This is a genomic window from Klenkia terrae (assembly GCF_037083865.1).
GTDB classification, from domain to species: domain Bacteria; phylum Actinomycetota; class Actinomycetes; order Mycobacteriales; family Geodermatophilaceae; genus Klenkia; species Klenkia terrae.
In genome coordinates this window covers 1-56,247 of the sequence record NZ_JBAPLV010000021.1, presented here as the reverse complement: position 1 = coordinate 56,247, position 56,247 = coordinate 1, and the positions used below count along the sequence as shown (strand labels likewise).

The 56,247-nt window shown below is 75.4% G+C and carries 55 protein-coding genes (1 of these 55 only partly in view); 27 read left to right on the top strand and 28 right to left on the bottom strand.

What is annotated here, in order from left to right:
* The 4 genes in view from UXQ13_RS17550 to UXQ13_RS17535 are tightly spaced (each overlapping or abutting the next) and all read right to left on the bottom strand, a layout consistent with a single transcriptional unit that may run on beyond the window.
* On the bottom strand, window positions 1–130 hold the start of the coding sequence (locus UXQ13_RS17550) for a hypothetical protein (protein ID WP_336392615.1). 149 nt of this gene lie to the left of the window's left edge; 130 of the gene's 279 nt are visible here — the first part of the coding sequence; its start codon is at window positions 128–130; its stop codon lies beyond the left edge, outside the window.
* Window positions 127–1,152 (bottom strand): prenyltransferase, encoded by a 1,026-nt coding sequence (locus UXQ13_RS17545; RefSeq protein WP_336392614.1) that lies wholly within the window; start codon window positions 1,150–1,152, stop codon window positions 127–129. The genes UXQ13_RS17550 and UXQ13_RS17545 overlap by 4 nt, the downstream gene beginning before the upstream one ends.
* Complete coding sequence (locus tag UXQ13_RS17540) at window positions 1,149–1,862, bottom strand: class I SAM-dependent methyltransferase (RefSeq protein WP_225235326.1); 714 nt, start codon at window positions 1,860–1,862, stop codon at window positions 1,149–1,151. The genes UXQ13_RS17545 and UXQ13_RS17540 overlap by 4 nt, the downstream gene beginning before the upstream one ends.
* A complete protein-coding gene (locus tag UXQ13_RS17535) occupies window positions 1,856–3,073 on the bottom strand; it encodes a glycosyltransferase family 4 protein (RefSeq protein ID WP_225235327.1) in 1,218 nt (405 codons plus the stop codon). Before UXQ13_RS17535 ends, UXQ13_RS17540 begins: the two co-directional genes overlap by 7 nt.
* A 57-nt stretch (window positions 3,074–3,130) precedes the next feature.
* Between UXQ13_RS17535 and UXQ13_RS17530 the strand changes: the two genes are divergently transcribed.
* The 3 genes from UXQ13_RS17530 (at window position 3,131) to UXQ13_RS17520 (ending at window position 5,851) form a co-directional block, all read left to right on the top strand.
* Window positions 3,131–3,844, top strand: a complete 714-nt coding sequence (locus UXQ13_RS17530; protein WP_225236130.1) for a hypothetical protein — start codon at window positions 3,131–3,133, stop codon at window positions 3,842–3,844.
* 34 nt (window positions 3,845–3,878) lie between these two features.
* Entirely contained in the window at window positions 3,879–4,607 is a 729-nt protein-coding gene (locus tag UXQ13_RS17525) for a hypothetical protein (protein ID WP_225235328.1), read from the top strand.
* A gap of 104 nt (window positions 4,608–4,711) precedes the next feature.
* Window positions 4,712–5,851, top strand: a complete 1,140-nt coding sequence (locus UXQ13_RS17520; protein ID WP_225235329.1) for a DUF4192 domain-containing protein — start codon at window positions 4,712–4,714, stop codon at window positions 5,849–5,851.
* Here UXQ13_RS17520 and UXQ13_RS17515 read toward each other — a convergent pair.
* Together UXQ13_RS17515 and UXQ13_RS17510 are read right to left on the bottom strand one after the other, a co-directional pair.
* The gene (locus UXQ13_RS17515; RefSeq protein WP_225235330.1) at window positions 5,831–7,867 is read right to left on the bottom strand and encodes a S9 family peptidase; all 2,037 of its coding nucleotides are present in this window, start codon (window positions 7,865–7,867) and stop codon (window positions 5,831–5,833) included. The genes UXQ13_RS17520 and UXQ13_RS17515 overlap by 21 nt on opposite strands.
* A gap of 42 nt (window positions 7,868–7,909) precedes the next feature.
* Window positions 7,910–8,605 (bottom strand): iron-dependent transcriptional repressor DtxR, encoded by a 696-nt coding sequence (locus tag UXQ13_RS17510; RefSeq protein ID WP_225235331.1) that lies wholly within the window; start codon window positions 8,603–8,605, stop codon window positions 7,910–7,912.
* Between the two features lie 133 nt (window positions 8,606–8,738).
* On the opposite strand from UXQ13_RS17510, the gene UXQ13_RS17505 reads away from it, so the two are divergent.
* Together UXQ13_RS17505 and UXQ13_RS17500 are read left to right on the top strand one after the other, a co-directional pair.
* A complete protein-coding gene (locus tag UXQ13_RS17505; RefSeq protein WP_225235332.1) occupies window positions 8,739–9,923 on the top strand; it encodes an acetoin utilization protein AcuC in 1,185 nt (394 codons plus the stop codon).
* Window positions 9,916–12,615 (top strand): bifunctional acetate--CoA ligase family protein/GNAT family N-acetyltransferase, encoded by a 2,700-nt coding sequence (locus UXQ13_RS17500; protein WP_225235333.1) that lies wholly within the window; start codon window positions 9,916–9,918, stop codon window positions 12,613–12,615. The genes UXQ13_RS17505 and UXQ13_RS17500 overlap by 8 nt, the downstream gene beginning before the upstream one ends.
* 6 nt (window positions 12,616–12,621) lie before the next feature.
* Here the strand turns inward: UXQ13_RS17500 and UXQ13_RS17495 are convergent, their stop codons facing one another.
* The 3 genes from UXQ13_RS17495 to dtd form a co-directional block, all read right to left on the bottom strand.
* On the bottom strand, window positions 12,622–13,299 hold the full coding sequence (locus UXQ13_RS17495; protein WP_225235334.1) for a hypothetical protein: 678 nt from the start codon (window positions 13,297–13,299) through the stop codon (window positions 12,622–12,624).
* Between the two features lie 62 nt (window positions 13,300–13,361).
* Window positions 13,362–14,345 (bottom strand): RNA polymerase sigma factor SigB, encoded by a 984-nt coding sequence (gene sigB, locus UXQ13_RS17490; RefSeq protein WP_318250035.1) that lies wholly within the window; start codon window positions 14,343–14,345, stop codon window positions 13,362–13,364.
* A 257-nt stretch (window positions 14,346–14,602) separates the two neighbouring features.
* A complete protein-coding gene (gene dtd, locus UXQ13_RS17485) occupies window positions 14,603–15,043 on the bottom strand; it encodes a D-aminoacyl-tRNA deacylase (protein WP_225235335.1) in 441 nt (146 codons plus the stop codon).
* Between the two features lie 183 nt (window positions 15,044–15,226).
* Between dtd and UXQ13_RS17480 the strand changes: the two genes are divergently transcribed.
* The 4 genes from UXQ13_RS17480 to UXQ13_RS17465 are packed head-to-tail and all read left to right on the top strand — an operon-like array spanning window position 15,227 to window position 17,580.
* Entirely contained in the window at window positions 15,227–16,351 is a 1,125-nt protein-coding gene (locus tag UXQ13_RS17480; protein WP_225235336.1) for an aromatic acid exporter family protein, read from the top strand.
* A 23-nt stretch (window positions 16,352–16,374) separates the two neighbouring features.
* A complete protein-coding gene (locus UXQ13_RS17475) occupies window positions 16,375–16,959 on the top strand; it encodes an HhH-GPD-type base excision DNA repair protein (RefSeq protein ID WP_336392613.1) in 585 nt (194 codons plus the stop codon).
* A gap of 58 nt (window positions 16,960–17,017) precedes the next feature.
* Window positions 17,018–17,359, top strand: a complete 342-nt coding sequence (locus UXQ13_RS17470) for a DUF3099 domain-containing protein (RefSeq protein ID WP_336392612.1) — start codon at window positions 17,018–17,020, stop codon at window positions 17,357–17,359.
* Entirely contained in the window at window positions 17,356–17,580 is a 225-nt protein-coding gene (locus tag UXQ13_RS17465) for a DUF3039 domain-containing protein (RefSeq protein WP_091249592.1), read from the top strand. The genes UXQ13_RS17470 and UXQ13_RS17465 overlap by 4 nt, the downstream gene beginning before the upstream one ends.
* 1 nt (window position 17,581) lies before the next feature.
* Here the strand turns inward: UXQ13_RS17465 and UXQ13_RS17460 are convergent, their stop codons facing one another.
* The 5 genes from UXQ13_RS17460 to ppgK form a co-directional block, all read right to left on the bottom strand.
* Window positions 17,582–18,730, bottom strand: a complete 1,149-nt coding sequence (locus UXQ13_RS17460) for a YihY/virulence factor BrkB family protein (RefSeq protein WP_336392611.1) — start codon at window positions 18,728–18,730, stop codon at window positions 17,582–17,584.
* Between the two features lie 56 nt (window positions 18,731–18,786).
* Window positions 18,787–21,411, bottom strand: a complete 2,625-nt coding sequence (locus tag UXQ13_RS17455; protein ID WP_336392610.1) for a VanW family protein — start codon at window positions 21,409–21,411, stop codon at window positions 18,787–18,789.
* Between the two features lie 145 nt (window positions 21,412–21,556).
* Window positions 21,557–21,772 carry a DUF7455 domain-containing protein gene (locus UXQ13_RS17450; protein WP_225231750.1) on the bottom strand — a complete coding sequence of 72 codons (216 nt, stop codon included), beginning with the start codon at window positions 21,770–21,772 and terminating at the stop codon, window positions 21,557–21,559.
* Window positions 21,773–22,073: 301 nt separating this feature from the next.
* Complete coding sequence (locus UXQ13_RS17445) at window positions 22,074–23,351, bottom strand: RNA polymerase sigma factor (RefSeq protein WP_336392609.1); 1,278 nt, start codon at window positions 23,349–23,351, stop codon at window positions 22,074–22,076.
* 134 nt (window positions 23,352–23,485) lie between these two features.
* Window positions 23,486–24,229, bottom strand: a complete 744-nt coding sequence (gene ppgK / locus UXQ13_RS17440) for a polyphosphate--glucose phosphotransferase (protein WP_225235340.1) — start codon at window positions 24,227–24,229, stop codon at window positions 23,486–23,488.
* 52 nt (window positions 24,230–24,281) lie between these two features.
* On the opposite strand from ppgK, the gene UXQ13_RS17435 reads away from it, so the two are divergent.
* The gene (locus tag UXQ13_RS17435; RefSeq protein WP_336392608.1) at window positions 24,282–25,118 is read left to right on the top strand and encodes an inositol monophosphatase family protein; all 837 of its coding nucleotides are present in this window, start codon (window positions 24,282–24,284) and stop codon (window positions 25,116–25,118) included.
* Here the strand turns inward: UXQ13_RS17435 and UXQ13_RS17430 are convergent.
* The gene (locus UXQ13_RS17430) at window positions 25,115–25,651 is read right to left on the bottom strand and encodes a LytR C-terminal domain-containing protein (protein WP_336392607.1); all 537 of its coding nucleotides are present in this window, start codon (window positions 25,649–25,651) and stop codon (window positions 25,115–25,117) included. The genes UXQ13_RS17435 and UXQ13_RS17430 overlap by 4 nt on opposite strands.
* A 58-nt stretch (window positions 25,652–25,709) precedes the next feature.
* Complete coding sequence (locus UXQ13_RS17425) at window positions 25,710–26,756, bottom strand: phosphotransferase family protein (RefSeq protein ID WP_225235342.1); 1,047 nt, start codon at window positions 26,754–26,756, stop codon at window positions 25,710–25,712.
* A 269-nt stretch (window positions 26,757–27,025) separates the two neighbouring features.
* On the opposite strand from UXQ13_RS17425, the gene UXQ13_RS17420 reads away from it, so the two are divergent.
* The 6 genes from UXQ13_RS17420 to UXQ13_RS17395 are packed head-to-tail and all read left to right on the top strand — an operon-like array spanning window position 27,026 to window position 30,547.
* On the top strand, window positions 27,026–27,325 hold the full coding sequence (locus UXQ13_RS17420; RefSeq protein ID WP_225235343.1) for a DUF4193 domain-containing protein: 300 nt from the start codon (window positions 27,026–27,028) through the stop codon (window positions 27,323–27,325).
* 1 nt (window position 27,326) lies between these two features.
* Window positions 27,327–28,196, top strand: a complete 870-nt coding sequence (locus UXQ13_RS17415; RefSeq protein ID WP_336392606.1) for a hypothetical protein — start codon at window positions 27,327–27,329, stop codon at window positions 28,194–28,196.
* A 9-nt stretch (window positions 28,197–28,205) separates the two neighbouring features.
* Complete coding sequence (gene dut, locus UXQ13_RS17410) at window positions 28,206–28,691, top strand: dUTP diphosphatase (protein WP_225235345.1); 486 nt, start codon at window positions 28,206–28,208, stop codon at window positions 28,689–28,691.
* 1 nt (window position 28,692) lies between these two features.
* Window positions 28,693–29,403 carry a DUF3710 domain-containing protein gene (locus UXQ13_RS17405; RefSeq protein ID WP_336392605.1) on the top strand — a complete coding sequence of 237 codons (711 nt, stop codon included), beginning with the start codon at window positions 28,693–28,695 and terminating at the stop codon, window positions 29,401–29,403.
* Window positions 29,400–29,777, top strand: a complete 378-nt coding sequence (locus UXQ13_RS17400; protein ID WP_225235347.1) for an OB-fold nucleic acid binding domain-containing protein — start codon at window positions 29,400–29,402, stop codon at window positions 29,775–29,777. The genes UXQ13_RS17405 and UXQ13_RS17400 overlap by 4 nt, the downstream gene beginning before the upstream one ends.
* Entirely contained in the window at window positions 29,774–30,547 is a 774-nt protein-coding gene (locus UXQ13_RS17395; RefSeq protein WP_336392604.1) for a DUF3159 domain-containing protein, read from the top strand. The genes UXQ13_RS17400 and UXQ13_RS17395 overlap by 4 nt, the downstream gene beginning before the upstream one ends.
* Here the strand turns inward: UXQ13_RS17395 and UXQ13_RS17390 are convergent.
* Together UXQ13_RS17390 and UXQ13_RS17385 are read right to left on the bottom strand one after the other, a co-directional pair.
* The gene (locus tag UXQ13_RS17390) at window positions 30,544–31,209 is read right to left on the bottom strand and encodes a potassium channel family protein (protein WP_225235349.1); all 666 of its coding nucleotides are present in this window, start codon (window positions 31,207–31,209) and stop codon (window positions 30,544–30,546) included. The two genes, UXQ13_RS17395 and UXQ13_RS17390, sit on opposite strands and share 4 nt — an antisense overlap.
* The gene (locus UXQ13_RS17385) at window positions 31,209–31,877 is read right to left on the bottom strand and encodes a potassium channel family protein (protein ID WP_225235350.1); all 669 of its coding nucleotides are present in this window, start codon (window positions 31,875–31,877) and stop codon (window positions 31,209–31,211) included. The genes UXQ13_RS17390 and UXQ13_RS17385 overlap by 1 nt, the downstream gene beginning before the upstream one ends.
* Before the next feature lie 122 nt (window positions 31,878–31,999).
* Between UXQ13_RS17385 and UXQ13_RS17380 the strand changes: the two genes are divergently transcribed.
* Window positions 32,000–34,039 carry an APC family permease gene (locus UXQ13_RS17380; protein ID WP_336392603.1) on the top strand — a complete coding sequence of 680 codons (2,040 nt, stop codon included), beginning with the start codon at window positions 32,000–32,002 and terminating at the stop codon, window positions 34,037–34,039.
* Complete coding sequence (locus tag UXQ13_RS17375) at window positions 34,032–35,294, top strand: class I SAM-dependent RNA methyltransferase (protein WP_336392602.1); 1,263 nt, start codon at window positions 34,032–34,034, stop codon at window positions 35,292–35,294. Before UXQ13_RS17380 ends, UXQ13_RS17375 begins: the two co-directional genes overlap by 8 nt.
* A 4-nt stretch (window positions 35,295–35,298) precedes the next feature.
* Here UXQ13_RS17375 and UXQ13_RS17370 read toward each other — a convergent pair whose 3' ends face one another.
* Window positions 35,299–37,107: a glycosyltransferase family 39 protein gene (locus UXQ13_RS17370; RefSeq protein WP_336392601.1), complete on the bottom strand. Its 1,809-nt coding sequence runs from the start codon at window positions 37,105–37,107 to the stop codon at window positions 35,299–35,301.
* Window positions 37,108–37,241: 134 nt separating this feature from the next.
* Here UXQ13_RS17370 and UXQ13_RS17365 point away from each other — a divergent pair, with 134 nt between their 5' ends.
* From UXQ13_RS17365 to UXQ13_RS17340, 6 genes are all read left to right on the top strand, one after another.
* On the top strand, window positions 37,242–38,573 hold the full coding sequence (locus tag UXQ13_RS17365; protein ID WP_336392600.1) for an alpha/beta hydrolase: 1,332 nt from the start codon (window positions 37,242–37,244) through the stop codon (window positions 38,571–38,573).
* Entirely contained in the window at window positions 38,570–41,083 is a 2,514-nt protein-coding gene (locus tag UXQ13_RS17360; protein WP_336392599.1) for a bifunctional lysylphosphatidylglycerol flippase/synthetase MprF, read from the top strand. The genes UXQ13_RS17365 and UXQ13_RS17360 overlap by 4 nt, the downstream gene beginning before the upstream one ends.
* Window positions 41,080–41,763: an SGNH/GDSL hydrolase family protein gene (locus tag UXQ13_RS17355; protein WP_336392598.1), complete on the top strand. Its 684-nt coding sequence runs from the start codon at window positions 41,080–41,082 to the stop codon at window positions 41,761–41,763. The genes UXQ13_RS17360 and UXQ13_RS17355 overlap by 4 nt, the downstream gene beginning before the upstream one ends.
* 1 nt (window position 41,764) lies before the next feature.
* Window positions 41,765–42,163 (top strand): hypothetical protein, encoded by a 399-nt coding sequence (locus UXQ13_RS17350; RefSeq protein WP_336392597.1) that lies wholly within the window; start codon window positions 41,765–41,767, stop codon window positions 42,161–42,163.
* Window positions 42,164–42,257: 94 nt separating this feature from the next.
* The gene (gene dxs / locus UXQ13_RS17345) at window positions 42,258–44,168 is read left to right on the top strand and encodes a 1-deoxy-D-xylulose-5-phosphate synthase (protein ID WP_336392596.1); all 1,911 of its coding nucleotides are present in this window, start codon (window positions 42,258–42,260) and stop codon (window positions 44,166–44,168) included.
* Complete coding sequence (locus tag UXQ13_RS17340; RefSeq protein WP_336392595.1) at window positions 44,155–44,436, top strand: thiamine-binding protein; 282 nt, start codon at window positions 44,155–44,157, stop codon at window positions 44,434–44,436. The genes dxs and UXQ13_RS17340 overlap by 14 nt, the downstream gene beginning before the upstream one ends.
* On the opposite strand, the gene UXQ13_RS17335 is transcribed toward UXQ13_RS17340, so the two are convergent.
* The 6 genes from UXQ13_RS17335 to UXQ13_RS17310 form a co-directional block, all read right to left on the bottom strand.
* Window positions 44,433–44,708, bottom strand: coding sequence for a hypothetical protein (locus tag UXQ13_RS17335; protein ID WP_336392594.1), 276 nt, complete (start codon window positions 44,706–44,708; stop codon window positions 44,433–44,435). The two genes, UXQ13_RS17340 and UXQ13_RS17335, sit on opposite strands and share 4 nt — an antisense overlap.
* A gap of 63 nt (window positions 44,709–44,771) precedes the next feature.
* The gene (locus UXQ13_RS17330; protein ID WP_336392593.1) at window positions 44,772–46,790 is read right to left on the bottom strand and encodes a 3-hydroxyacyl-CoA dehydrogenase NAD-binding domain-containing protein; all 2,019 of its coding nucleotides are present in this window, start codon (window positions 46,788–46,790) and stop codon (window positions 44,772–44,774) included.
* Complete coding sequence (locus UXQ13_RS17325) at window positions 46,787–47,989, bottom strand: thiolase family protein (protein ID WP_336392592.1); 1,203 nt, start codon at window positions 47,987–47,989, stop codon at window positions 46,787–46,789. The genes UXQ13_RS17330 and UXQ13_RS17325 overlap by 4 nt, the downstream gene beginning before the upstream one ends.
* 237 nt (window positions 47,990–48,226) lie before the next feature.
* Window positions 48,227–49,498, bottom strand: a complete 1,272-nt coding sequence (locus UXQ13_RS17320) for an HRDC domain-containing protein (protein ID WP_225235363.1) — start codon at window positions 49,496–49,498, stop codon at window positions 48,227–48,229.
* Window positions 49,495–50,187, bottom strand: a complete 693-nt coding sequence (locus UXQ13_RS17315) for a response regulator transcription factor (RefSeq protein ID WP_225235364.1) — start codon at window positions 50,185–50,187, stop codon at window positions 49,495–49,497. Before UXQ13_RS17315 ends, UXQ13_RS17320 begins: the two co-directional genes overlap by 4 nt.
* An 87-nt stretch (window positions 50,188–50,274) precedes the next feature.
* A complete protein-coding gene (locus tag UXQ13_RS17310; RefSeq protein ID WP_225235365.1) occupies window positions 50,275–50,922 on the bottom strand; it encodes a DUF3000 domain-containing protein in 648 nt (215 codons plus the stop codon).
* Window positions 50,923–51,085: 163 nt separating this feature from the next.
* On the opposite strand from UXQ13_RS17310, the gene hemE reads away from it, so the two are divergent.
* The 3 genes from hemE (at window position 51,086) to hemQ (ending at window position 54,393) form a co-directional block, all read left to right on the top strand.
* On the top strand, window positions 51,086–52,201 hold the full coding sequence (gene hemE / locus UXQ13_RS17305) for a uroporphyrinogen decarboxylase (protein ID WP_225235366.1): 1,116 nt from the start codon (window positions 51,086–51,088) through the stop codon (window positions 52,199–52,201).
* On the top strand, window positions 52,198–53,568 hold the full coding sequence (hemG, locus tag UXQ13_RS17300) for a protoporphyrinogen oxidase (protein ID WP_225235367.1): 1,371 nt from the start codon (window positions 52,198–52,200) through the stop codon (window positions 53,566–53,568). Before hemE ends, hemG begins: the two co-directional genes overlap by 4 nt.
* 72 nt (window positions 53,569–53,640) lie before the next feature.
* On the top strand, window positions 53,641–54,393 hold the full coding sequence (gene hemQ, locus UXQ13_RS17295) for a hydrogen peroxide-dependent heme synthase (RefSeq protein ID WP_225235368.1): 753 nt from the start codon (window positions 53,641–53,643) through the stop codon (window positions 54,391–54,393).
* 6 nt (window positions 54,394–54,399) lie between these two features.
* On the opposite strand, the gene UXQ13_RS17290 is transcribed toward hemQ, so the two are convergent.
* From UXQ13_RS17290 to msrB, 3 genes are all read right to left on the bottom strand, one after another.
* A complete protein-coding gene (locus UXQ13_RS17290) occupies window positions 54,400–54,711 on the bottom strand; it encodes a hypothetical protein (protein ID WP_225235369.1) in 312 nt (103 codons plus the stop codon).
* Window positions 54,712–54,782: 71 nt separating this feature from the next.
* Window positions 54,783–55,736, bottom strand: coding sequence for a hypothetical protein (locus tag UXQ13_RS17285; RefSeq protein ID WP_336392591.1), 954 nt, complete (start codon window positions 55,734–55,736; stop codon window positions 54,783–54,785).
* Window positions 55,737–55,795: 59 nt separating this feature from the next.
* Window positions 55,796–56,218: a peptide-methionine (R)-S-oxide reductase MsrB gene (gene msrB, locus UXQ13_RS17280; protein ID WP_225235371.1), complete on the bottom strand. Its 423-nt coding sequence runs from the start codon at window positions 56,216–56,218 to the stop codon at window positions 55,796–55,798.
* Window positions 56,219–56,247: the final 29 nt, after the last annotated feature.

Below are 56,247 nucleotides of genomic sequence, written 5' to 3'. Positions count from 1 at the left end.
CCGGCACCACCCACCCCAGGGCCGTGAGCAGCACGAACGTCCAGGCCGACGTGTTCGGCCACTGCGCCACCACCCAGCGGTCCCCGGTCGAGGTGCGGTCCCGGAGCAACCAGGACAGCGCGGCCCTCACCGCTCGGTCACGAGCCCGGCGGGGTCGGTGAACAGCAGCGCTCCCGGGGTCGCACCACACAGCGCGTCGGCGGCCAGCACCACCGCGGCCGCCGTCCACGTGGTGCGCTCGACCGGCCAGATCGCGTCGTCGGCGAACACGTAGCCGGTCCAGTACCCGCCGTCCTCGGCCCGCAGGTGCTGCATCGCGGCCAGCTGCTCGGTGGCCGCGTCGGTCTGCCCGGCCGCGGCCAGCGCCATCGACAGCTCGCAGGTCTCCGCCCCGGTCACCCACGGCCGGTCGGCGACGCACCGCGCGCCCAGCCCGGGGACGACGAAGGCGTCCCACGACGACGCCAACCGGTCCAGGGCCGCAGCGCCGGTCAGCGCCCCGCCCAGCACCGGGTAGTACCAGTCCATCGAGAACCGGGACCGGTCGGCGAACGCCTCCGGGCGAGCGGACAGCGCCTGCTGCAGGGCGTCCACCGCCGCCGTCCAGCGCGGCCGTTCCTCGCCGACCAGCGCGGCCAGCCCCACCCCGCAGCGCAGCGCCTGCAGCAGCGACGACGAGCCGGTGACCAGCGCGACGTCGTCCGCCGTCCCGTCCGGGCGCAGCGCCCACCCGATCGCGCCGGTGCCCAGCTGCATGGCGCAGACCAGGTCCAGCGCCCGGGACACCGCTGCCCACCAGCGGCCGCCCGAGGTGCCGGTGACCAGCGCGTGGTGCAGCGCCCCGACCGCCAGGTAGCCGGCGTGGTTGCTCTCGACCCCGGGCTCGGTCACCGCGCCGGACCGCCACTGCGAGGGGAACCCACCCGAGGGCAGCTGCCGGGCGCACAACCAGTCCAGCGCGGCGGCCCCGGCGTCCGGCCGCCCGCCCGCGGTCAGCGCCATCGCCGCCTCGACGGAGTCCCAGGCGTCCAGCTGACCGCCCCGCCACCACGGCAGCATCCCGTCGGACCCCTGCTCGGCGGCGATCGCGGCCACGGTCGCGGCCACCTCCGCCCCGCCGAGCACCCCGGGGACCTCCGGCAGCAGGCTCACGACCAGGGCTTGGTCGCGTAGACCACCAGGCTCTTGCCGATCACCGGGTCCAGCACGCGCTCGGCCGCCCGGGTCACCCACGGGCGCTCCGTGAGGTCCCACACGAGCAGCCGGTGGTAGGCCCGCACCACGGCGGGGGAGCGGTCCACGCCGACCGCGCACTTGAGCCACCAGTACGGCGCGTGCAGCGCGTGCGCGTGGTGGCTGGCCCCGGGCACCAGGCCGGCGGCGGCCAGCTTCGCCCGGACCTCGGTCTGCCGGTAGATCCGGATGTGACCGCCCTCGTTGGCGTGGTAGCTGTCCGACAGCGCCCAGCACACCGCCTCCGGCCCGAAGCGCGGCACGGTCACCGCGACCCGCCCGCCGGGCCGGAGGACGCGGGCGATCTCGGCGAACGCGGTCGCGTCGTCCGGGATGTGCTCGAGCACCTCGGAGGCGATCACCCGGTCCACCGACGCCGTCGGCACCGGCAGGTGCAGCAGGTCGCCGCGCACCGCGGTCGCGGACGCCCCGACCGGTGCCTCGCCGGCGGCCCCGATCGCACCCAGCCAGTGCTGCGTCGTCGTCACCTCGTCGGTGCCCCAGTCGAGGGCGACCACGTCCGCCCCCCGCCGGTAGGCCTCGAAGGCGTGCCGGCCCTCGCCGCACCCCAGGTCCAGCACCTTGTGCCCGGCCCGGACGTCGAGCTGGTCGTAGTCGATCGTCAGCACCGTGCCAGCACCTGCTCGTACCAGTCGGCGGTCCGGACGGCGGTCGACCGCCAGGTGAAGTTCTCCAGCACCCGGGTGCGGCCCGCCCGGCCGAGCTGCTCCTGCAGACCCCGGTGGTCGAGCACCAGGGCCAGCGCCCCGGCCAGCCGGTCGACGTCCCCGGCGGGCACCTGCACCGCGGCGTGCGAGCCGACGACCTCGGGCAGCGCGCCGGCGTCGGTGGTGACCAGCGGCGTCGCGCAGGCCATGGCCTCGACCGCCGGCAGCGAGAACCCCTCGTACAGGGAGGGGACGACGGCGACCGTCGCGCGCTGCAGCAGCGCGACGAGGTCGGCCTGCGGGAGCGGGCCGGTGAACGTCACCGCGCCGTGCAGCGACAGCCGCTCCACCGCGGTCGCGGCCAGTCCGCCGGCCTTGGCGGACCCGACGACGGTCAGCCGCACCTCGCGCTCGGTGCGCAGCTTGGCGACCGCCTCGAGCAGGGGAACCAGCCCCTTGAGCGGGACGTCGGCCGACGTGGTGACGACGACGTGGTCGGCGTCCCGCGGGGCGGTCGGCGGGGTGAAGTCGTCGGGGTCGATGCCCACCGGGATGACCTCGACCCGCGCCGCGGGCACCCCCATCAGCCGCTCGATGTCGCGCTGCGAGCTGGTGGAGACGGTGGTGATCGCCGGCAGCCGGCGGGCGACCTTGGCCTGCATGCCGGTGAACGCGTACCAGCGGCGCAGCGTGAGGGACCGGCGGAACGAGGCGGCGGCCAGCTCGAGGTCGCGGTCGATCGCGACGGGGTGGTGGATGGTCGCCACCGTCGGCAACCCGGTGCGCAGCAGGCCCCATCCCAGGGACTGGTTGTCGTGGACGATGTCGAACCGGTTCCCGCGCAGCCACCGCGCTGCCCGGAGCGAGAAGGTCAGCGGCTCGGGGAAGGCGGCGGTGCACATGGCTGCGTACTCGGCGACGTCGACCCAGTCGCGGAACTCACGCAGGTGCGGGCGGCGGAACGGGTCGGGCTCGCGGTACAGGTCCAGGCTCGGCAGGCGGGTGAGCGGGACGCCGTCGTCCAGCTCGGGGTAGGGCTGGCCGCTCACCACCTCGACCCGGTGGCCGAGCTCGCGCAGCTCGCGGGACAGCGCCCGCACGTAGACGCCCTGCCCGCCGCTGTGCGGCTTGGAGCGGTAGGACAGCAGTGCGATGCGCAGCGACCGTCCCATGGCTCGGACTGTATCCAGCGGGGGTGACAGGTCCGTGCGAGCGCCTACCGTGGGGTGATGCGCCGCACCCCGCTCCTGCTCGCCGCCGCCTCCGCCTCCCTCCTCCTCGCCGGCTGCGGCGCGGCCACCAGCGACGCCGCGCCCCCGGTCGCCCCCGCCGCGGCCACGCAGGACGCCCCGGCGCTGGCCGACGGTCTGCTGCCGGCCGAGCAGTTCGCCCCCGGCAGCACGGTCACCGGGGTCACCGCCGACGACCTGGCCGGTGCGCTGGGCGCCGCGGCCGGCCACGACCCCGGCCAGGTGACGATCACCCCGTCGACGTGCACCGACGCGCTGGACGCCGCCCGCGCCGCGCTCGGCGACCCGGCCGACGTCGACGACGCCGCCGGGCAGTACGCCCAGGTCGGCTTCGGCGGCACCGCCGAGCTGCTCAGCACCGGCGGGCCCGCGCAGACCGCCGTCGGCACGCTCGCCGACGCCGTGGCCGCCTGCCCGACCGCGACCCTGGCTACCGACCGGGGCCAGGCCGTGGTCACCTTCGGCGCCGTGACCCGGCCCGACCTCGGCGACGACGCGGTCGTCGTCCCGGTCTCGGTGACGCTGTCCGGCGGCCCGGTCAGCGGCGGCTCCGCCCTGCTCGGCCTGGTCTCCGACGGCGACCGACTGCTGGCCCTGGCCACCGGCGCGGTGGGCACCACCGTCCCGGACCAGGCAGCCTTCGAGGCCCTGCTGGCCGGCGCGCAGCAGCACGCCGCCGACACCCTCGGCTGAGCCACCGGGCGGGGCCCGTGGTCGGATGGCGGGTGTGAGCCTCCCGCGTCGCCTGCCCCTCGCCCTGGCCGCCGCCTCGCTTCTGCTGGCCGGCTGCACCTCCACGGTCGAGGGGACGGCGACGCCCTCGCCGACCACCGCCCCGGAGTCCACCGCCACCCCGGACGGGACCGACGACCCCGACGGGCTGGCCGCCGGCCTCCTCCCGGAGGACGCGTTCGGGCCCGGCGCCCAGGTCGTACCGGTGAGCGAGGCCGACGTGCGCGCCGGGGCCGCGGTCGGGGCCGACCTGGACGGCGCCACGATCACCCCCGAGTCGTGCGCCCAGGCGATCCAGCAGAGCCAGCCCTCGGTCGACGACCTGGAGGACTTCGCCGCGCAGTCGGCGACCACCGGCACGACCGTGGTTGCGCAGCTGCTGACCGTGGGGACGCCGGGCGACCCGGTCGCCGACCTCACCGCGTCGGCCGGCACCTGCCCGCAGGCCACCATCAGCTCGCCCCAGATCGGGACGGCGACCCTCACCTTCTCCGTGCTGGACGTCCCCGACCTCGGCGACGGCTCGGCCGGGCTGGCCTACACGACCACGGTGACCGGCCCCGACGGCGCCCAGATCTCGGTGCCCGCGCTGATCGGCGTGGCCGTGGACGGCGACCGGTTGCTCACCCTGGTCAGCACCAGCCTCGGCGGCACGGTCGACCCGGTCGCGTTCGGCGACCTCCTGCAGGAGGCCTTCGACCACCAGGCCGACGCGCTGGACTAGCAGGTCGGCCGGCGCGCTGCCCGCCGCCGTCCACACCGGGCACCCCGGTCCACAGGTCGTGCCGGCCCCCGCCGGGAGGCCGGGACGGCCGCCAGGGTGGGTGCATGCCCCTCGACGAGATCCCCGCCGTCCGGCTCGGCACCGGTCCCGACCTGGCTGCGGCGCTCCCGCAGCTGCTGGGCTTCGTGCCCTCGGAGTCCCTGGTCCTGGTCGCCCTCACCGGCAGCCCCGCAGCCCGGGTCGGCGTGACCCTGCGGGTCGACCTGCCCGACCCCGCCGACGCCCCGGCGCTGGCCGCGGCGGCGGTCGCCCGCCTGGGGCACGAGCCGCCGGCCGCCGTCGTCGCCCTGGTGGTCACCGAGGCACCCGACGTGCAGGACGGCGACCACGACCCCGGGGACCTGCTCGACCGGCGCCTGCACGACCTGGACCCGGTGGGCCTGCGGCTGCTCCGCACCGCCGGGCTCGACCTCCCCGGCCGCCCTGTGGTGAGCGCGGTGGCCGGAGCCCTCGCCGCGGCCGGGGTGCCGCTGCTCGCGGCGTCCCTGGTGCGGGCCGGCCGGTGCTGGGACTACGACTGCGCGGAGCCCTGCTGCGACCCCGGTGCCGGTCAGCTGCTGCCCGGCGGGACGACGGAGCTGGCCGCGGCCGCGGTGGTGCGCGGCCAGGTCGTGGCCGCCGACCGCGCCGAGCTGGTGGCCCGGCTCGCCCCGGTCGCCGGCCCGGCGGCGGTCGCCGTGGGCCGGGCCTGCGCCGTGGTGGGCGCGGTGCAGGCCGACGCACTGCACCGGCACGGCTGGGAGGCGCTGGCCGACCGGTCGTGGCGGCTGGTGCGCGACGCCGTCGCGGACGCGGGGAGCCGGGCGCCCCGGCCGCTCACCGACGAGGACGTCGCCCGGCTGGGCTGGGCGCTCACCGACCTCGAGGTCCGCGACCAGGCGATGGGCCTGGGCACCGGCCCGACCGGGCCGGCCGCGGAGGCGCTGTGGACCGAGCTGGTCCGGCGGCTGCCGCCACCGCTGGACGCCGCCCCGGCCACGCTGCTGGCCGCCACCGCCTGGGCGCGCGGGGACGGCACGACCGCCGGCATCGCGCTGGACCGCGCGCTGGACAGCCAGCCCACCTACGCGCTGGCCCGCCTCCTGGACCAGGGGCTGGCCGCGGGCCTGCCGCCCGCGGCCGTCCGCGACCTGCTGACCCGGGCCGGCGACCCGGGTGCCCGCTCAGAGCAGCTCGGGGCGTGACCAGTCCCGGCCCTGCACGTGCTCGGCGAGGAAGGCGAGCACCGTCTCGTACCAGACCGTCGCGTTGCCCGGCGTCAGCACCCAGTGGTTCTCGTCCGGGAAGTACAGGAACTTCGACGGGACGCCGCGCTTCTGCAGGTCGTACCAGAGCCGCAGGCCCTCGCCGATCGGCACCCGGTAGTCCTTGTCGCCGTGGATGACCAGCACCGGCGTGGTGATGGCGTCGGCGTACCGGTGCGGCGAGTTCTGCTCGTAGCGCTCCGGCGAGGTCAGCGGGTCGCCGAACTCCTTCTCCCAGTAGAACGCCGCGTCCGTGGCGCCGATGAACCCGTCGAGGTGCCACAGGCTGGCGTGCGTGACGATCGCGTCGAACCGGTCGGTCTGGGTGGCTACCCAGTTGGCCATGTAGCCGCCGAAGGAGCCACCCATGGCCGCCGTCCGGCTCCCGTCGATCTCGGGCAGCTCGACCGCGGCGTCGGTGGCGGCCATCAGGTCGGTGTAGGGCGCCCCGCCCCAGCTGCCCCAGCCGCGGCGGACGAAGTCCTGGCCGAAGCCCTGGGACAGCGCCGGGTTGGGCAGCAGCACCGCATAGCCCTGCGCGGCCATCACCCAGGGCAGCCAGCGCCAGGACCAGGAGTTCCAGCTCATCAGGGGGCCGCCGTGGATCCACAGCAGCAGCGGGGCGGGGGAGTCCGCGGAGGCGCCCTCGGGCAGCACCAGCCAGGACTGCACCTGCACGCCGTCGGCCGCCGTGGCGCGCAGCTCGCGCAGCGTGCCCGGCAGCTCGGCGATCGTGCCCGGGTTGGGCAGCGGCTCGGGCTGCTGGTCGGTGGCCACCGGGTCCAGCCGCACGGGGGCCGCCGGGTGGTCGAACGCCGAGCGCAGCGCGTAGAGCGCGGAGCCGTCGCGAGCCACCTGCAGGTCGGAGTAGGCGCCGTCCCGGGTCATCCGCACCGGTGCCTGGCCCGGCTGCACCCGGAACACGGCGTGCCGGCCGTCGTCGTCGGCCAGGAAGTAGACGGACTCGCCGGCGGCGTCGAACTGCGGGGCCGACGGCCAGCGGTCGAAGCCGGCGGTCAGGTCGGTGACCTCGCCCGAGGCGATGTCCACCACGAGGGCCGTGTAGTCCGGCGGCTCGGCCTGGGTGGTCTCGGACTCCCGGGTGCACACCAGCCGCGTCGAGTCCGGCGACCAGGCGGGCGACCCGACGTCGGCGGCCGGGTCGTCGACCAGCACCCGGGTCTCACCGCTCGCGGTGTCGGTCAGCACCAGCCGGCTGCGGCGGGAGGCCCGCTCGGCGGGGACCTCCTCGGCCCGGGCCAGCCAGCGGCCGTCCGGCGACAGCGCTACGTCGGACCCGGCGCCGTTGGGCGGCAGGGCGTCCGGGGTCAGGTCGCGCCACTCCGGCTGCGTGCCCTCGGCCGGCAGCCGGCCCACCCAGAAGGCGTGCGGCACGGCGGGACCGAGGTCGTGGTCCCAGAACCGCACCGGGTAGCTCTCGTGCAGGATCGCGGTCACCCCGGCGTCCTTGCGGGCGTCCCGGCGGGCGGCGTCGGCCTCGTCGTCGGCGGCGCCGGGGGTGGTCGAGGCGACGACCACGACGTCCCCGCTGTCGGCGGCGACGGTGACCCCGCCGATGCCGTTGCGCCGGGCCAGGACCAGCCGGGCCTCGCCGCCGGCCGCGGGCAGCGCCCACAGTGCGGGCTTGGGCTCGCCGGCGTCCTTGCCGGCGTCGGGGTCCGGCCGGGCCGAGGTGAACAGCAGCGTCCCGTCCGGGGCGAAGACCGGGGCGGACTCACCCGGGGCGCTGCGGGTCAGCTGCCGGGCCGCCGCCGTGCCCGCGGGGTCGATCTCCCACAGGGCCGTCCGCCAGGTCTTCTTGTCGGGCGCCAGGGTGGCCACCGAGGTGACCAGCCGGCGACCGTCGGGGGACAGCGCCAGGCCGCCGAGGCGGGGGACGGCCATGACGTCGGCCGGGCGGGCGAACGGGGTGGGCACCTGCGGGGACTCGGGCACGGCGGCCAGCCTAGCCGCGAGATCGTGAGCCGTGCGAAGGAATCAGCCGGCGGGGACCGGCTCGACCTCCTCGGCCGGGGAGACGAACACGTGCTGGGCCACGCCGGGCGCGAGGACCGTGCCGTCCACGCTGACCGCGCCGTTGGCCAGCGAGGCCCGCACGGTCATGCCCGGCCGGACGCCCTGGTCGGCCAGCGAACGGAGCAGCCGGGTGTCCTCCTGCAGCTGCTCGCTGATCCGGCGGATCACCACGGGGGCACCCTCGGGGGTGGCCGAGGTGGACAGCAGGGTGAGGGTGTCCTGCTGGTCGGTGGTGGTCGCGCCGAGGGCGGCCAGGCCGGGGATGGGGTTGCCGAAGGGGGAGACCTGCGGGTTGCCGAGCAGGGTCAGCAGCTTGCGCTCGACGGCCTCGCTCATCACGTGCTCCCAGCGGCAGGCCTCCTCGTGCACGTCGGCGTAGTCCAGGCCGATGACGTCGACGAGCAGGCACTCGGCCAGCCGGTGCTTGCGCATCACGGCGGTGGCCAGCGCGCGGCCCTCGTCGGACAGGGCCAGGTGGCGGTCGCCCTCGACGCTGAGCAGTCCGTCGCGCTCCATCCGGGCGACGGTCTGGCTCACGGTGGGGCCGCTCTGGTGCAGCCGCTCGGCGATCCGGGCGCGGAGGGGCGTGATGCCCTCCTCCTCCAGCTCGAAGATCGTCCGCAGGTACATCTCGGTGGTGTCGATGAGGTCGTTCACAGCAGGCTCCTCGCGCAGGCGTCTCCGCCCAGCGTACGGGTGCTCCGCCACCCCGAGGGGGCGCGACGAGCCCGGCCGGGCGGTAGCGTCCCGCGGGTGAACAGGCGATGAGGCCGGCTCCGGGCACCACACGATGAGCGACGCGGTCAGCGTCGTCTGGGACGACGCCTACCTGGGCTACACCTGGGGCGGGGACCACCCGATGCACCCGGTGCGGCTGGACCTGACCATGCGGCTGGCCGACACCCTCGGGGTGCTGTCGGGCAACCGGGTCCAGGTCGTCCGGCCGGAGACGGCGGGGGAGGACCTGCTGACCCTGGTCCACGACCCCGGCTACCTGGCCGCCGTCCGCCGCGCCCCCTCGGACCCCACCGGCGTCGGGCACGGGTTGGGCACCACCGACAACCCGGTCTTCGACGGCATCTACGAGTCCTCGGCGCTGATCGCCGGCGGGTCGGTGACCGCCGCCCGGCTGATCCACGAGGGCAAGGCGCAGCACGCGGTGAACATCGCCGGCGGCATGCACCACGCGATGCGGGACGCGGCCAGCGGGTTCTGCGTGTTCAACGACGCCGCGATCGCCATCGCCTGGCTGCTCGGCCAGGGCTACGAGCGGATCGCCTACGTCGACCTCGACGTCCACCACGGGGACGGCGTCCAGGCCGCGTTCTGGAGCGATCCCCGGGTGCTGACGGTGAGCATCCACCAGACCCCGCTCACCCTGTTCCCGGGCACCGGCTACCCCGAGGAGACCGGGGACCCGGTGAAGGCACCGGGGTCCGCGGTCAACCTGGCGCTGCCCAACGGCACCGACGACTCGGGCTGGCTTCGGGCCTTCCATGCCGTCGTCCCCGGTGTCGTGCGGGCCTTCGCCCCGCAGATCCTGGTCACCCAGTGCGGCTGCGACACCCACCACGAGGACCCGATGGCCGACCTCGGGCTCACCGTCGACGGCCAGCGCGCGGCCTACAAGGCCATGCACGAGCTGGCCCACGAGGTCAGCGAGGGCCGCTGGCTGACCCTCGGCGGCGGTGGTTACGGCCTGGTCCGCTGCGTGCCGCGGGCCTGGACCCACCTGATCGCCGAGGCCGCCGGCACCCCGGTGCCCCCCGGCACGGCCATCCCCGACTCCTGGGCGCAGGACGTGCTGTCCAAGGGCCTGCGGATCGAACCGCCGGGCTCGATGACCGAGGGCGGGTGGACCGGGTTCCAGCACTGGGACCCGTTCACCGAGAACCGGGTCGACCGGGCGGTCACCCGCACCCGCAACGCCGCCTACCCGCTGTTCGGCCTGGACCCGGACGACCCCCGTGACTAGCCCCCCGACCGACGACCCGACGGTGCCGGCGCACTCGGTGCCGCCGCCCGGGTGGGAGGCCGACGTGGTGGCCGCCGACGGCGGCACCGTGCACCTGCGCCCGATCACCCCGGAGGACGCCGACGGCATCGTCGGGCTGATGGAGCGCAGCTCCGACCAGACCCGGTACTACCGGTTCTTCGGGCCGATGAAGCGGCTCAGCGACAAGGACCTCTACCGGTTCACCCACGTCGACCACGACCACCGGGTGGCCTTCGTCGTGCTGCTGGGCGAGGAGCTCGTCGGTGTCGGTCGCTACGACCGCTACCCGGGCACCGACGACGCCGAGGTCGCCTTCCTCATCGAGGACGCCCACCAGCGCCGCGGGTTGGGCTCGGTGCTGCTGGAGCACCTGGCCGCCGCCGCCCGCGAGCGGGGCATCACCCGGTTCGTCGCCGAGGTGCTCAGCCAGAACTCCGGCATGGTCCGGGTGTTCCTGGACGCCGGCTACGAGGCGCGGCGCTCCTACGAGGACGGCGTCGTCCACCTCACCTTCCCGATCGCGCCCACCGAGCAGGCGCTGGCGGTGACCTACGAGCGCGAGCAGCGCAGCGAGTCCCGGTCGATCGGCCGGCTGCTCACCCCGGGCTCGGTCGCCGTGGTGGGCGCGAGCAACGACCGCGGCAAGATCGGCCACGCGGTGCTCCGGCACCTGCTCGACCAGGGCTTCGCCGGGCCGATCTACCCGGTCAACCCCGCCGTCCGGCACGTGGCCGGGGTGCCCGCGCACGCCTCCATCGAGGACATCCCGGACGACGTCGACCTGGCCGTCCTCACCGTCCCGGCCGCCGAGGTGCCCGGGGTGGTCGAGGCCTGCCGGCGCAAGCGGGTCAAGGGCCTGGTCGTCATCTCCGGCGGGTTCGGCGAGACCGGCCCCGAGGGCCGCGCCGCCGAGCGGGCGCTGGTCGCCTCCGCCCGGGCCTCGGGCATGCGCGTCGTCGGCCCCAACTGCCTGGGGTTGGTCAACACCGACCCCGCGGTCGGGCTCAACGCCAGCCTGGCGCCCCGGGTGCCCGGCCGCGGCCGGATGGGCTTCTTCGCCCAGTCCGGCGCGCTCGGCGTCATGCTGCTCGAGCGGGCCAGCAACCGCGGCATCGGCCTGTCGAGCTTCGTCTCGGCCGGCAACCGGGCCGACGTCAGCGGCAACGACATGCTGCAGTACTGGGCGACCGACCCGGCCACCGAGGTCGTGCTGCTGCACCTGGAGAGCTTCGGCAACCCGCGCAAGTTCGCCCGGCTGGCCCGCCGGGTCGGCCGCACCAAGCCCGTCGTCGCGGTGAAGAGCGGCCGGCACGTGGGCATGACCGCCGGGCTGGCCGGCACCAGCGTCGCGGTGACCGAGCAGTCGGTCGCCGCGCTGTTCGCCTCCGCCGGGGTGATCCGGGTGCAGACGCTGGCCGAGCTGTTCGACGTGGGCACCCTGCTGGCCCACCAGCCGCTGCCGGCCGGTGGCCGGGTGGCGATCGTCGGCAACTCGACCGCCGTCGGCGTGCTGGTGGCCGACGCCGTCCTGGAGCAGGGGCTGTCCCTGGCCCACGAGCGACCGGTCGACATCGGCACCGCCGCGCCGCCGGAGGAGCTCCGGGCCGCGCTGCAGGCCGCGCTGGACGACGAGGGCGTGGACGCCGTCGTCGCGGTCTACCTCCCGGCCCTGGTGCACGACACCGCGCCCTACGGCCGGGTGCTCCGGGAGATCTCGGCCCGGGCGGAGAAGCCGGTGGTGGCCAACTTCCTGTCCGCCGACGGCATCCCCGACGAGCTGGTGGTCCGCGGCGAGGACGGGATGCCCGCCCGCGGGTCGGTGCCGTCGTTCTCCACCCCGGAGCGGGCGGTCATCGCGCTGGCCCGGGTGTCGGAGTACGCCGACTGGCGCCGCCGTCCGGCCGGCGAGGTCCCGGAGCTGACCGGCGTCGACGAGGCCGCGGCGAAGGACGTCGTCCTGGGCGCGCTGGCCGAGGGCGGGGGCCGGGAGCTCACCGACGACGAGGTCATCGCACTGCTCGGCGCCTACGGGGTGCCGCTGCTGCGCACCCGCCGGGCCGACGACGCCGAGGCGGCGGTGGCCGCGGCCGAGGAGGTCGGCTACCCGGTCGTGCTCAAGTCGACGGCGCCGTGGCTGCGGCACCGCGCCGACCTCGGCGGCACCCGGCTGGACCTGCGGGACGCCGCCGCGGTGCGGGCCGGGTTCGAGGCGATCCCCTCCGACGACCCGGTGATCGTGCAGGAGATGGCCGCCCCCGGGGTGACCACGGTGGTGGAGGTCGTCGACGACCCCTCGTTCGGCGCGCTGGTGAGCTTCGGCGTCGGCGGCGTGGCCACCGACCTGCTCGGCGACCGGGCGTTCCGCACGCTGCCGCTCACCGACACCGACGCCCGCGAGATGGTCCGCGAACCCCGCGCCTGGCCGCTGCTGGACGGCTACCGCGGCAGCGAGCCGGTCGACGTCGCCGCGCTGGAGGACCTGCTGCTGCGGGTCGCCCGGCTGGCCGACGACCTGCCCGAGGTGCTGGCGCTGTCGCTGGAGCCGGTCATCGTCGGCCCGGCCGACCCGTGGCACGGCGGCCGGTCCCTGGTGGTGGCCGGCGCCGCGGTGCGGGTGGGGCCGCCGACCGCCCGGGTGGACCCCGGTCCGCGCCGGATGTTCTCCACCTGAGGGGCGTCAGCCCAGCACGTTGACCGCCCGGGCCAGCACGAGCAGCACGACGACCAGCGTGATCGTCGACTCCGCGGCCATCGCCGCCTTGGCCTTGTGGGTCAGGGGCAGGACGTCGGTCGGGCTGAACGCGGTGGCGTTGGTGAAGGCCAGGTAGAGGTAGTCGCCGAACCGGGGTTCCCAGTCGGCGGGGGCCAGCCCCGGGGTCTGCATCTGGGCGAACACCAGGTCGGGGTGCTCGTGGGTGCCGGCGGCCCGGGCGGCCGGCCCGCCCCGGTCCAGCTCCCAGAAGACCAGCGCGAAGGTCAGCACCGTGGTCAGCCAGATGCCGGCACCGGCGGCCAGCAGGGTGGTCGCGGCGACGTCCCGGCCCGAGACCAGCTCCCGGACGAGCAGCACCGCCGACCACCCGGTGGACAGCACGATCAGGCCCAGCAGCCCCAGCGACAGCAGCCGCAGCACGGCGGACTCCCGGTCGATCCGCAGCGGGTTGGCCACGACCAGCCCGGCCAGCACGAGCAGCTGGGCCGCGGGCAGCACCAGGCCGAGCTGGGGGGCCAGCCGGTCGGGCAGCAGCACCGGCAGCGCGATGGTGGCGACGAGCGCGAGGGTGGCCGGCCACCGGTGCTCACCCGGCGTGCGGCGCAACCAGGCGGGGCGGGCGGCATCGACCACGGCGGTCATCCTGCCGGGACGCGACGAGACCCCCGACCCGCCGGGCGGCAGGTCGGGGGTCTCGGCACGGCTCACGCGAGGTAGTCGCGCAGGGCGTCGGCCCGGTCGGGCGCGCGCAGCTTGCTCATCGTCTCGCGCTCGATCTGGCGGACCCGCTCGCGGGAGAGGCCGAAGCGCTTGCCGATCTGCTCCAGCGTGCGGGGCTGCTCGCCGTCCAGGCCGAACCGCATGATGACCACGTCGCGCTCGCGGTCCTCCAGGGTGCCCAGCACCGTGCGGACGTCGCCCTTCATCATCTGGAAGGCGACGGCGTCCTCGGCGACGGCCGCGTCGGAGTCCTCGATGAAGTCACCCAGGCGGGAGTCCTCGTCGGCGCCGACGGTCTGGTCGAGGGAGACCAGGTCGCGGCTGTACTCCAGCAGCTCGACGACCCGCTCCTCGGTGAGGTCGAGCTCCAGGCCGAGCTCCTCGGCGGTGGGCTCGCGCTCGAGCTCCTGGTGCATCCGGCGGCGGGTGCGGACCACCTTGTTGACCTGCTCGGCCAGGTGGACGGGCAGCCGGATCGTGCGGCCGCTGTCGGCCATGGCCCGGGTGATCGCCTGCCGGATCCACCACGTCGCGTAGGTGGAGAACTTGAAGCCCTTGGCGTAGTCGAACTTCTCGACCGCGCGGATCAGGCCGACGTTGCCCTCCTGGATGAGGTCCAGGAACGTCATGCCGTGGCCGGTGTAGCGCTTGGCGACCGACACGACGAGGCGGAGGTTGGCCTCCAGCAGGTGCTGCTTGGCGGCCTTGCCGTCGGCGGCCAGCAGCGTGTAGTCGCGCTTCACCGCCGGGGTCAGCTTCTTCTCGGCCAGCAGCCGGCCGGCGTAGAGCCCGGCCTCGATGCGCTTGGCGAGGTCGACCTCCTGCTCGGCGGTGAGCAGCGGTGTCTTGCCGATGGTGTTGAGGTAGACGCGGACCAGGTCCGTGGACACCAGGCCGCTGGTGTCGGGCGTGCGGCGCGGGGCGCGCACGCTCAGGGTGTCGGTGGGGGAGGACTGCGTCAGCGTCACGATGTGTCTTCGTCCTTGCCTCTGGGGTCGGATGGCCGCCGGTCGTGCTGGCCGTCACCCGGGCGTCTTCGGTGCCGGAGGAGGTCCGGGATCGCCGGTCGCCCCTCCGCGGGATCCGTCGTCCCGTGTGGTACGTCCTGCACAACGGACGGGACCGCCCCTGGTGTTCCTGACCGTTCCGTCTCACAGGCCACGTGCAGGTTCCGATACCCCGTCCGGGCGCCGTTGCCCGCCGCGGTGTGGCCGAGATCTCCTGCTCAGGTCTCCAGCAGCAGGGTGAACGGGCCGTCGTTGACCGACGCGACCTGCATGGACGCCCCGAAGACGCCGGTGGCGACGACCGCACCGCGGGCCCGCAGCTCGGCCACGACCGCGTCCACCAGGGGCTCGGCGTCGGGACCCGGCGCGGCGGCGGTCCAGGAGGGACGCCGGCCCTTGCGGGTGTCGCCGTGCAGCGTGAACTGGCTGACCACCAGCACCGGCAGGCCGAGGTCGGCGGCGGAGCGCTCGCCGTCCTCGCCGGGGAAGATCCGCAGCTCGTGCACCTTGCGGGCCAGCTCGCGGGCTCGGGCGGCGCCGTCCTCGACGTCGGTGCGGGCGACCCCCACCAAGGCGAGCAGCCCGGCGCCGATCTCGCCGACGACGGCACCCTCGACGGTCACCGAGGCGCTGGCGACCCGGCTGACGACTGCGCGCATGCCGCCGATCGTGCCCGACGGTCAGCCGACGGACCGGGGCCGGGCGGTGGCGATCGGGGTGCCCACCTCCCGGGGCGACTCCTCGGTGCCCACCTGCTCGGCCACCCCGGCCTGCAGGCACACGATGATGTCCGAGCCCGACGCGGGGCTGCCGGTCTCCCCGCCGACCGGGAGGATGGGTCGGTGGCAGCGGACGGTCTGCCGGGTTCGGTGGTGCGGGCCTGGGTCAGGCACCCCCGGTGGGGCATGGTGGTCAAGGCGGCGGTGGCCGCCTCGCTGGCCTGGGCGCTCGTCCAGCTGGTCCCGGGTGCGGCGGGGGACTACCCCTACTACGCCCCGCTCGGTGCGGTGGTCGCCACGTCGGCGACCCTGGCCCGGTCGGTGCGGGAGGCGACCCAGACGGTCGGGGCGACCGGCCTCTGTGCCGCCGTCGCCCTGGTGGTGGACGGGTTCAGCTACCCGAACGCGGTGACCATCGCGGTCGTCGTCGCGGCCGGCGTCGCGCTGGCCGGGTGGTCCGCGCTCGGGACGTCGGGCACCTGGGTGCCGACCTCGGCCCTGTTCACCCTGATCATCGGGGACGCCGACCCGGTGGGCTACGTGGCCGGCTACGCCGGGCTGACCCTGCTCGGCGCACTCGTGGGGCTCGCGGTCACCGCCGCCTTCCCGCCGCTGCCGATGGTCCCGGCCCAGGCGGAGCTCGACCGGTTGCGCGACCTGCTGGCCGACCAGCTCGAGGACCTGGTCGACGCCCTGCGCCGGGCGTCGCCGCCGGACGAGGCAGGGTGGCGGGCCCGCATGCGGTCGGTCGACCCGGTGCTGTCCCGGATGAGGGACGCCGTCGCCCTCGCCGACCAGGGACGCCGGGGCAACCGTCGGGCCCGGTGGTACGCCGGCGCCGCCGACCGGCTCTACCGACGGGCCAGGGCCCTGGAGAGCCTCGCGTTCCTCGTGGTGGACCTGGTCGAGCTGCTGCGCGAGCACGAGACGGCGGCGGCGGGGTGGGACGACGTCGCCCTCGGCCCCCGGCTGCGGCCGACCACCGCGACCGCGTTGGCGGCGCTGGCCGGCGTGGTGCGGACCGACGACCGGACCGACGACCGGACCGACGACCGGACCGATGACCGCGACGACGACCGCGAGCAGGCGCGCAGCGCGCAGGACGCCGTCGACGACCTGGCCCGGGAGCTCCGGGCCGAGCGGGAGCGCACCGGCCACGACCTGTTCGTCGCCGGCAGCGTGCTGACCACGGTGCGCCGGTCGTTGCACGCCCTGGCCCCGGGCGGGCCCGATCGGCCCACCGCCTGACGGAGGTGCGGCAGACTGCCGGCGTGCCGCAGATCCGCATCGCCCAGGACCCCGCCGCCGACGACCTGCTCGGCCGGGACCCGCTCGCCCTCGTGCTCGGGATGCTGCTGGACCAGCAGTTCCCGATGGAGCGCGCGTTCGCCGGGCCGGCCCTGCTGGCCCAGCGGCTCGGGGTGCAGACGCTGTCGGCCCAGGCCATCGCGGACGCCGACCCCGCGGCGCTGAAGGAGGCGTTCACCGGCCCGCCCGCCGTCCACCGGTACCCCGGCTCGATGGCCGAGCGCGCCCAGGCGGTGTGCCGGCTGCTGGTGGAGCGCTACGACGGCCGGGCCGAGCAGCTGTGGGCCGACGTCCCGGACGGCGCGACCCTGCTGCGCCGGGTCGGCGAGCTGCCGGGGTTCGGCGCGCAGAAGGCGAAGATCCTCGTCGCGCTGCTGGGCAAGCAGTACGGCGTGACGCCGTCCGGCTGGCGCGAGGCGGCCGGCGACTACGGCACGGACGGCGCCCGCCGCTCGGTCGCCGACGTCGTGGACCCCACCAGCCTGGCCGAGGTCCGGGCCTTCAAGCAGCAGGCCAAGGCGGCCGCCAAAGCGAGCTCCAGCAGCTGAAACGGTATTTCCGTCCACGACCGCCCCCCGCTGTCCGGACGGTGGCACCATGGCGGGGGTGACGTCGAGCCGGGAGCCATCCCCCCGCAACGAGCCGGTGCTGATCACCGAGGCGCAACCCAGCCTCGGGGACCAGCACGCCGCGCGGAAGAAGCGCTACGTGGTGACCATGCTGATCCGCATGGTGAGCCTGCTGCTGGCTGCGGCGTTCTACCAGACCGTCTGGCTGATGGCCGTGTTCGCCGTCCTGGGCACCGTGCTGCCGTGGGTCGCCGTGGTCATGGCCAACGACCGGCCGCCGAAGAAGAAGCTCGCCGTCAACCGGTACCAGGTGCCCGCCCCGGACCGGATCCTGGAGAGCCGGGCCGCCAGTGGGCGGGTCATAGACTCGGACGCGTGAGCACCGAGACCCTGGAACGCCCGGACGTCCGCGAAGACACCACCTCGCAGCCGCCGGAGGTCTTCCACTACGTCAAGAAGAACCAGATCGCCGAGAGCGCCGTCATGGGCACGATGGTCGAGGCCCTGTGCGGCGAGGTCTTCCCGGTGACCAAGAGCCCCAAGCCGGGCAGCCCGGTCTGCGAGCCCTGCAAAGAGGTCTACGCCCAGCTGAAGAAGTGAGCTAGCGCAGCCCGAGCTTGCGGGCCTCGAGCTCGATCTTGGCGGCGCGGCGGCGGCGACGGCGGCGGTCGTGCCGGCGCTGGGCGGCCGGCCAGCGGGCCTCGACGGTGGCGTTGAGCTCGGCGCCCAGCAGGATCGCCATGCCCAGGAAGAAGCAGAACAGCAGGGCGGCGATCGGGGCGGCCAGCGCACCGTAGGGCAGCGCGGTGGTGAGCACGTCGGCCACGTAGGAGCGCAGCAGCAGCGCCGCGGTCAGGAAGAACGCCGCCGCGAAGGCCGCACCCAGCAGGTGCCGCAGCCACGGCAGCCGGCGGGGCAGCGTCACGTGGTAGAAGCTCGTCAGCGCCAGGACCAGCATGACCAGCACCAGGGGCCAGTAGACGGCGTTGACCAGCACGGTCGCGGTCCCCTGGATGCCCTCGGGCAGCAGCGCGACCAGGGACGTCCGGCCCAGCACCAGCAGGGGCAGCGACAGCACCGCGATCACCAGCGCCACCACGAACAGGCCCAGGGCCATCAACCGGGTGCGGATCGGGCCGCGCACGTCGCGCTGGTCGTAGGCGATGACCGTGGTGTTCATGAACGTCGCGGTCGCCGAGGACCCGGCCCACAGCGACAGCAGGAAGCCCAGGCTGACCACGTCCAGCCGCCCGGAGCCCAGGATGTCGGTCAGGGTGGGCTGCACCAGCGTCTCGACGACGGTGTCGGTCAGGCCCTCCGACGCCAGCTGCACGAGCCGGTCCTCGATCTCGGTGACCGACTCCTGCCCGATGAACGAGCCCAGGTAGCCCAGCGACCCCAGCAACCCGATCAGCAGGGGCGGGACCGACAGCACCTGCCAGAACGACGCCTCGGCCGACAACCCGAGGATGCGGTCCTGCCACGCCTTGGCCAGGGTCCGGCCGAGCACCTGCATCGGCACCCGGAGCACGGTCGGCAGCCGGGCCACGACCTGGCCGGGGCGCCAGCCGCGGTGCGGCTCGGGCGGGTCGACGTCCCGGGCGGGGTCGTCGTCGGCCACCGGGACGGCGGTGCCCGCAGGGCCGGCGGGTTCGTCGTCCCTGGTCGGGTCGTCGTCGCCGGAGGCCCCGCCGTCCCCTGTCAGGTCACCGGCCGGTGCCGGGGAGCCCGAGGGCAGGACGGTCGCCACCAGGCCAGTGTGCAGGAGCGCTGGGCCCGGCGTGTCGACACGCCCACCCGAACGGGTCAGGCGGCCCGCCAGGGCCGACCCACCCGGGACGGACGGCGACCGGTCGGCTGGGCCGGGGCACCCGGCGCGGTGCCCGACGGGGCCGGGGCCTCCACCGGCACGCAGCGGATCACCGGCTCGGCCGCGTACCGGGTCTGGAAGTCCTCCGTGCTGATCTGGGCGCCGCTGACCGGGTCCTCGAAGATGCGGGTGACGGTGATGTCGAAGCCGTTCGCGCCGCCCTGCGGGTTGCAGCTGCCGTCGTCGGGCTTCTCCTGCACGACCGGCGTCCGGACGTTGTACCGGTCGCTGCTGACCGATTCGATCTCGTAGCGCTCGGTGCCCCAGAAGGTCACCGTGATCGAGCCGCCGGCCACCCACTCGGTCTGCACGTAGATGCCGGTCGGGCTGTCGTTGCGCCACTGCAGGTCGATCGAGTCGTAGTAGACGGTGGCCTCGCGGCCGGCCGGGTAGCGGCTGATGTAGTAGCTGTGCGGCTTGTGGTAGACGTCCTCGAGGCCGGCGAAGAAGACCGCGTTGAACATCGTGGTGGCGAACTGGCTGATGCCGCCGCCCACGGCCTGGGTGAACTCGCCGTTGTTGATCACACCGGCCGGCACGTAGCCCTCGGCCTCGCCGCGCGGACCGGTGTAGCCGTTGAGGCTGAACGTCTCGCCGGGGAGCACGACGGCGCCGTCGACGAACTCGGCGACCACGCGGATGTTGGTGCCGCTGGCACCGCTGGTGAAGTTCGTGGTGAACGAGCTGACCTGCTCCACGATCCCCAGCGCGTTCGCCTCGTCGGTGGTGAAGTCCGCCGGCACGGCGCCCAGGCTGGCGGTGACCTCGCGGGGCGCCGGCTGCTGCAGCACCGGCAGCAGGGATGCGGCGAGCGCGTTCGGGTCGACGCCGGTGCCGTCCACGGAGGGGACGACGGCGATGGAGTCGCCGGTGACCTCGAACCGGGCGTCCTCGGCCGGGGTGCCGAAGTCGCCGAGCTGGTCGCCGAGCGCTGTCTGCAGTGCGCCCGGGTCCAGGCTGACGTCCAGGGCGCCGCCGTCGCCGGCGGCGAACACCAGCGCGCCGGCGATGCCCTCGGGGTCCAGCTCGGCGGTCGTGCCGTCGTCGCCGGTCACGGTGACCGGGGCGGCCAGCGCCGGGGTGACCACGTCGTCCAGCGCCTGCTGGGCGGCCGCCTCGTCCACCTGGACGTCGACGGTGTCGACCGGCAGCTCGATCGGGGTCTCCGGGTCCCCGCCGGAGGCCAGGGCCTCGGTCACGGCGTCGGCGGCGGCCGTGCGGTCGAGCTGGCGACCGGTCACCGGGGGGACGACGGTGGCGGTGGTGCCCTCGACGGTGATGCCGGCGTCGGCGGGGGCGCGGTCGACGGTCTCGGCGAACGCGTCGAGCTGGGCGGTCAGCGCGGTCTCGTCGCCGGTGATGACCGGTTCGACCTCGCGCTCGCCGAACAGGGACACCAGCCGCGTCCACGGGTTCAGCGGCTGCCCGGAGGCGGCCTGCACGGTGCCGTCGACGTCCAGGGTGATGCCGGCGGTCGCGGGGGACAGCACGCCCTGGACGTCGTCGGCGACCAGCACGTGGTCGGCGGTGACCCGCGGGGCGAGCTGGTCGGACAGCGCGGTCGCGGCGGCGCTGGGGGACAGGCCCCCGATGTCCACGCCGGCCACCACGGTGTTGCGGGGGACGTCGTCGCCGGCCACCAGCAGGTCGGCGCCGTAGGCGACGCCCAGCACCAGCAGCAGCCCGGCGGGCACCAGGACGGCCGGACGGCGCCAGCGGCTGCGGGTGGGCTGCTCCGTCGCGCTGACCGTCGGGCCGGGGTGGGTGTCCGCGGTGGGTGCCGTCACGGGCTCGGCGCGGTCGTCGGGAGGCAGGTCGTCGACGCGGGTCTCGGCGTCGGTCCAGGTGTCGTCGACGGGGGGCAGGGCCGCGGTCTCGGGTGCGGCGGGCTCGTCGGCCGGCTGCTGCTCGGCGGGTTCTACGTCGGCGGGCGCGGGTCCGCGCGGCTCGTCGAACAGGTCGGCGGGGACCACCGCGACGGGGACGACGGCGGTCTGCTCGAGGTCAGAGGGGTCGTCGGCGGCGTCGGCGGGTTCGTCCGCGGCTTCATCCACGGCGCGCTCGTCGACCGGGGGAGCAGCGGGCGGGACCGGCGGAGCCGGCGGGGCGGCCGCGGCGGGCGGCGGGACGTCGTCCCGCACGGTGGGGAGCTTGCCGGTGGGGGCCTCGTCGGCGACGTCCTGGGGAGCCTGGGCGGCGACGGTGTCCTCGGCGGTGGCGTCCTCGACCGCTGCGGGGGTCTCGTCGGCGGGGGTCTCGTCGGCCGCGGGGGTCTCGACCGCCGGCGCCTCGCCGGTCGGCGGGTCGTCGTTGACGCGGCGGCGCGGGTTGAGCGGGAGCGGCTGGCCCGGCGGCACGACGGCGACCGGGCGCGGCGCCTGCCCGCCCCAGCCGGGGGCCGGCGGCCGGGTCACCGAGTCGGGGGCGGTCGGACGGCCGGCGCCGATGGTGCCGTCGGGCTGCAGCCGTTCGGTGCGGTCGCCGACGGCGGGGCCGTCGTCCTGGACCGGACCCTGAGGTCGGGTGTCCTCCGCGTCGGGGCGGGGGGTCTCGTCGCTCATCGGTGCTTCACGCTCGCTGTCCGTCCGGCGGGTGACGGGCCCCCGGCACTACGACGCCGCCGGACACCGGATCCCGTGGGGGATCCGGCGCCGGCGGCGGCGTCATGTGTTCGGACCGTCGCTTGCCGCGACGATAACGTCTCGGTCAGGCGTGGGCGGGCTGCTCGCTACCGGTGTCGATGATGTCGACGGCGATGTCGCGGAGCTTGGCGTCGTACTCGCGGGCGTGGTGCCCGCAGAACACGAGGTCGGCGCCGCTGGCGAGCACGACCCGGACCTTGGCCAGCGCACCGCAACGGTCGCAGTGGAAGGGAACGACCAGGTCATCGGTGGAAGGGCTCGTAGTCAGGGTCTGGGTCATCTGGTCATCACTCGCTCTCTACCGCACGGACCCGCGTTCGCGGATCGGCCTCCTGCACAGCGCCAGGATGACCCCCGGTGTTCCCGATCCGGTCCAGTTGCCCCTCGACGCGCCGAGTGGTTCGTGGACCTGGGGTGGAGCGGGTGAGCAGGGATCGCACTGGATGGATCGTGGAACGTGGAACCGCTGCTCTCTTGACAGCTCCCACGCTACAACTGATGCCCGCACGGTGCCGCCGCCAATCCTCCTCCGCCCCGGAGTGATGAGCCCGTGACCCGCACGACACCCCCCCCGGGACAGGTCAGTCGAGGTAGTCGCGGAGGACCTGGGACCGGGACGGATGCCGGAGCTTGCTCATCGTCTTGGACTCGATCTGGCGGATCCGCTCGCGGGTCACGCCGTAGACCTGGCCGATCTCGTCCAGCGTGCGGGGCTGACCGTCGGTGAGCCCGAACCGCAGGCGGACGACGCCGGCCTCGCGCTCGGACAGCGTCTGCAGCACGGTGCTGAGCTGGTCCTGCATCAGGGTGAAGCTGACCGCGTCGACGGCCACGACGGCCTCGGAGTCCTCGATGAAGTCGCCGAGCTGGCTGTCGCCCTCGTCGCCGATGTTCTGGTCGAGGCTGATCGGCTCCCGGGCGTACTGCTGGATCTCCAGCACCTTGTCCGGGGTGATGTCCATCTCCTTGGCCAGCTCCTCCGGCGTGGGCTCGCGGCCCAGGTCCTGGAGCAGCTCGCGCTGGATGCGGCCGAGCTTGTTGATGACCTCGACCATGTGCACCGGGATGCGGATGGTGCGGGCCTGGTCGGCCATCGCGCGGGTGATCGCCTGGCGGATCCACCAGGTGGCGTAGGTCGAGAACTTGTAGCCCTTGGTGTAGTCGAACTTCTCGACCGCACGGATCAGGCCCAGGTTGCCCTCCTGGATCAGGTCCAGGAACGCCATGCCGCGGCCGGTGTAGCGCTTGGCCAGCGAGACCACCAGGCGCAGGTTGGCCTCCAGCAGGTGGTTCTTGGCGCGCTCGCCGTCCCGGACGATCCAGTTGAGGTCGCGGCGCATGCTCGGGGTGAGCTTGGTGCCCCGCTCCTCGACCGAGCGCAGCCGCTCGGAGCCGTAGAGCCCGGCCTCGATCCGCTTGGCGAGGTCGACCTCCTCCTCGGCGGTGAGCAGCGCGACCTTGCCGATCTGCTTGAGGTAGGCGCGGACCGAGTCGGCCGAGGCGGTGAGCTCGGCGTCCTTGCGGGCCTTGCGGAGCGCCTCGGACTCCTCCTCGTCGTCCCACTCGAACTCGGTGCCCGGCCCGGTGGCGGTGTCGTCGGCCTCGATGGCCTCGGCCGGTCCGTCGGTGCCGACGACGGCGCTCTCGTCGAGCACCAGCCCGGTCCCGCCGGCCACGACGGCGACGGTCGCGCCCTCGGCGCCCACGGCGGTGAGCACGGCCCCGGCGGGGGCCTCCTGGCCGGGGGAGGGCGTGATGGTCGGCTTGCTCCGGGTGGGGCGCTTGCCCGCGGCGGTGCGGGGCGCGGGGGTGCGGGCGCCGGCCTCGGCGACCTCGGCGGTGGGCTTGACAGCGGGCACTCGAGTTCCTTCCCGTGCAGCGTCGCGTCCCCCGGGCCGGTGGCGGAGGGGAGCCCCGTCAGTGTAGCGACGGTCACCCCCGGCTCCCCGGGTATCCGGCACGGCACCGCCCCGGAAGCGGGGCGGTGCGCCGGCTACTGCCCGATGCGCTGCTCGGCGGCCAGCGCGGCACCCACGATGCCGGCGTCGTTGAGCAGCTCGGCGGGCACCACCCGGGTGCGGGTGGACAGCAGCGGCACCCACTTGTGCGCCTTCTTGCTGACCCCGCCGCCGACCACGATCAGGTCGGGCCAGATGCCCCGCTCGAGGGTGTCCAGGTACCGGTCGACCCGCTTGGCCCAGTCGGGGTAGGAGAGGTCCTCGCGCTCGCGGGCGGCGGCCGAGGCGGCCTTCTCGCCGTCCTTGCCGTCGACCTCGATGTGGCCCAGCTCGGTGTTGGGCACCAGGTGGCCGTCGATGAACAGCGCGCTGCCGATGCCGGTGCCGAAGGTCAGCATCAGCACCAGGCCGCGCTGGCCCTTGCCGGCGCCGTAGGCCATCTCGGCGAGGCCCGCGGCGTCGGCGTCGTTGAGGGTCTGCACGGTGCCGGGGATCCGGCTCTCGACCGAGGCGGCCATGTCGGTGCCGATCCACGAGGCGTCCATGTTGGCGGCGGTGTAGGCCACGCCGCTCTTCATGACGCCGGGGTAGGTCACCCCGACCCGTCCCTCGTAGCCGAACTGGCCGACGACCTCGCCGATCACGTCGCACACCGCGTCCGGCAACGCCGGCTGCGGGGTGGGGATCCGGACCCGTTCCCCGATGAGCTCACCCCGATCGAGGTCCACCAGGCATCCCTTGATGCCGCTGCCGCCGACGTCCACTCCGAAGCCCTGCACGCGGGCAGGGTATGCGGTCGGTCCCCGCAGCGGCACCGGCAGGATCACCCGGGTGACCGCCACCCCCGCACCCGGTGCCCCCGCGTCCCTCGTCGACGAGCTGCTGGCCCTCGCCCTCGCCACCGCCGGGGAGGCGGCCGCGCTGGTCGCCGCCGGCGCGGCCGGGGCCGCCGACGACGTGCAGAGCAAGACCACCGCGGTCGACGTGGTGACCGCCGTGGACAAGGCCAGCGAGCGGTTGGTGGTCGACCGGCTGCTCGGCGCCCGCCCGGACGACGGCGTGCTCGGCGAGGAGGGCGCCTCCCGGACCGGCACCAGCGGGGTGCGCTGGGTGGTGGACCCGATCGACGGCACCGTGAACTTCCTCTACGGGCTGGGCTCCTACGCCGTCTGCATCGCCGCCGAGGTGGACGGCGTCGTCGAGGTGGGCGTGGTTGCCGACGTCCCCACCGGGGAGACCTTCGCCGCCGTGCGCGGCGGTGGTGCCTGGGTGCTGCGCGACGGCGTCCGGACCGAGCTGCGCTGCTCGGCGCCGGTGGACCTGGAGCACACCCTGGTGGCCACCGGGTTCGCCTACGACCGGGACATCCGCGCCCGGCAGGGCCGGGTGCTGGCCCGGGTGCTGCCCGAGGTCCGGGACGTGCGGCGCTGGGGCTCGGCAGCGGTGGAGATCTGCCTGGCCGCCGCGGGCCGGGTGGACGCCTACTTCCAGCTGGACCTCAAGCCGTGGGACCACCTGGCCGCCGACCTGGTGGCCGCCGAGGCTGGCCTGCAGGTCGAGGTGCTCACCGGCTTCGGGGCCGGTGACCCGTTGGTGCTGGCCGCGGCGCCGACGGTGGCCGGGCCGTTCCTTGACCTGGTCCGCTCGGCGCACGAGCAGGAGGGCTAGCAGGCGGCGGAGGCGCTCACCTCGGCGCCGAGGGCGGCGGCGACCTGGTCCTGGGTGGCCAGGTCGGCGTACTCCGGGCCGATCACGACGTCGACTACCGCGGTGGTGCGGGTGTCCGGGTAGTCCGTGGCCCCGGGCAGGTACAGCCCGACGTAGTTGGCCGTGGAGGCCCCGCGGGCGCCGAACCGGAGCTCGCCCACCCCGGTGACGTCGCGGCCGCTCGGGTCGTTGGCGATCTCGGTGACCACGAACCCGCGCGACTGCAGCGTGGTGGCCACGGTCTGGGCCAGCCCGGCGGTGTCGGTGGCGTTGAGCACCCGCAGCTCGACGGTGGTCGGGTCCAGCGACGGCGGTGCCTCCGCGGCGGTGCTGCAGGCGGCGGCGGTGTCCTGGGCCATGGCCTCGGCGTCCCGGAAGACGTTCCACCACACGCCGAGCGCGGCGAGGGCCAGCACCAGCAGCAGGATCACCGGGATCATCGGCCGTCGGTCCCGCTTGGTGCGCGGCGGTCGCCGGTCGCTGGTCTCGCTCAACTGCGCTCCACTCGGGGAGGGACGGGGGCAGCCGGGAGCCTAGTGGCGGTCGCCGGGGTCAGACCGCACCGTCCTCGAGCGCGGCGCGTCCCAGCTCGACGCACGGACCGATCTTGTCCGCGTAGCCGGTGCTGTCCTTGCCGGCCATCGCGCCGGCGGCCGACCGGGCGACGATGCCGGCCAGGATCGCGGCGAACTTGAAGTAGGCGAACCCGACGTACCAGGACAGGTCGCCCAGGTCGGTGCCGGTGCGCTCGGCGTACCGCTGCGCGACCTGCGCCCGGGTGGGGAAGCCCGGCAGCGCGGTGACCGCCGACAGGGCCACGCCGCGCTCCTCGCCGGCCTCGGGCCAGTAGACGAAGAGCATGCCCAGGTCGGTCAGCGGGTCGCCGAGGGTGGACATCTCCCAGTCCAGGACCGCGCGCACCCGACCCGGGACGTCGGGGTCCAGCAGGCAGTTGTCCATCCGGTAGTCCCCGTGCACGATGCCGCTGCGCGCGGTGGTCGGCACGGTGGCCGCCAGCCGGGCGGCGAGGGCGTCCAGGCCGGGCCGGTCGGTGTCCCGGGTCGCCTCCCACTGCGTGGTCCAGCGGCGCACCTGGCGGGCCAGGAAGCCCTCGGGCCGGCCGAAGTCGCCCAGGCCCACCGCGGCGGCGTCCACGGTGTGCAGGTCGGCGAGGACGTCGACCAGCCCGTCGCCCAGCGCCCGGCGCTCGGCCTCGGTGTCGGCGTAGCCGGCGGGCAGCTCGTCCACCACGTGCACGCCGACCACCCGCTCCATCACGTAGAAGGGGGCGCCCAGCACCGCCTCGTCGGTGCACAGGTGCAGGGTGCGCGGCACCGGGACCGGTGTCCCGGCCAGGCCGCTGATCACCTTGTGCTCGCGGACCATGTCGTGCGCGGTGGCCAGCACGGCCCCGGTCGGCGGTCGGCGGAGGATCACCGCGTCCTCGGGCCGGCCGCCCCGGGGGGTCACCACGTAGGTCAGGTTGGACATGCCCGCGGCGATGAGGTCGACGTCCACCTCGCGCCACCGGTCGTCGTCGAGGACGGTGGCCAGGTAGGGGCCGACGACCCCTGGATCAGCACCCACGGTGGCGGTCATCGGCGCAGGGTAACCTCTGCCGCCCCTGCCCCGGACACCCCTGCGCCAGGGCTGTGCGGCAGCACTCACCGGTTCGGTCCGGCCGCGGTGTGTGACGGTCGCCGGTCCGGGCACAAACCCGGGGTCCGCCACGTTGGGGGCCCTGCCGGAGTCCCCGCGGCACCGACCGCAGGGACCCGTCCAGGACGGCCCCAGACCACGGTGGCCGGGACGGCGGCACACAGCACCCCGGGCCGAGGGCCCGGACGACGAAGGAAGAGGGGCACACCATGGCCACCGACTACGACGCCCCACGACGCAACGAGTCCGACGAGCTCGGCGAGGACTCGCTCGAGGAGCTCAAGGCACGACGGGCCGAGGCGCAGTCCTCGTCCGTCGACGTCGACGAGACCGACTTCAACGAGGCGCTCGAGCTGCCCGGGGCGGACCTGTCCAACGAGGAGCTCACCGTCCGGGTGCTGCCCAAGCAGGAGGACGAGTTCACCTGCTCCAGCTGCTTCCTGGTCCACCACCGCAGCCGGCTGGCCAGCACCAAGGGCGACCGGCTGATCTGCCGCGACTGCGCCTGAGGTGACCCTGCCGCCGCGGGACGTCCCGCCGCCCCGCCCCGTCGAGCCGGAGCCGACCACCGGACCGCTGGCGCGGGCCGCGCGGTCGGTCGCCGACGCGGTGGGCGGGTTGCTGGGTGACCGGCCCGACGGCGAGGAGCCGGCGGGCAAGGGCGGCCGGGCCGGGGCGGTGCTGCGCGACGTCGTCACGGCGGTCGGCACCGCCGCCCGCGGGGCACGCGGCACCGAGGAGGGGACCGACCGGGATCCCGGGGCGGGTTCGGGCTGGCACCCGGGCACGGTGCTCACCGACCTGCTGCACGCCGCGGCCCCCCGGCTGCCGATCCGGGACGGCGCCCGCCTGCGGGCCGCGCACCCGGGGCAGGACGAGGTCGCGATCGCCGACGCCCTGGTCACCCGGTACGCCCGGATCACCGCGGGCATCGGGGCGGCCACCGGCGGGCTGACCGCCGCGCAGTGGTTCGCCCCGCCGTCGATGGTCGCGCTGCCGCTGGAGCTCGGGGCCGAGACGGTGCTGGTGGCCGCCGTCGAGGTGGTCCTCATCGGCGAGCTGCACGAGCTGTACGGCCGGCCCGCCGAGGGCGACGCCCGGGCCCGGGCCGGTGCCTACCTGACCAGCTGGACCCGGCAGCGCGCCGTGGAGTCCGGTCCCGGCGGCGGCGGGCTGATCGCCACCCTGGGCAGCGCCGGGGTCAACGCGCTGCGCCGCCGGGTGACCCGCCGGCTGGCCCGCAACGTGTCCTCGGCCGCGCCGCTGCTGCTGGGCGCCGGTCTCGCCGCGCGCAGCAACCGCAAGGCCACCGGCCAGCTCGCCGAGGCCGTGCTCGCCGACCTCCGTGCCACCGGTCTCCGCGCCCCCGGCCGGGGCTAGCCTCGCCCCGTGCCGAACCCGCTGGAGATCCCGGTCACCCTGGCGCAGGGCGCCGTCCTCCCCGCGTACGCGCTGCCCGGGGACGCCGGTGCTGACCTCGTGGTCACCGAGGACGTCGAGCTGGCCCCGCACCAGCGGGCGCTGGTCGGCACCGGGGTGGCGGTGGCGATCCCGGAGGGGTATGCCGGGTTCGTGCACCCCCGCTCCGGGCTGGCCCACCGGCTCGGCCTGGGCATGGTCAACGCCCCGGGCACCATCGACGCGGGCTACCGCGGCGAGATCAAGGTCAACCTGGTGAACACCGACCCGGTGACGACCATCCGGCTCCGCCGCGGCGACCGGGTGGCCCAGCTGGTCGTGCAGCCGGTCGTGCAGGTGGTCTTCGCCCCGGTGGCCGACCTGCCCGCCAGCACCCGCGGCACCGCGGGGCACGGATCCACCGGTGGGCACGGCCCCGACGGGCCGACCACCACCACGACAGAGGGGCAGGCCTGAGATGCCGTTCGGACGACGGCGCAACCGGATCGAGCGCAGCGTGCGGGAGCGGGGCGTCCCGCCCGAGCCGCAGGTGCGCGAGCGGGACCGCGAGGAGACCACCGGCCCCTGGGACGCCGCCGACGCGCCCGAGGACGGCGTGCCCCGCGTCGACCTGGGGTCGCTGCGCATCCCCGCCGTCCCCGGCATGGAGCTGCGGGTCGACGTCAACGCCCAGCAGAAGGTGATCGGGGCGAGCCTGCGCGCCGGGGACTCCCTGCTGCAGGTGTCGGCGTTCGCCGCACCGCGGGCCGGCGGCATCTGGGAGAGCGTGCGGGGCGACCTGGCGACCAGCGCCAGCGGCCAGGGCGGCTCGCTGTCCGAGCGCGAGGGCACCTTCGGGACCGAGCTCGCCGGGTTCATCACGGCCAGCCCGCCGCCGCAGCCGGGGCAGACCACGCCCGCCCCTCCGGTCCGCCGGGCCGCCCGGTTCGTCGGCGTCGACGGCCCGCGGTGGTTCCTGCGCGGCATGATCAGCGGTCCCGCGGCCGAGAGCCCCGAGGCCGGGGCGGCGCTGGAGTCGGCCTTCCGCAGCATCGTGGTGGCCCGGGGCGCCGAGCCGATGCCGGTGCGCGAGCAGCTGCCGATGACGCTGCCGGCCCAGGCCGCCCAGCAGGTCGCCGCCCAGCAGGCCGCGGCGAAGGACCGCAACGGTCCTACGCTGGGGTCGTGACCGAGACACGTCCCAAGGGCTGGCTGTCCAAGACGCTGGCCAAGCTGACCGCCGACGACGCGACGATCGACGCGCAGGAACTGCAGTCCGACGTCGCCAGCGCCGGCTGCGAGCCGGTCGGCAGCTGCCAGAAGGGCAAGGTCGTCGCGGTGACCGGCCGGCTCCGGTCGGTCGTCTACACCCCCCGCGAGACCGTCCCCACGCTGGAGGCCGAGCTGTTCGACGGCTCCGGCTCGGTGACGCTGGTCTGGCTGGGACGCCGGCGCATCCCGGGCATCGAGCCCGGCCGCACCCTCACCGCCCGCGGCCGGTTCGCCTCCTTCGAGGGCCGCAAGGTCATCTACAACCCCTGGTACGAGCTGGGCGCCGGGTGACCCGTCCCGCCGGGCGCAAGCCCACGGCGTTCGACCGCGACCTGGTGCTGGACTCCCTCGGGGGCTGGCGCGGCATGGTCGACGTGTCGCTGCCGACCATCGCCTTCGTGGTGGCCAACGGCTTCGGCGGGCTCACCGTCGGCATCTGGGCCGCGCTGGGCACGGCCCTGCTGGTCTTCGCCCTGCGGCTGCTGCGCAAGGAGAGCCTGCAGCAGGCCGTCAGCGGGCTGATCGGCGTGGCCATCGCGGTGGCCATCGCACGGGCGTCGGGGGAGGCCCGCGACTTCTTCGTGGTCGGCCTGATCCGCAACGCCGGCCTCGGCGTGGTGCTGCTGGGCTCGGCGTTGGTGCGCTGGCCGCTGGTCGGCGTGGCCGCGGAGTTCCTGGCCCCGAGCCACCTGGGCTCCATGGTCGGCCACAGCCTCAAGGGCTCGCTGCGGTCCCGCGCCCGCGAGCGGGTGGCCGAGGTGCGTGCCGAGGACCGTGCGCAGGACGACGCGCCGGTGGAGAAGCAGCCCGACGCCGCACCCGAGCGGCACTGGCGCACCGACCGGCGGGTCATGCGGGTCTACACCTGGCTGACCCTGCTGTGGGCGGCCACCTTCGTGGTGCGCGCCGTGGTGCAGGGGTTCCTGTACTGGCGCGACGAGGTGGCCCTGCTGGGCACCTCGTCGCTGGTCCTGGGTCTGCCGGTGACCGGGGCGGCGCTGGTGGTCACGCTGTGGGCGGTCGCCCGCCTGCACCGCCACCGCGCCGCCGAGACGCCCTAGGAGCGCTTCCCGGAGAGGACCTCCTGGAGGTCCTCCTCGACGTCCCCGTGCATGATGAACAGCAGCTCGTCGCCGGCCTCGAGGGGCTCGTCGGGGGTCGGGGTGATGACCCGCTCGCCGCGCAGGATGGCGGTCAGCACGGTCTCCCGGGGCAGCGGCACGTCGCGCAGCGGCCGGCCCACCCACGGGGTGTCCTCGGCCAGGGTGATCTCGGTCAGGTTGGCGGCGCCCTTGCGGAAGCTCATCAGCCGGACGACGTCGCCGACGGTGACGGCCTCCTCGACCAGGGCGGCGAGCACCCGGGGCGTGGACACGGCGACGTCGACCCCCCAGGCGTCGGTGTAGAGCCACTCGTTGCGCGGGTCCTTGACCCGGGCGACCACCCGGTTCACCGCGAACTCGGTCTTGGCCAGCAGCGAGACGACCAGGTTGGCCTTGTCGTCACCGGTCGCGGCGATCACCACGTCGCAGGTGGCCAGGTCGGCCTCCTCCAGGGCGGTCACCTCGCACGCGTCGGCCTGCACCCACTCGGCGCCGGGCACGGCCTTGGCGCGCACCTTGGCCGCGTTCTTCTCGATGAGCATGACGGCGTGGCCGTTGCCCAGCAGCTCCCCGGCGATGGAGCGGCCGACGGCGCCGGCACCCACGATGGCCACGCGCATCAGTGCTGCCCTCCCACAGGTGCGTTCTCCACCGCGTCGTGCACGGCGACGGCGATCTCGTCGGTGGCGGCCACCACCAGGTGGTCCCCGGTCTGCAGCACGGTGCTGGGCCGCGGCAGCTGGGCCTCGCCGAAGCGCACCAGCCACGCGGCGCGGGCGCCCGACGCCTTCTCCAGGTCCGCCAGCGGCCGGCCCACCCAGCCGTCGGTGACGGTGACCCGCATGAGCAGCACCTTGCCGGTGGGCTCGCGCCAGATCTCGGTGACCTTGACGCTGAGCAGCTCGCGCATGAGCCGGCTGACCGTCCACGGCACGGTGGCGACGCTGGGGATGCCCATCCGCTCGTAGACCTCGGCCCGCTTCGAGTCGTAGATCCGGGCGACGACGTGCTCGACGCCGAAGGTCTCCCGGGCGACCCGGGCGCTGATGATGTTGGAGTTGTCGCCGCTGCTCACCGCGGCGAAGGCGCCGGCGGAGTCGATGCCGGCGTCCAGCAGCGTCTGCCGGTCGAACCCCAGCCCGGTGACCTGGCGGCCGTTGAACTCGGGACCCAGCCGGCGGAAGGCCTCGGCGTTCTGGTCGATGACCGCGACGCTGTGCCCGATCTCCTCCAGCCGCCGCGCGATGGCCGAACCGACGCGGCCGCAGCCCATGACGACCACGTGCACGTGCACTCCCCGCAGGTCCTGCCGGCCGGCGCGGACCGCCGGGCCGTACAGCGCGCGAAGCTACACCGGCGACATGACACGGGCGGGGCCGCGTGCACATGCACCGTCCGTACCATCGCCGCGTGCCCACCCTGTCCGACCTCGGGCAACTCCCCAAACGCCTCGTCCTCGGCCGTCCGGTCCGCAGCGACAAGGCGGGGGAGTCGCTGCTCCCCAAGCGCCTGGCGCTGCCGATCTTCGCCAGCGACCCGCTCTCCTCGGTGGCCTACGCCACCCAGGAGATCCTCATCGTGCTGACCCTGGCCGGGACGGCGTTCCTGTTCCTGGCCCCGTGGCTGGCCGTCGCCGTCGTCGTCCTGCTGGTCGTGGTGGTGCTGTCCTACCGCCAGGTGGTGCACGCCTACCCCTCCGGCGGCGGGGACTACGAGGTGGCGGCCAAGAACCACGGCCGGTTCGCCTCGCTGGTGGTGGCCAGCGCGCTGCTCACCGACTACGTGATGACCGTCGCGGTGTCGGTCAGCTCGGGCACCGACAACATCATCTCGGCGTTCCCGGCGCTGGCGGAGCACCGCGTGCTCATCGCCGTCGCGCTGGTGGCGTTCCTGGCCGCGGCGAACCTGCGCGGGCTGCGGGAGTCGGGCAAGAGCTTCGCCGTCCCCACGTACCTGTTCGTGGCCGGCATCCTGGTGATGGTCGTCACCGGTCTCGTCAAGTACTTCTTCACCGACGCCTCGCTGGTCGCCGAGAGCGCGTCGTACACGATCACGCCCGAGCCCGGCTACGACAACCTGGCCGGCGTCGCCCTGCTGTTCTTCGTGCTGCGCGCCTTCGCGTCGGGCTGCACCGCGCTGACCGGGGTGGAGGCCATCGCCAACGGCGTGCCGGCCTTCCGGCCGCCGAAGTCGAAGAACGCGGCCACCACGCTGGCGCTGATGGGCGGGATCGCGGCCGCCATGTTCGCCGGCGTCACCGCGCTCGCGCTGTTCGCCGGGGTCAAGTACGCCGAGTTCCCCTGCGACCTGGAGGGCTTCACCGACTGCGAGACAGAACCGCAGCGCACGGTCATCGCCCAGGTCGCCAGCGCCGTGTTCGGCGGCGACACCTCGGTCGGGTTCTTCTACATCCAGGCGGCCACCGCGCTGGTGCTCATCCTGGCCGCCAACACCGCCTTCAACGGCTTCCCGCTGCTGGGCTCGGTGCTCGCCCAGGACCGGTTCATGCCCAAGCAGCTGCACACCCGCGGGGACAAGCTGGTCTACAGCAACGGCATCCTGCTGCTGTCCGGCTTCGCCGTGGTGATGATCGTGGCCTTCCAGGCCGACTCCACACGGCTGATCCAGCTCTACATCGTCGGGGTGTTCACCAGCTTCTCGATCGGCCAGTGGGGCATGGTCCGGCACTGGAACCGGGAGATGAAGACCGTCGAGGGCGCCGAGCGCTCCCGGATGCGGCGGGCCCAGGTCATCAACACCCTCGGCGGGTCGATCACCACGATCGTGCTGGTGATCATCGTGCTCACGAAGTTCACCCGCGGCGCCTGGATCGTCATCGTCGCGATGCCGTTCATCTACCTGCTGATGCGTCAGATCAACCGGCACTACAGCCAGGTCGCCGACCAGCTGGTGCCCAGCGGTGACTCCCGGACGCTGCCCTCGAAGGTGCACGCGGTCGTGCTGGTGAACAAGGTGCACAAGCCCACGCTGCGGGCGCTGGCGTTCGCCCGGGCCACCCGCCCGGACCAGCTGACGGCGCTCACGGTCAACGTGGACGAGGCCGACACCCGGGCGCTGCAGGCGGACTGGGAGCGCTACGACATCCCGGTGCCGCTGACGGTCCTGGACTCGCCTTACCGGGAGATCACCCGGCCGGTCCTGGACTTCGTCAAGGACATCCGCCGGGACAGCCCGCGCGAGCTGGTCGTCGTCTTCATCCCGCAGTACGTGGTCGGGCACTGGTTCGAGAACGTGCTGCACAACCAGAGCGCGCTGCGGCTGCGCGCCCGGTTGCAGTTCCAGCCCGGCGTCATGATCACCACCGTGCCCTGGCAGCTGGAGGGCTCCCGCGACCGCGAGGAGGACCTGCGGCGCCTGGACGGCGGGGTTGCCCCGGGCGACCTGCGCCGGGGGTTCGCGGACAACCCGGCGGACGGACCGCGTGGCTGACCGGCCCGACGCCCCGACCTGGCTGGGGGACCGCTTCGAGGTCACCGTCGGGCCGGTCGCGCACGGTGGGCACTGCGTCGCCCGGCACGAGGGCCGGGTGGTCTTCGTCCGGCACGCGCTGCCCGGCGAGCGGGTGGTCGTCGCCGTCACCGAGGACCGGCACCCCGGCTACTGCCGCGCGGACGCCGTCGAGGTGCTCGACGCCTCCCCGGACCGGGTCGAGCGGCCCTGCCCCTACTCCGGCCCCGGGAAGTGCGGCGGCTGCGACTGGCAGCACGTGGCGCCCGAGGCCCAGCGGCGGCTCAAGGGCGACGTGGTCACCGAGCAGTTCGCCCGGCTGGCCGGCATGGACGTGTCCCTGGACGTCGAGGAGCTGCCCGGCGGGCCGCTGCGCTGGCGCTCCCGGGCCCGGTTCGCCGTGGACCGCGCCGGCCGCCCCGGGCTGCGGCCGCACCGCTCCCGCGAGGTCGTCGTCCTCGACGACTGCCCGATCACCGTCGAGCCGGCCGTCGAGGCCGTGCTGGGCCGGCGGTGGGACGGCGCGGGCGCCGTCGACGTGGCCGTCGACTCGGTGGGCGGGGTGACCACCACGACCCTGGACCGCCGCGGGCACCCGCAGTCCACCCGCGTCGTCCGGCCCACCGGGGCCGCGTCGTCGGCGGCCACCGGCTCGCGGGCCGAGCGGAAGGCCTGGCACCGGGACTGGCAGGTCGAGGGCACCGGCTTCTGGCAGGTCCACCCCGCGGCCGCGGACGCGCTGGTCGGGGCGGTCGCCGGGTTCGCCGGCGTCCGGCCCGGGGAGCGGGTGTTGGACCTGTACGCCGGCGCGGGGCTGTTCGGCGGCTCGCTGGCCCCCGGGGTCGGTCCCGACGGCCAGGTGATCTGCGTGGAGTCCGACGCCGGTGCCTGCGCCGCCGCCTCGGACAACCTGTCGGACCTGCCGCAGGCCGAGGTCTGGCAGGGCGACGTGGACGCCGAGGGCCTCACCGACCTGCTGGCCGAGCTCGACGGCCCGCCCGACGTCGTCGTGCTCGACCCGCCCCGGTCCGGTGCCGGCCGCGAGGTCAGCGCCGTGCTGGCCGACACCCGGGCCCGCGCGGTGGTCTACGTGGCGTGCGACCCGGCCTCGCTGGCCCGCGACGTCGCGGTGTTCGCCGAGGCCGGCTGGCGGCTGACCGGCCTGCGGGCCTACGACGCCTTCCCGATGACCGCGCACGTGGAGTGCGTGGCGCTGCTGGAGCCGGCGGCCGGCTGACCCGTCACCCGGCACCGGCCAGCGGCGACAGGTCGTACAGGTCGGTGTCGCCGGCCGGGACCGGCGTGCCGTGCGCCTTGACCCACTGCAGGATCCGGGAGGCGTCGGGACCGCCGCCGGTGCCGGCCACGTAGTAGTGGATCCGGTGCGCGGCGACGTCGGCCTCGAACCCCTGCAGGGTCAGCGTCGGGTCCTGGCCGGAGAAGCCGCCGATGTCCATCACCGGGACGCCGGCCGCCAGCTGCACCGCGGCGCCGTGGTGCCCGGTGGTCGCCGCCGCCCAGGTGTAGCCGGCCGCGCCCGCCCGCAGCAGCTGCACCGCGGCCTGGGTGACCCCGGGTCCGTCCGGGCGCCCGCCGTGCCAGCCGCCCGCGGTCAGCGGGGGAGGGGTGGCGAAGACGTTGCTGCTCTGGTGGACCGCCGACGCCGTGCCCACCGACCACAGCAGCGGCCCCAGGACGACGGCGAGCACCGCGGCGGCCGCGAACGCCGTCCGGGCGCCGCGGCGCAGGGCCAGCAGGGCGCCCACGACCAGCACCAGCAGGACGCCACCGAGGACCAGGGCGGCACCGGGGTGGTGCCCGTGCGTCAGCGCCACCGCCCCGGCCCACGCTGTGGCGGCGACCAGGCCGGCGGCCAGCACCCGGCGGCCGGCGGTGCCGGCGCGCCACAGCTGGGTGCTGCCGACGGCGACCAGGGCGGCGGCGGCCGGGGCCAGCTGGACGGCGTAGTAGCTGTGCTCGATGCCCTTCATCACGCTGAGGACGCCGGCGGTGACCACCAGCCAGCCGCCCCACAGCAGCAGGGCACCGCGCACCCGGTCGGTCCGGGCCGCGCGCGCGGTGAGCAGCAGCCCGGCGACCAGCGCCGCGACCGCCAGCGGCAGGTACCAGCCCGCCTCGTCGCCGCCGGACCCCAGCAGCCGCCAGATGCTCGACGAGCTCTGGTGCAGCCCGCCGCCGCCGGCGGTCTCGTCCCCGTCCAGCCGGCCCAGGCCGTTGTAGCCGAACGCCAGGCTCAGCGGGCTGTCGTCGGTGGTGCTGCCCACCCACGGCCGGTCGGCCCGCGGCACCAGGGCGACGGCCAGCACCCACCAGCCGGCCGCGACGACCAGCGCGGCCCCGGCCGCCACCAGCTGGCCGAGCCGGCGCCGCAGCCGGGGCGGCCCGGCGACCAGGTAGGCCCCGGCCAGGCCGGGCAGCACCAGGAACGCCTGCAGCGACTTGGTCAGGAAGGCCAGGCCGACGAACGCGCCGGCCAGCAGCAGCCAGCGGGTGCGGCCGTCCTCCAGCGCCCGGCCCACCGCCCACGCGGCCAGCACGCACAGCAGGGTGAGCAGCGCGTCGGGGTTGTCGTAGCGGAACATCAGCGTCGCCACCGGGGTGACGGCCAGCAGCGTGCCGGCCAGCACGCCCGCCCAGGGGCCCAGCACGCGGCGCACGGTCGCCGCCAGCACCGCGACCGCCAGCACCCCCATCAGCGCCTGGGGCAGCAGCACCGACCAGCTGGACAGGCCGAGCAGCCGGACCGACAGGCCCATCACCCACAGCGCGGCCGGGGGCTTGTCCACGGTGACCGAGCCCGGGGCGTCCGAGGCGCCGAAGAACCAGGCCGACCAGCTCGAGGCACCGGCCTGTGCGGCACCGGCGTAGAAGGAGTTGCCCCAGCCGGACCGGGACAGCGCCACGGTGTACAGCGCCGTCGTCCCGGTGAGCAGCGCGGCCAGGGCCAGCTGGTCCGGACGCGGACGGCGGCGCGGGCCGGCCGCGTCGGGAGCGGCCGGGGCGGGGGCCGGGGCGTGCAGCAGGGTCACGGCTGTGGATCGTGCGGCCGGTGGCTGGCAACCAGCTCCGCCCCGGCTGTGGACCTGCCCCCGGTGCACCGTCCCGGTGGTGTGCAGCCGGCTCACAGCTGGTCTCCCGGGTCCCCGCAGCCCGCACCTGGACGGTGCTGCTGTCGATCGAGGAGGACATCGTGCTCAGCCACCTGTGGCGTTGGTTCGTCGGACTGCACCTGGTCTCCGGGGGCCTCTACGTCACCCTCGTCGTCGTCCTGTTCGTCGGGCTGGCGGCGCTGCTGGTCACCCACCGGGACCGGCGGTGGTTCACCCGCCGGGTCCCGGTCGCCGTGCTCGCCGCCCTGGTGCTGGTCGGCCTCGCCCAGCTCGCGCTGGTCGTGACCAAGCCCTTCCCGGACGGGTTGCCGTGGGTGGTGCCGCTGTGGATCGGGCTGGGCCTGCTCGGGACCACGCTGGCCGTGGCCGGCTGGCCCCGGCTGCGCTGGTGGCGGCGGGGGCTCACGGTGCTGGCGCTGGTCGGCGTGCTGCTCGGTGCAGCCAACAACGTGAACGTGGTCTACCAGCCCTTCCCCACGGTCGCCGCGGCCCTGCAGCTGCCGCCCTACGACCAGGTCGACGCCGCGGAGGTGCTCACCGAGGACGCCGTGTCGACGGCGAGCCTGGCCGACTGGACGCCGCCGGCCGGGATGCCCGACACCGGCGCGCTCACCCAGGTGGACATCCCCGCCACCGCCTCGGGCTTCCCGGCCCGCCCGGCCTGGGTCTACCTGCCGCCGGCCTACCTCAGCTCCGACCGGCCGGCCCTGCCGGTGCTGGTGCTGCTGGGCGGGCAGCCGGGCAGCCCGCGGGACTGGATCGACGGCGGCCAGCTGGCCCACCGGCTGGACGCCTGGGCCGCCGCGCACCACGGCCTGGCGCCGGTGGTGGTCATGCCCGACGACCTGGGCGGCGAGGGCAGCAACCCGCTGTGCCTGGACTCCGCGCTGGGCAAGGCCGACACCTACCTGGCCCAGGACGTGCCGACCTGGATCACCCAGCACCTGCAGGTCGGCACCGACCACGCCCACTGGGCCGTCGGCGGCTTCTCCTACGGGGGCACCTGCGCCCTGCAGCTGGCCACCAACCACCCGGACCTGTTCCCGACGCTGCTGGACGCCTCCGGGCAGCGGGCCCCCACCCTGGGCAGCGCCGCGGACACGCTGCAGGCCTCGTTCCCGGGCGACCAGGCCGCCCTGGACGCGGTCGACCCGCTGCACCTGCTCGCCGCCCGGCAGTACCCGGACCTGGCCGCCTACCTGGTGGTCGGCAAGGACGACGACGATTACCGGCCGCAGACCGAGGAGGTCGCCGCCGCGCTGGAGGGGGCCGGTGCGTCCGTGGTCACCACCGAGCTGCCCGGCGGGCACTCCTGGGACGTCTGGGGGCCCGGTCTCGAGGGCGCCCTGCCGTGGCTGGCCCAGCGGCTGGGGCTGCCGGCATGAGCGCGCGGGTGCGCCGGGCGGCCGCCGCGCTGCGCCGGGTGCCGCTCACCGCCGCCCTGCTGGTCGTTCTGGTCGCAGGCGCCGCGCTGGGCACCGGCGCCGTGCTGGGCACCGGGGCGCGCGCGCTGGGGGAGGGCCGCTGGTGGACGCTGCTCACCGCCGGGCTGACCGTGGCGACGCCGGCCGGCACCCTGGTCGCGCTGCTGCTGGTCGCCGGCCTGCTCGGCCCGGTCGAGCACCGCTGGGGCACCCGGTGGACGGCGACGGCGCTGGTGCTCGGCCAGGTCGGCGCCGGGCTGGTCGGTTCGGGGGTCTCCGCGCTGCTGGCCGCCACCGGGGACCGCTGGGGGGTGCACCTGGCCGGCGCGCTGGTGGTCGGCCCGCTGCCCGGCGTCCTCGCCGCGGTGGCGGCCGCCTCGGCCCGGGCCACCCCGCTGGTGCGCCGCCGGGTCCGGGTCGTCCTCGGGGTCGGGCTGACCATGCTGGTGCTCTACGGCGGCACCGGCGGCGACGTGCACCGGTTGGCCGGCTGGGGCGTGGGCCTGCTGGCCGGCCAGCTGCTGCTGCGTCGCCGCGGCGCACGGGTCGAGCGCGGCCCGGTCAGCCGGCGGGAGTCCCGCGCGCTGGTCGCCCTGGTGGTGGCCGCGTCCGCCGTCGGTCCGCTGGTCGCCGCGCTGGCCCGGAGCTCGAACGGCCCGTGGTCGGTGGTCTCGCACCTGTTCGTCTCCGGCGCGCCCGACGCCGGCACGCTGCGCCAGGTCTGCGGCACCGCCCGCGAGCTCGCCGACTGCCGGGTGCTGACCGGCCGCTCGCACCTGGCCGGCCTGGGCCCGGCCCTGCTGTCGGCGCTGCCGGCGCTGGTGCAGCTGGTGCTCGCCGAGGGGCTGCGCCGCGGACGGCGGGCGGCCTGGGTCGGTGCGGTGGTGTTCTCCGCGGTGCTCGCCGCCGTCGGCGGCGAGGTGGTCACCGCGGTGCTGCGCGACCCGGACGCCGCGCTGACCGCGCTGGGCACCCCGCGGGGCGGCCTGCCGGTGGCGGCCGTGTGGGCCCCGCTGGCCGCCCCGGCGGCGGTGCTGGTCCTGCTGCTGCTCACCCGCAGCCGCTTCCCCGTGCCCGCGGCGCCCGGCACCGCCCGCCGCTGGGCGGCGCTGGCCGGCGGCGGGCTGGGCGTGGTGGTGCTGGCCTACCTGGGGGCCGGGGTGCTGCTGCGCGGGGAGTGGGCGACGCCGCCGACCGTGGGCCGGCTGCTGCTGGACCTGCCGGCCCGGATGCTCCCGCCGGGGTGGCTGGGCGAGGTGCTGCCCAGCCTGGCCCCCCTCCGCGGTGCGGCCCGGGTGCTGGCGAACTGGACCGGGGTGGCCTGCTGGGCGGTCCTGGTGGGGTCGGCGTGGGTCGTCGTCCGGCCGGCCGTGCCCAGCGGGGACGCCGCCCGGGCCCGTGCCCTGGTCGACCGGCACGGCGACGGCGCGCTGTCGTTCATGACCACCTGGGTGGGCAACCGCTGGTGGTTCAGCGAGGACGGGCAGGCCGTGGTCGCCTTCCGGGTGGTCGGCGGGGTCGCGCTCACCACCGGCGACCCGGTGGGCCCGCCGGACGCGCGGGCGCGGGCGGTGCCGGAGTTCACCGCCTGGTGCCTGGGCCGGGGTTGGACGCCGTGCTGGTACTCGGTCACCGACGGGGTGGTCCAGGCGCTGCCCGGTGGCCGCCGGGTGCAGGTGGCCAGCGAGACCTGGCTGCCGCTGGGCGGGCTGGCCTTCACCGGCAAGAAGTGGCAGGACGTCCGGACGGCGGTCAACCGGGCGGCGCGGGACGGCGTGCAGGCGGTCTGGGTGCGCTGGTCGGAGGCCCCGCTGGCGCTGCGCGAGCAGGTGGCCCGGTCCTCGGAGGAGTGGCTGGCCGGCAAGGGGCTGCCCGAGATGGGCTTCACCCTGGGCGGCCTCGACGAGGCGGCCGACCCCGCCGTCCGGTGCCTGCTGGCGGTCGGCGGCGACGGCCGGGTGCACGGCGTCACCAGCTGGCTGCCGGCCAGCCGGGACGGCGTCCGGGTGGGCTGGACGCTGGACCTCATGCGCCGCAGCCCCGGCTGCCCGCCCGGCACGATGGAGTTCCTGGTGGGCACCGCGGCGCTGACCTTCCAGGAGGAGGGGGCGGAGTTCGTCAGCCTGTCCGGCGCCCCGCTGGCCTTCCCCGGCGGCAGCGCCGAGGACGATGCCCTGGCCCGGCTGCTGGAGGCCACCGGCCGGTTGATGGAGCCGGTGTACGGGTTCCGCTCGCTGCTGTCGTTCAAGGCGAAGTTCCAGCCGCAGCACCGGCCGCTGTGGCTGGTGCACCTGGACACCGCCGACCTGCCGCGGATCGCCCGGGCGGTCTCCCGGGCCTACCTGCCGCACCTGTCGGTCGTGCAGGCGGTGCGGCTGGGCCGGGCGGTGGTCGCGGGCCGCCGGCCCCGCCGTCCGGCGCCGGCCCCGGCCGCACCGCCGGCCGAGCTGGTCGGGTCGGGATCCCGGTGAGGCGACGGGCGGCGGCCGGCGGGCTGCTGGGTGCGGTGGTGGTCCTGGCCGGGTGCGCCGGCCCACCCGCGCAGGCGGCGCCCGCACCCGGCACCGCGTCCGCCGCCCCGCTGCGCGTGGTGGTCGTCGGGGACTCCATCACCGAGATGGACTGCCCCGACTTCGACGCCGGCGTCCTCGGCCAGGGGTCGTGGGCGTGGTGGGCCACCGGCCGGGGGGTGGACGTGACCGGCGGCTGGGCGCACTCGGGCGCCACGACCGAGGACATGCTGGACGGCGTCGCCGCCGACGGGCCGATGGACGCCGACGCCCTGGTGCTGATGGCCGGCAACAACGACCTCGACCTGGCCCTGCCCACCGAGGACGTGCTGGACCGCCTGGTGCAGATCGCCGCCGCCGCGGCGGTGCCGCGGGTGGTGCTGTCCGCCGTCGCGCCCGAGGACGGGCTGGGGCCCGAGACCCTGGCGCTGGACGCCGACCTGGCCGAGCTGGCCGCGCGGGAGGGCTGGCAGTACGTGGACCCGATGATCGAGGTGCGCGACGAGGACGGTGACTACCGCGACGGCGCCACGCTGGACGGCGTCCACCCGAGCGGGGCCGCCGCCGCGCAGATCGGGGTGGCCCTGCACGAGGCCCTGCTGCACCCGTCGGGTGTCGGACCCGCGGGGCAGACTGGCTGACGTGCCCGCCGCCTCCCCGCCGCCGCCCGGCCGGGACGGCGTCGTCCCCCCGGGGTGGCCCGAGGAGGTCCGGCCCCCCGGCGCGCCGGACTGGGAGCGCACCGCCGTCGGCTGGCTGTACGACCTGGTGCCCCCGGAGTACCGGTCGCACGAGGTCCTGCGGCGCTACCCGGTGCTGCTGGCCCGCTTCGCCGCCGACCACGTCGGCGCCGGGCTCGAGGCGGCCCGCGCCGGGTGGCGGACGGTGCGGGTCGAGCTGGCCGACGAGCTGCCCCCGGAGGCCATGGAGGCCGCGATGGCCGCCTACGAGCGGGAGGGCGCCCGGCTGGCCGCGGCGGCCCGCGCGGTGGAGCTGGTGGGCGGCGCGCTGCGGGGGGAGCGCTGGGTGCCGCGGATGTGACCCCGGCTGCTCCGAGGGCTCCGAACGGGTCGGGGTCGGCCGCCGCGACTACCCTCGGGGTCCCCACCTCAGCTCGAGAGGACCCTGCCCCGCCGTGTCGCTGCTCCGCTCCCTCACCGGGCCCGCCGACCTGCGGGCGCTGGCGCCCGAGCAGCTGCCGGTGCTGGCCGCGGAGATCCGGGACGCGCTGGTCACCAGCGTCGCCAAGACCGGTGGGCACCTCGGGCCCAACCTGGGCGCCGTCGAGCTGACCATCGCGGTGCACCGGGTCTTCGACTCCCCGCGCGAGCCGGTCGTCTTCGACACCGGCCACCAGTCCTACGTGCACAAGCTGCTCACCGGCCGGCTCGAGGGCTTCCCCGGCCTGCGCCAGCGCGGCGGCCTGTCCGGCTACCCCTCGCGCACCGAGAGCGAGCACGACTGGGTCGAGAACAGCCACGCCTCGACCTCGCTGTCCTACGCCGACGGGCTGGCCAAGGCCTTCGCCGTCCGCGGCGACGCCCGGCCGGTCGTGGCGGTCATCGGCGACGGCGCGCTCACCGGCGGCATGGCCTGGGAGGCGCTGAACAACATCGCCGCAGCAGGGGACCGGCCGGTGGTCATCGTGGTCAACGACAACGGCCGCTCCTACTCACCGACCATCGGCGGGGTGGCCGACGCGCTGGCCACCCTCCGGCTGCGCCCGGGCTACGAGCAGGCGCTGCTCGCCGTCCGGCAGTCGGTCACCCGGGCCCCGGTCGTGGGCACCGCGCTCTACGACGCGCTGCACGCGATCAAGAAGGGCCTCAAGGACGTCCTGTCCCCGCAGGGCATGTTCGAGGACCTCGGCATGAAGTACGTCGGCCCGGTCGACGGGCACGACGTGGCCGGCATGGAGTCCGCCCTGCGCCGGGCCCGCGCCTTCGGCGGGCCGGTGATCGTGCACGCCGTCACCACCAAGGGCTTCGGCTACGCGCCGGCGCAGAGCGACACGATCGACGCCTGGCACGCCACCGGCGCCTTCGACCCCGACTCCGGGGTCAGCCCGGCCAGCGCCGGCCGGGACTGGACGACGGCCTTCTCCGACGAGCTGGTCGCGATCGGGGCAGAGCGCTCCGACGTCGTGGCGATCACCGCGGCGATGCTGCACCCCACGGGGCTGGCGCCGTTCGCCGAGCGGTTCCCCGAGCGCACCTTCGACGTCGGCATCGCCGAGCAGCACGCGCTCACCTCGGCCGCGGGCCTGGCGATGGCCGGCCTGCACCCGGTCGTCGCGATCTACTCCACCTTCCTCAACCGGGCCTTCGACCAGCTGCTGATGGACGTCGCGCTGCACCGCCAGCCGGTCACCGTCGTCCTGGACCGGGCCGGGGTGACCGGCTCCGACGGCGCCTCGCACAACGGCATGTGGGACACCTCGATCTGCGCCGTGGTCCCCGGGCTCCGGATGGCGATGCCGCGCGACGAGGCGACCCTCAAGGAGGCCCTGCGCGAGGCGGTGGCGGTCACCGACGGGCCGACCGTGCTGCGCTTCCCGAAGGGCTCCGTGCTGGCCTCGCTGCCGGCGGTCGAGCGGGTCGGGCCGGTCGACGTGCTGCGCCGGGGGGCGGCGCCGGAGGTGCTGCTGGTGGCGTGCGGCTCGCTGGTCCCGGCCGGGCTGGCCGCCGCGGAGCGCGCCGCCCAGCAGGGCATCGAGGTCACCGTCGTCGACCCGCGGTGGGTGCTGCCCGCCTCCCCGGAGCTGGTGCAGATGTGCGCCGGCCACAAGCTGGTCGTCACGCTGGAGGACGGCGGGCGCTCGGGCGGGGTGGGGGAGACCCTGGCCGCGGCGATGCGCGACGCCGAGCTCGACGTCCCGGTGCGCTGCATCGGGCTGCCGCAGGTCTTCCTGGAGCACGGCACCCGCACCGAGGTGCTGGCCGACCACGGGCTGACCGAGCAGGACGTCGCCCGCCGGATCGTCGAGTGGGCCGCCCGGATCGCCGACCGCACCGCCCAGGCCGAGGAGAACCATGCTGATCGCTGAGATCCAGGTCGCGCCGTCCCCGCCGGGCACGCCCGAGGACCCGCACGCCCACGTGGAGGCCGCGATCGCGGTGATCCAGGCGTCCGGTCTGCGCCACGAGGTCGGCGCGCTGGGCACCACGCTGGAGGGCTCGGCCGACGAGGTCTGGGCCACCCTCCGGGCCGCGCACGAGGCCATGCTGGCCGCCGGCGCCACCGCGGGCATCAGCCACGTGAAGATCGCGGAGGTCAACCGCACGATGGACAGCCTGACCGGCAAGTTCCGCTAGGTCCGGCTCGCCGCCCACAGCTGCGCGGCCCGCGCGGCCGCAGCGGCGACCAGCTCCGCCAGCTCGGGGCGGTCGGGCACCGGGAACGACACGTACGCGCCCCGGCCGCCCGCGGTGGGCCGGCCGTAGGCCTTGGCCGCCGTCGTGCCGTCGGGCAGCAGCCGGACGGTGAGGGTCTGCAGGGTGAACTCCTCGTCCCGCCGGACGTCGGTCCACCGCAGCTGCTCGGGGATGGTCACGTTCAGGGCCAGCGCGTTCACCTCGACGTCCACGCGCCCAGCATGGCGTGGTCCCTGCGCACCCCGGGGGTGGAGTGCGCAGGGACCACGCCGAACTCAGGCCAGGGCGCCGGTGCGCCGCAGGTACGGGCTGATGCCGCCCAGCCAGAACGGCCAGCCGGCACCGAGCAGCATGGCCAGGTCGACGTCCTCGACCGCCTGCACGACACCCTCGTCGAGCATGAGGGTGATCTCCTCGGCCATCGCCCGCTCTGCGCTCGCCCGCAGCTCCTCGGCGGTGGGCCCGGTGCCGGTGGAGGTGAACGCGTCGGCCAGCTCGGGGTCGACGACCCCGGGCTCGCTGAACACGGTGGTCTTGCCCAGCTCCACCGTCCGGCGCAGCCCGGTGCCGACGCCGAACCGGTCCGGGAACGCCTCGTGCATGCGCTCGGCGACGTGCAGCGCCACGGCGGGGCCGACCAGCGACAGCAGCTCGAACGGCGTCATCGGCAGGCCCAGCGGGTCCAGTGCCCGCTCGGCGACGTCGACCGGGGTGCCGGCGTCGACGGCGGCGGTGACCTCGCCGAGGAACCGGGTCAGCAGCCGGTTGACCACGAACGCCGGGGCGTTCGCGACCAGCACGCAGGACTTGCCGAGCTGCTTGCCCACCGCGAACGCGGTGGCCAGGGTGGCGTCGTCGGTGGCCCCGGCGCGCACCACCTCCAGCAGCGGCAGCACGGCGACCGGGTTGAAGAAGTGCATGCCGACGACCCGCTCGGGGTGCTGCAGGTCGGCGGCCATCTCGGTGATCGACAGGGCGGAGGTGTTGGTGGCCAGCACGCACTGCGCCGACACCACCGCCTCGACCTCGGCGAAGACCTGCTTCTTCACCGACAGCTCCTCGAACACCGCCTCGACGACCAGGTCGGCGTCGGCGAACGCCGACTTCTCCAGCGACCCGCTGACCAGGCCCTTCAGCCGGTTGAGCGCGTCGGGGGACAGCCGGCCCTTGCCGGCCAGCTTCTCCAGCTCGCCGTGCACCCAGCCCACGCCCCTGTCCACCCGGGCCTGGTCGACGTCGGTGAGCACCACCGGCACCTGCAGCTTGCGCAGGAGGAGCAGCGCCAGCTGGGAGGCCATCAGCCCGGCGCCGACCACACCCACCTTGGTCACCGGCCGGGCCAGCGCCTTGTCCGGCGCCCCGGCCGGCCGTTTGGCCCGCTTCTGGGTCAGGTCGAAGGCGTAGAGCGAGGCCCGCAGCTCCGGGGTCATGATCAGGTCGGCCAGCGCCTCGTCCTCGGCCGCCGTCCCGTCGGCGAAGGACGCGTCGCGGGCCAGCTCGAGCAGGTCGACCGCGCGGACGGCGGCCGGCGAGGCGTTCCGGGTGCGCGCGGCCACGACCTGCCGGGCGCGGGTGATCGCGTCGTCCCACGCACCGCGGTCGACCGGCCTGCGGTCGACGGCGACAGCGCCGGTCAGGACGCCGGCCGCCCACTCCAGCGAGCGCTCCAGGAAGTCCGCGGGCTCGAACACGGCGTCGGCGATGCCGAGCTTCGCCGCCCGCGGGCCCGACGTCATCCGGTTCTGCGACAGCGCGTTCTCCACGATCACCGAGACCGCGGCGTCGATGCCGATCAGGTCCGGCAGGAGCTGGGTGCCGCCCCAGCCGGGCACCAGGCCGAGGAAGACCTCGGGGAAGGCGACGAACGCGCCGCCGGAGATGGTCCGGTGCTGCGCGTGCAGCGCCAGCTCCAGGCCGCCGCCCAGCGCCGCGCCGTTGACGAAGGCGAACGTCGGGACGGCGGCGTCGCGCAGCCGGGCGAACACCCGGTGGCCCTGCCGGGCGATCTCCAGCGCGTCGTCGCGGGAGGAGATCCGGGGCACGCCGGAGAGGTCCGCACCGACGGCGAACACGAACGGCTTGCCGGTGATCGCGATGCCCGCGACGTCGGCGTCCAGCGCTGCGTCCAGGGCGGCGTCCAGCGAGGCCAGCCCGCCGGGGCCGAAGGTCGAGGGCCGGGTGTGGTCGTGCCCGTTGTCCAGGGTGATCAGCGCCAGGGGCTTGTCGACCCCGGGCAGGGTGACTAGCCGGGTCAGCGCCTGCGTGACGACCTCGTCGGGGAACTGCTCGCTCACTTCTCGCCCTCCCAGGCCGGGTTCTCCCAGATGACGGTCCCGCCCATGCCGATCCCCACGCACATCGCGGTGAGGCCGTACCGGACGTCGGGGCGCTCGGCGAACTGCCGCGACAGCTGGGTCATCAGCCGGACGCCGGAGGACGCCAGCGGGTGGCCCACCGCGATGGCGCCGCCCCACATGTTGACCCGCGGGTCGTCGTCGGCGATGCCGAAGTGGTCCAGGAAGGCCAGCACCTGGACGGCGAAGGCCTCGTTGAGCTCGAACAACCCGATGTCGTCGATGGTCAGCCCGGTCGACGCCAGGGCCTTGGTCGTCGAGGGCACCGGGCCCACGCCCATGACCTCGGGCTCGACGCCGGCGAAGCCGAAGCCGACCAGCCGCATGCCGATCTGCAGGCCGAGCTCGGTGGCGACGTCCTCGGCGGCCAGCAGGCAGCCGGTGGCGCCGTCGTTGAGCCCGGCGGCGTTGCCGGCGGTGACGTGGCCGTGCGGGCGGAACGGGGTCTTGAGGCGCGCCAGGCCCTCCACGGTGGTGCCCGGGCGCGGGGGCTCGTCCGCGGTGGCCAGGCCCCAGCCCTGCTCGGCCGACCGGACGGCCACCGGCACCAGCTCCGGGCCGATCTTGCCGGCGGCGAGCGCGGCGGCGTACCGGTCCTGGCTACCGACGGCGAAGGCGTCGGCGCGCTCCTTGGTCAGGTGCGGGAAGCGGTCGTGCAGGTTCTCCGCGGTGGAGCCCATGACCAGCGCGGAGGAGTCCACGATCTTCTCGCTGACGAACCGCGGGTTGGGGTCCACGCCCTCGCCCATGGGGTGGTGGCCCATGTGCTCGACGCCGCCGGCGATGGCGACGTCGTAGGCGCCGAAGGCGATGCCCGAGGCGGTCGTGGTCACCGCGGTCATCGCCCCGGCGCACATCCGGTCGATCGCGAAGCCGGGCACGCTCGTCGGCAGCCCGGCCAGCAGCGCTGCGGTGCGGCCGATGGTCAGGCCCTGGTCGCCGATCTGGGTGGTCGCCGCGATGGCGACCTCGTCCACGCGCTCGGGCGGCAGCCCGGGGTTGCGGCGCATGAGCTCGCGGATGCAACGCACCACCAGGTCGTCGGCGCGGGTCTGGGCGTACATGCCCTTCGGCCCGGCCTTGCCGAACGGGGTGCGCACGCCGTCGACGAAGACGACCTCGCGCAGGGAACGGGACAACGGGACCTCCGCAGGGACGGGGCGCGGCCGGACGTCGGACCGCGTCGCCGAACAAGTTACCCGCCGGTAACCACACCCCGCGAGCCACCCTCACCCCGGCGCCCTGCCCCGCCCTGGCCGCTGCCGCCTGCTGCGCCCGGCCCCGCCGAGGCAAGGGAGCCCTTGCCGAACGCGGTGGCCGGGACCGTTGCGGAAGGGATCCCTTGCCTCGGCGTGAGCGGGAGCGGGGGAGGTGGGTCAGGCGCCGGCGGCGGCGGCGGCGGCGGTGAGGAGGTCGGTGGTCAGGTCGACCTGCCACGGGCGGGCGCCGCCGTCGCGCAGGAACGCGGCGACGGCCTCCGGGGTGACCTCGGCCGGCGGGGACCACATGAGCCGGCGGACCAGGTCGGGGGACAGCAGGTTCTCCACCGGCACCGACCACTGCTCGCCCAGGGCGGCCAGCCCGGCCCGGGCCACCTGCAGGCGCTTGGCGGCCGCCGGGTCGCGGTCGGCCCAGCGGTTGACCGGCGGCGGGCCGTCGCCGGGCAGGCTGTGCGCGGGCAGCTGGCCCTCGGGCACGGCGCGGCCCTTCTGCAGCGCGGCGAACCAGGTGCTGACGATCTTGCGGTTGGCCCGGCCGCGGAAGACCGGCAGGTCGGCCAGCGCCTCCGCGGTCGCGGGGTCCGCCGCCACGGCGGCCACCATGGCCGAGTCGGGCAGCACCCGGCCGGGGGCGACGTCCCGGCGCCGGGCGAGGAGGTCGCGCGCCTCCCACAGCGCCCGGAGGACGGCGAGCTGCCGCCGGCTGCGCAGGCCGTGCATGCCCGACGTCCGGCGCCAGGGGTCGACCCGCGGTGCGGGCGGTCCGGCGGCCAGGATCGCGGCGAACTCCTGCTGGGCCCACCCGGTCTTGCCCTGCTCCTCGAGGATGCCGGCGAGGGCGTCGCGCAGCTCGACGAGCACCTCGACGTCCAACGCGGCGTAGACCAGCCAGTCGGTGGGCAGCGGGCGGGTGGACCAGTCCGCGGCCGAGTGGCCCTTCTGCAGGCTGTAGCCCAGCAGGGACTCCACGACCGCCCCCAGCCCGACCCGCGGCAGGCCGGCCAGCCGGGCGGCGAGCTCGGTGTCGAACAGCCGGGTCGGGACCAGGCCGATCTCGGCCAGGCACGGCAGGTCCTGGTTGGCCGCGTGCAGCACCCACTCGGCGTCCCCGATCGCCGCCTGCACCGGACCCATGTCCGGCAGCGGGACGGGGTCGACCAGCCCGGTGCCGCTGCCGGCCCGGCGCAGCTGCACCAGGTAGGCCTTCTGCCCGTACCGGTAGCCCGAGGCGCGCTCGGCGTCGACGGCCACCGGTCCGGTGCCCCCGGCCAGCGCCTGCGCGTACTCGACCAGCGCGGTCGAGGTCTCGATGACCGGCGGCAGGCCGTCGCGCGGGGCCAGCAGGGGGACCGCGGTGCTCTCGACCGGGGCCTCCGGCTCCGGCGTCGTGCCCGGCGTGGTGCCCGGTGTGGTGTCCGGCGTGGTCACGAGATCACCCCGGAGCGCAGCGCGAGGGCGACCATGTGCGCCCGGTCGCCGGTACCCAGCTTGCGCGCGATGCGGGCCAGGTGGCTCTTCACCGTGAGGGCGGACAGATCCACCAAGTCACCGATCTCCTTGTTCGTGTGTCCCTCGGCGACGAGCCGGAGGATGTCGACCTCGCGGGCCGACAGGTGCGAGGGGCCGTCGTCGGACGCGCCGCGGGTGAGCCCGAGCGCCAGGCTGCTGGCGATGCCGGGGTCGGCGTAGACCTCCCCGCCGAGGGCCACCTGCAACCCCTCGGTCAGCACGGCCAGCGGGGAGGACTTGAGCAGGTAGCCCTGCACCCCGGCGAGGAAGGCCGACCGGACGACGGCGGGTGCGGTGACGTCGGTCAGCACGACCACCACGGGCCAGCCGTCGGCCTGCAGCTCGGGCAGCAGGTCCAGGCCGCACCCGTCGGTGCCGGGGGCGCCGTCGGGGAGGTCGACGTCCAGCACGCACAGCGCCCGCGGACCTGAGACGTGCGCGCGGACCCGGGCCTCCTCGAGCCCCGCGGCCTCCTCGACGTCCCGGGCGCCCAGTGCCCGCAGCCGGGCCGCCAGCGCCTCGCGGACCAGCGGGGCCGGGTCCACGACGAGGGCGGTGGCGTCCGGGGGCAGCAGCGCGCCGTCGGCACGCGGGTGGCCCAGGGTCACGGGGTGGCAGCTCCAGCGCTCCGGCCGACGGCGTGTCTGCGCAGTCGGCCCCTCCATCGCTGCTCCGGATGGAGCAACCGGCTCACTCTAGGAGGTGCTGGTGCCCGTCGCCCGGATGCCGCCGACCGAGCCCAGCAGGTGCACACCCGGCGGGGGGAGACCGGCGGCGTTGCCCAGCACCTCGAGCCAGGCGGTGAGGTGCCGGTCGAGGTCGGTGTCGGCCGTGGTCCAGGAGGCCCGGATCTCCACGTCGACCGAGTGCTCGGGGCCGGCGATGTCGCCGAAGCGGGTGGAGGCGGTGCGGGTGACGGTGCCGCCCAGCGAGTGGTGCGCCGCGCCGTGCTCGGCCAGCGCCTCGACCAGCCAGCTCCAGGCGACGTCGGAGAACATGGTGTCGTCGACCATCGACTCGTCGGTCATCGCGGAGACGTAGCCGACGCACCGGGTGGTGCCGTCCCAGGCCTCGTGGCCGGCCGGGTCGTGCAGCACGATGAACCGGCCGCTGGCGATCTCGACGTCGTCCTCGCCGGCCAGCTCGCCCGGCTCGGCCACCCGCGCGCCGATGGCGTGCGACCAGGGCGCGAGCCGTTGCGGGGCGGGGATGTGCTCGAGGACGATCTCGCTGCGCGCCCGGACGGTGGCCAAGGCGTCGAGGGCGGCCTGGAACTCGGCCGGGGGAGGCGGGCGTTCGCCGTCTGCGCCCGGGCCGCGACCTGGCCTGCGCTGGGGATCCACGACCGAAGGGTAGGTCGCTGTACCGACACCCCGCCCCTCCGACGCGCCAACCGATCATGTACGGAGAGTGAGCGCGGTCGGCGTGTCCAGCTCGGCGTGCCTCCAGGACGCCGTCGCGGTGCCCACCGGACGGTGTGGCGGGGGTCTGGGAGGATGGCTGGTCGTGGGCACAGCAGCAGGAGCGGACACCGTCAGCAGCACCTCGCCGGCCGACTCGGACCTCGTCCGGGCCGCGCTGGGCGGGCCCGTGGGGCGCACCCCGGTGTGGTTCATGCGCCAGGCCGGCCGGTCGCTGCCGGAGTACCGCGAGCTGCGGGCCGGCACCGCGATGCTGCAGGCCTGCCAGGATCCCGACCTGGTCACCGAGATCACCCTGCAGCCGGTCCGCCGGCACGGGGTGGACGCGGCGATCCTCTTCTCCGACATCGTGCTGCCCCTGGTGGTGGCCGGCGTCGACATCGAGATCAAGCCCGGCGTGGGGCCGGTCGTCGCCGAGCCGGTGCGCAGCGTCGCCGACGTCGACGCCCTGCCCGACCTGGACCCGGGCCAGCTGGACTTCCTCACCACCTCGGTCAGCCGGCTGGTGGCCGAGCTGGGCGCGACGCCGCTGATCGGGTTCGCCGGCGCCCCCTTCACCCTGGCCACCTACCTGATCGAGGGCGGGCCCTCCAAGGAGCACGCCCGCACCAAGGCCTTCATGTACGCCGAGCCGGAGGCCTGGCAGCGCCTGCTGGCCAAGCTGTCGCTGTCCGCGGCGGTCTACCTGCGCGCCCAGGTCGACGCCGGGGTGTCCGCCGTCCAGCTGTTCGACTCCTGGGCGGGCGTGCTGTCGGCCACGGACTACGCGACCCGGGTGCTCCCGCACTCCCGCGCGGTCTTCGACGGCCTGGGCAACCGGTCCGCCGGCGAGCGCGACGTGCCCCGGATCCACTTCGGGGTCGGCACCGGCGAGCTGCTGCCGCTGATCGGGGACGCCGGCGCGGACGTGGTCGGCGTCGACTGGCGGGTGCCGCTGGACGAGGCGGCCCGCCGGGTCGGCCCGGGCTACTCCCTGCAGGGCAACCTGGACCCCGCCGTCCTGCTCGCCGACCGGGCGACGCTGGAGGCCGAGGTGCGCCGGGTGTGGCGGCAGGGCCGGGCTGCCCGCGGGCACATCTTCAACCTGGGCCACGGCGTGCTGCCCGACACCGACCCGGGCGCGATCACCCACGCGGTGGAGCTGGTTCACCAGCTGAGCGCCGAGGCGGGAGCCGAGGAGTTCGGAGCGCAGCAGGCATGAGCCGGTGCGTCGTGGTCGGGGCCGGGATCGCCGGGCTGACGGCGGCGTACGACCGGCACCGCCGGCACCCCGAGGACGAGGTCGTGGTGCTCGAGGCCGGTGACCGGGTCGGCGGCAAGCTGGGCCGGGTCCGGCTGGCCGGCGCCTGGTACGACACCGGCGCCGAGGCGGTGCTGGCCCGGGTGCCCGACGCGGTGGGCCTGATGGCCGAGCTCGGCCTGCAGACGCTGGCCCCGCGGACGACGTCGGCCTCGGTGGTGCTGCCTTCGGGCCGCCACCGGCTGCCGGCCGGCACCCTGCTGGGCGTGCCGACCTCGGCCGAGGGCCTGGACGGGCTGCTGTCGGCCGAGGGGGTCGCCCGGGTGCGGGCGGAGAGCTCGTTGCAGCCACTGCACTTCGACGCCGACCGCACCGTGGGCGGTCTGCTGCGCGAGCGGCTGGGTGACGAGGTGGTGGACCGGCTGGTGGAACCGCTGCTCGGCGGCGTGTACGCCGGTCAGGCCGACCGGTTGTCGGTGGCCGCGACCATGCCCGCCCTGGCCGCCTCGCTACCGCGGCACGACTCGGTGCTCGCCGCCGCGGCCGCGGCCCGGGACGCCGGGGCGCGCAGCCGGGAGGCCGCCGCGGGTACGTCCGACGGCCCGGTGTTCGCCACCCTCCCCGAGGGCGTCGGTTCGCTGCCGCAGGCGCTCGTGGACGCCCTGCCGGCCGGGACGGTGCGGCTGCGCACACCCGCGCACACCCTCCGCCGGTCTGCGGCCGGGTTCGAGCTGAGCGTCGGCGCCGACCGCGAGGTGCTCACCGCCGACGTCGTGGTGCTGGCCGTGCCGGCGGGCAAGGCGGCCCGGCTGCTGGCCGAGGTCGCGCCGGACGCCGTCGAGCCGCTCGAGGGCATCCCGTACGCCTCGATGGCCGTGGTGGCGATGGCCTTCCCCGGGCAGGACCTGGCCAACGGCTCGGGCCTGCTGGTGCCGCCGGTGACCGGCCGGCTGGTCAAGGGCGTCACGATCTCCTCGCAGAAGTGGCCGCACCTGGACGCCGACGGTCTGCTGCGGGTCCGGTCCTCGGTGGGCCGGTACCTGGAGGAGGAGCAGCTGCAGCGCTCCGACGAGGACCTGACCGCCGCGGTCGTCGCCGAGGTCGCCGAGCTGCTGGACCTGGACCGGCCCGAGCCGGTGGAGACCCACCTGGTGCGCTGGGGCGGGGGCCTGCCGCAGTACCTGGTCGGCCACGTCGACCGGGTGGCGCAGGTCCGGGAGGCCGTGGCCGCGGTGCCCGGGCTGGCCGTCGCCGGGGCCGCCTACGACGGGGTCGGCGTCCCCGCCTGCATCCGCAGCGCCCGCACCGCCGTCGCCCGGCTGGGCTGACCCACGGCCGGGGGACCGGTCTCACACGACCGGGCCCGCGGGTGGCCGCTGCGGCCGCGCCACAATGGGGGCATGACCGACGCGACGCCTGCAGCGACCACGGGCCCCACGGAGACCGCACCGGAGCAGAAGAGCATCGGCAAGCGGGCCAACGAGCTCAACGCCACCATCCGCTACACGATGTGGTCGGTGTTCCGGCTGGCCCGCCCGTTCGCCGACGACCCCCGCCAGGCGGCGGCCGACGAGCTCGGCTCGCTGGTCGACGAGCTGGCCGGGAAGGACGTCGTCGTCCGCGGGCTGTACGACGTCGCGGGTCTGCGGGCCGACGCCGACCTGATGGTCTGGTGGCACGCGGAGACCGCGGAGGCGCTGCAGGAGGCCTACACCCGGTTGCGCCGCACGGCGCTGGGCCAGCGGCTGGAGCCGGTCTGGTCGCAGATGGCGCTGCACCGCCCGGCGGAGTTCAACCGGTCGCACATCCCGGCGTTCCTGGCCGACGAGGAGCCGCGGGCCTGGGTCTGCGTCTACCCGTTCGTGCGGTCCTACGAGTGGTACCTGCTGCCCGACGAGGAGCGCCGCGACATGCTCAAGGAGCACGGCATGCAGGCCCGGCCCTACCCCGACGTCCGGGCGAACACCGTCGCCTCGTTCGGGCTGGGCGACTACGAGTGGATGCTGGCCTTCGAGGCCGACGAGCTGCACCGGATCGTGGACCTCATGCGCGACCTGCGGGCCTCCCGCGCCCGCCGGCACGTCCGCGAGGAGATCCCGTTCTACACCGGCGCCCGGCGCTCGGCGGCCGAGCTGGTGGCCGGCCTGGCCTGAGGCCGGTCAGGCCGACCCGGGGACCCGGCGCTGCGCGGACCGGCGGTACCGGCGCAGCGCGGCGTCGGTCACTCCGCCGACGACCCGCCCGACGAGCAGCGGGACGGCGACGCACAGGAGCAGGACGACCGAGCACGTGGCCACCGTCGCCCAGTCGGTGGGTCCCGGCGCGCCCGAGGACAGGTCGCCGCCGTCGAGCCCTGCCGAGATGCCGACGAGCATCCACGGCGCGAGCGCCAGGGCGGGCAGGGCGGTCAGCGCGGCGGCGACCACCCCCAGCGCGAGGGCGGGACCGGAGCGGTGGGGTGCGGTGTCCATGCCGACGACGATGCCCGGTCCCGGCCGGGTGCACGTGAGCAGGACTGCTCAGCTGCACCCGGTACCGCGGCTCAGCCGGCGGTGATCGAGGCGGTGAGCCGGGAGCCCCACACGGTCGGGCGCCCGATCGCGACCACCGCGACGTCGATGTCCTCGCCGGCGGCGGTGGTGTAGCTCAGCGTGGGCAGGATCGGTGCGCTCGCCGGACCCCGGCCGCAGCCGACCCGGCCGGGCACCGGCTCGTCGTCGGGCACCGCGTTGACCGTGATCGAGGAGATCGTCGCGTCGGCGAAGATGGGTGAGGCGACGGTGACCTCGGTGTCCCGCTCGCCGGTGGCGCACTCGGCGGTGCCGGTGACGGCGGTGCCGGCGGGGGTGATGAGCACGACCTGGCCCTCGCCCGGGGCCACCAGCGGCAGCGGGGTGCTGGCCGCGGCCAGGGCGTCGTCCCAGTCGGCGGGGTCGAACGGGATGACCGTCGACGTCCACGGCGGTGTGGTGCTGCTGGTGGACACGATGCCCGCGGCCAGCTGCAGGCGCGGGCCGAGCATCTCGGCCCGGCCGTCGCGCTCCCGGCCGAGCACGAGGTCGCCCAGCTCGGTCCACCGGCCGGGGGAGTCCGCCGAGCCCAGCTCGGTCGACCAGCTGCCCAGCGCGAGCCCGCGGTCGCAGCTCTCGTGCGTCGCGCGCACCACCCCGTCCACCAGGGGCAGGACGCCGAACGCCTGGACATCGGTGCCGGCGAGGGCGTCGACGACGGCGTGGCAGGCGGAGGTGATGCCGCTGCCGAGCACCGCCGGGTCACCGGTCGCGGCGATGCCCAGCGGCGCCTCGATCTTCCAGTGCTCGCCGACGCTGCCCCAGGCCGACCCCTCGGGCTCACCGAGCCCGAGGGCGGCCCGGACCTCGTCGGGGATCGAGTCCCACTGCCGCTGCGCGGCGTCGACCTCCGAGCGGGGGGTGCTGCACCCGACCACCCCGGCGGCGACCAGCGCGAGCAGGACGGCGGTGCGCAGGCGACCCATGGCCGTCACCCTGGCGCACCGCCCGGTCCAGCACCTGAGCAGAACTGCTCAGGTCGTGCTCAGCCCTCGGCGGGGGCCAGGCTGATGGAGACGCTGTTGATGCAGTACCGGTCGCCGGTGGGGGTCTGCGGCGCGTCCTCGAAGACGTGGCCGAGGTGGCTGTGACAGGTGCCGCACAGCACCTCGGTGCGGGACATGCCCAGCGACCGGTCGGTCTTCAGCACCACGTTGTCGGCGCTGGTCGGCTCGTAGAACGAGGGCCAGCCGCAGTGCGAGTCGAACTTGGTCTCCGAGCGGAAGAGCTCCGCGCCGCAGGCCCGGCAGTGGTAGACCCCGACGGTCTTGGTGTCGGTGTACTCACCGATCCAGGGCCGCTCGGTGCCGGCCTGGCGGAGCACCGCGTACTCCTCGGGGGTGAGCTGGGCGCGCCATTCCTCGTCGGTCTTGACGACGGCGGGCTGCTTGTCCACGTGCTGGGTCATGCTCCCCACGGTACGACCGGGCCGCCACC

Bases quoted from the DNA above. Each gene is read 5' to 3' on its own strand.
- UXQ13_RS17535 (WP_225235327.1), bottom strand. From the start codon at position 3,073: ATGGGACGGTCGCTGCGCATCGCACTGCTGTCCTACCGCTCCAAGCCG.
- UXQ13_RS17530 (WP_225236130.1), top strand. From the start codon at position 3,131: ATGCGCCGCACCCCGCTCCTGCTCGCCGCCGCCTCCGCCTCCCTCCTC.
- UXQ13_RS17520 (WP_225235329.1), top strand. From the start codon at position 4,712: ATGCCCCTCGACGAGATCCCCGCCGTCCGGCTCGGCACCGGTCCCGAC.
- UXQ13_RS17505 (WP_225235332.1), top strand. From the start codon at position 8,739: ATGAGCGACGCGGTCAGCGTCGTCTGGGACGACGCCTACCTGGGCTAC.
- UXQ13_RS17495 (WP_225235334.1), bottom strand. From the start codon at position 13,299: ATGACCGCCGTGGTCGATGCCGCCCGCCCCGCCTGGTTGCGCCGCACG.
- dtd (WP_225235335.1), bottom strand. From the start codon at position 15,043: ATGCGCGCAGTCGTCAGCCGGGTCGCCAGCGCCTCGGTGACCGTCGAG.
- UXQ13_RS17455 (WP_336392610.1), bottom strand. From the start codon at position 21,411: ATGAGCGACGAGACCCCCCGCCCCGACGCGGAGGACACCCGACCTCAG.
- UXQ13_RS17450 (WP_225231750.1), bottom strand. From the start codon at position 21,772: ATGACCCAGACCCTGACTACGAGCCCTTCCACCGATGACCTGGTCGTT.
- UXQ13_RS17425 (WP_225235342.1), bottom strand. From the start codon at position 26,756: ATGACCGCCACCGTGGGTGCTGATCCAGGGGTCGTCGGCCCCTACCTG.
- UXQ13_RS17420 (WP_225235343.1), top strand. From the start codon at position 27,026: ATGGCCACCGACTACGACGCCCCACGACGCAACGAGTCCGACGAGCTC.
- UXQ13_RS17405 (WP_336392605.1), top strand. From the start codon at position 28,693: ATGCCGTTCGGACGACGGCGCAACCGGATCGAGCGCAGCGTGCGGGAG.
- UXQ13_RS17390 (WP_225235349.1), bottom strand. From the start codon at position 31,209: ATGCGCGTGGCCATCGTGGGTGCCGGCGCCGTCGGCCGCTCCATCGCC.
- UXQ13_RS17360 (WP_336392599.1), top strand. From the start codon at position 38,570: ATGAGCGCGCGGGTGCGCCGGGCGGCCGCCGCGCTGCGCCGGGTGCCG.
- UXQ13_RS17340 (WP_336392595.1), top strand. From the start codon at position 44,155: ATGCTGATCGCTGAGATCCAGGTCGCGCCGTCCCCGCCGGGCACGCCC.
- hemG (WP_225235367.1), top strand. From the start codon at position 52,198: ATGAGCCGGTGCGTCGTGGTCGGGGCCGGGATCGCCGGGCTGACGGCG.
- hemQ (WP_225235368.1), top strand. From the start codon at position 53,641: ATGACCGACGCGACGCCTGCAGCGACCACGGGCCCCACGGAGACCGCA.
- UXQ13_RS17290 (WP_225235369.1), bottom strand. From the start codon at position 54,711: ATGGACACCGCACCCCACCGCTCCGGTCCCGCCCTCGCGCTGGGGGTG.
- UXQ13_RS17285 (WP_336392591.1), bottom strand. From the start codon at position 55,736: ATGGGTCGCCTGCGCACCGCCGTCCTGCTCGCGCTGGTCGCCGCCGGG.
- msrB (WP_225235371.1), bottom strand. From the start codon at position 56,218: ATGACCCAGCACGTGGACAAGCAGCCCGCCGTCGTCAAGACCGACGAG.